Genomic DNA, 55,945 nt, shown 5'->3' with positions numbered 1-55,945 from the left:
AGGATCGAGGAGTAGACCTGCGTGTCACCGTCAGGCAGCACCTGGTTCCAGGTGTGCATGTCGGCCTGCCAGGCCGGCGAGTAGTAGTTCGCGTCGACGAGGGTGCCGTAGGGCTGACCGGTGCCGAAGAAGTCCGGCCCGACGTACACCCGGTTCTCGTCGGAGTCGACGATCCCGAAGTTGAACGTCGCGCCGACCTCGAGGCGGTTGCGCAGCGGTCCGCTGCCCTCGAGCTGGCTCTTCATCCAGTAGCTGGTCTCACCGTTCTCGACCACGCTGGCCCGAGCGATCCGCTCGAAGCCGACGTGGTTGCCCTCGGCGTCGAACAGCGACGGACGACCGTGCCACTCCCCCGCGATGCGCTTCTGCCACTCGCTGGCCTGGGCCTCGCTCATGCAGGGAGCTCGTTGTCGACCAGCTGCAGGCGGATGCTCTCCGCGACCGGCTCGGTGAGCAGGCGCGAGATCTGCGCCCACACCTTGTCGACCTCGGGGCTGAAGAGCAGCGCCCGGTTCTTCGCGTCGCGAGCCGCCAGGTCGGTGTCGGCCAGGTCGGCGGTGACCTCGGCCGGCACCTCACCCTCGACGAGGGAGAACCAGTGGTCGAGGTAGGCGTTGACCGGCGCGTTGAGGTTGCCGAAGGCCTCCTCGCTGGCACGGCTGGCCAGCATCCACGACGACATCACGGTGAGCTGGCGCGGCTCGAGAGCGGCCTTGGACAGCCCCTCCATCGCGTTGACCTGCTCGTAGGCCTCGGTGAGCGGGGTGTGCGCCCAGTCGTTGTAGACCATGTGGGTGCCGGCGTCGGCGCGCTGGATCAGGTCGATGTGGAAGGCGTAGTGCCCACCGGCGTGGACCGAGTCCAGGGTGTAGTGCGGCACCGGCGAGTCGTCGGGCATGAACGCGAACACCATGTGGCTGTCCATCTGGATCTGCGGGACCACGATGCCGACGTAGACGACCTTGGCGATCGTGTCGCCGGAGAAGATCCGGACCGAGCCGACCGGGTCGGGGCCCATCACGGAGCCGAGCACCTGGAAGGGGCCGCCGTCGGCCCCGGTGATCTCGGTCAGGTTGCCACGCTTGACGATCTCGTTCAGCGTGCCGATGCAGAGTTCCTCGGGCAGGCTCATGCCTTGACGTCCTCGTTCTTGGTCGTGGCGGCCGCCCCGTTGACGGCGCCCTTGGGCTTGCGGGCAGCGGCGACGTCCTTCGCGGCTGCCTCCTTCTCCTGGATGCCGGCCTTGATCTCGCGGCTGCGGACCTCCTTGAAGTTCCACGCGCTGGCGAGCTCCGGCACCTCCTTGCGGATCGGGGAGGGGATCACCCGGGCCTCGACGCGGGCCGGGCCCTCGCCGACGATCGTGTTGCCCTCGACCGACCAGCCCATGTCGATGAGCTGCTGACGACGGCGGCGGTAGAGCACCGCGTTGTAGTCGCTCTTGACGTGCAGCTCGTCGGAGAGGTCGAACGGGAGCAGCTCGGGACGGACTGCGTCGACGATGGCCTGGTCCTCGTAGAGCACCTTGAAGACGCGGCGCTTGGCGTCGCGGTCGGCCCACTTGCCCTTGAAGAAGGTGCGCAGAGCGATGAACTTGACCAGCGTGGTCTCTTCGTCGATCGGGATGTTGACGTCGAAGATCTTCATCGCACCCATCGGGGTGTCGACCTCGAGCAGGATCATGTTCGGCAGCCACCACGTGGTGGAGACCGGGACCTGCGGGCGGTTCGCCAGGTCCTGCTTGTTGGGGTTGATGAGGCCCCACAGGCCCTTCGACTTCGGCGGGTTGAGCTTGACCGACACCTTGCAGTGCCAGGGGCTCTCCTCGATCTCGAACTCGGGGACCTCGGGCTTCTCGGGGTTGCCGAAGACGCCACCGTGCACGAACGGCGTGTGCGCGACGTCGACGCCGTTCTCGAGGATGCGCTCGTAGTTGGACTTCCACAGGAAGCTGCCGGTGACGGCGGCGTAGGTGTCGGTGTCGTCGACCGCGGACCAGTCCGGGATCGGCGGGCGCTCCTCCTCGGGCAGGTCGCCCATGTAGACCCACACCATCATGTACTTCTCCTGCACGGGGTAGGAGTCGATGCGGGCCTTGCGCGGGATGCCCTTGTCGGGGTGCGCGGGGATCTTGGTGACCTCACCGGCGGGGTTGTACTCCCAGCCGTGGTAGGGGCACATGATGCAGTCGCCCTTGACCTCACCGTCGGAGAGCGCGGCACCGCGGTGCACGCACAGGTCCGACATCGCAACGACGGAGTTGTCGCTGTTCTTGCGGTAGAGGACCAGCTGCTGACCCAGCACCTTGACCCTCTTGGGCTTGCCGGGGACAACGTCGGTGGCGAATTCGACGGCGTACCAGAAGTTCTTGAACATCGTGATCCTCCTAGCGTCGCCGGATATCGGCGAAGGCGGGGTTGGGCTGGTCCAGGTGGTGCTGCAGTGTGGCCGTGGCGGCCGGGTCGTCGCGGAGCTTCGCGGCAAGAAAGTCGGTGACGAGTCGCACGAAGGCCTCGCGCAACTCGTCCTGGTCGGCGTCGAGCGGCTCCTCGAGGAACCCTCGTGCCGACGACGGGTCGTCGGGGGTGGCGGGCAGCATGTGCCCGGCGCCGGAGAGCACCGCGAGCCAGGCCTCGGCCGCGGACGGCAGCGCCTCGCGCCAGGTGCGCTCGAGCGGGTCGTGGCCGGGAGCGCCGGCCTCCTCCCCGTAGCGCACCGCGCTCGCCGCGACCACGCCGTCGGCGCTGCCGCCGACCAGCAGGACGGGTACGGCGACCGGCGCGGTCAGCAGCGTGCCGGCCGGGTGGCCGAGCTGCTGGGAGGCCATCGTGTGCGAGGCGTAGGTGACCACCGCGCGGACGCCGGGGAACCACTCCGGGCTCGCCGACTGCAGCGCGACGGTGCCGCCGGCGGAGTGGCCGACCAGGGCGACGCGGCCCAGGTCGAGCAGCCCGCGCAGCGGGCCGCCGTCGCCGCCGTCGGCACAGCTCAGCTCGGCGAGCCGGTCCAGCACCGCGGCCAGCGCGGGCGTGGTCGGCTTGGTGCCGTAGGTCTCGGGCCCGACCGCGGTCAGGTCGACCCCGGGAGTCAGGCCGTTCTGGCCCGCGAAGAGCTCCCCCACCCAGTCGTAGGTGACGCACACGTAGCCCGCCTCGACCAGGGCGATCGCCAGCCAGCGGTAGCCCTCGGAGGAGACGTTCACGCCCGGCACCACGACGACCACGGGGTACGGCGCGCCGGAGGCGTCGGCGGGGAGCATGCCGCTCATCCGCTCGACCTCCGTCGACGCCGGCCGGGCCGGGTGCCGGATGGTCACGTGGGCGGTGTCGTACGGGGCGGGCGCGCCGGGGACGCGCACCGCCTCGCGGACCGCCCGGACCAGGACAGGAGAGCTCATCGCGTCGTCGTCAGGCCTCGAGCGGGCGGGGCAGGGCCCGGTCGCCGCCCCACAGGGCGCGGACCAGCTGAGCGGTGCGCTCCTCGCCGAAGTAGCGGACCGCGACCACGTTGGCCGGGTCCAGCTCGGCGATGTTCCGGCGGGTCGCGAGGTCGTTGGCAGCCAGCTCGGCGCGCTTCTCGACCGGCACCGCGGTGGCCTCGTCGACCCACTGCAGCCAGCGGTCCATGTGGGCGTTGGCGGTCTTGCGGGCCAGGTCGAAGATCTCCTGCGAGCCCGGCGCCATGAACGACCACGCCGTCGGGGAGTAGGTGGCCCGGACGAAGGCGTCGCGCGAGACGAACTCCTCGATGCCCGGGGTCTCCTTGTGCAGCGTCAGCCACTCCTGGTTGAACGGCTCGTAGTACTTGCGGAAGTAGTCGACGTCGGTCGAGACGACCTTGCGCGGCACCGAGTCCAGGAACATCCAGGCCTGCGGGAACGCGCCGAGGGCCATGCCGAAGTGCGGCACGTCGATGTGCGGACCGAGCCAGATGGTCAGGTGGACGTTGACGAAGCCCAGGCCCTTGTTCTGCATGTGGGAGTGGATCATCCAGTCCACGTCGGGGCCGGTGTAGCCGCGGACGCTGCCCGAGGGGCCGCCCTCGACGTCGGAGGAGAACGCCTCGAGCTCCTCCGTGGAGGGGTCGCGCAACAGGTCGAAGTGCGCCATCGCCTTGGTCTTGAGTCCCTCGATGATGTCGGTCCACTCCGCGAAGACGGCGGAGACGTCCGTGACCGGGGCGTCGTCCAGGAAGTCCTGGACGTACTTGAGGTTCTGGCTCATGGGTGTCCTTCGGGATCTCGGGCGGTGATGCCTGAACTATATATTATATCGAGCGGCCCGGCTCGGGACCTTGGTCCCGATCTCTCACGACCCGGGATAGGCGTTGGCCGCGAGGCCGGCGCCCCCGGCGCGGAAGGCCGCGGGGGCGTGCACGACGCAGGGCTGGACGTACTCCCACAGCCCGTCGTCGCCGTACTCCCGGCCCCAGCCGGAGCGCTTCACGCCGCCGAACGGCGCGTGCAGCGCCATGCCGGTGCGGTTGTGGGTGTTGACGAAGGCGAAGCCGGCGTCCAGGCGCGCCGCGACCGCGAACGCGCGGTCCTCATCGGCCGACCAGACGGAGCCGCCGAGGCCCAGGTCGCCGGCGTTGGCGCGGGCGACCGCCTCGTCGACCTCGTCGAAGGCGAGCACCGGCAGGGTCGGGCCGAACTGCTCCTCGGCCACGATCCGCGAGGCGTCCCCGGCCCCGAGCACCAGGGTGGGTCGCACGAAGTAGCCACGGGAGAGGTCGGTCGCGGGGTCGACGGTGCCGAGCTCGCGGACCTCGGCGCCGGCGGCCCGGGCCTCCTCGACCAGCCCGGTCACGCGCGCGGCCGAGTCGCCGCTGACGACCGGGCCCATGCTGACGCCGTCGTGCAGCGGGTCGCCGGTACGCAGCACCCGCGCGGCCGCGGACTCCAGCCCGGCGACGACCTCGTCGAGCCGGCTGCGGTGGACGTATAGGCGCTTGATCGCCATGCAGACCTGGCCGCTGGTCGCGAAGGCGGCCATCACCAGGCGCTCCAGCGCGGCGTCGTCGAGGGCGGCGTCGTCGAGCAGCAGCGCGGCGTCGTTGCCGCCGAGCTCGAGCACGCTCGGGGTGAGCGCCCGACCGGCCAGCGAGGCGATCGCCCGCCCGGCCGACTCGCCGCCGGTGAACGCCACCCGGTCGACGCCCGGGTGCGAGACCAGCGCGGTCGCCGTCTCCGCTCCCCCGTGCACGACCTGGACCAGGCCGGCGGGCAGGTCGCGGCCGACCAGCTCGAGCAGGCGGCCGATGCCGAACGGCGCGAACGGCGACGGCTTCACGACCACCGCGTTGCCGCTGACCAGGGCCGGGGCGAGCTTGAGCGTGGTGAGGATCAGCGGCGCGTTCCACGGCGTGATCGCGGCGACGACGCCGTACGGGCGGTGCCGCACGCTCATCCGGCCGCGCACGTCGTCGTACCCGCCGGGCGTCAGCAGCGCCTCGCCGCGGTCGGCGTAGAAGCCGAGCACGGTCGCGGCGAACCCGGCCTCACCGCGCGAGTCGGCGAGCACCTTGCCGGTCTCGCGCGCGGTCAGGGTCGCGATCTCCTCGAGGTGCTCGCGCACCCGGGCCGACGCCTCGCGCAGCAGGGCCGCGCGCTTGTCCACCGGCACCGCCACCCACTGCGCCTGGGCGGCGCGGGCGCGGGCGACGACCTCGTCGACCGCCACCGCGTCGGAGGACTCGACGGCACCGACGAGCTCGTCGGTGCGCGCCGGGTTCTCGCGTTCGATCCTCACGCCTGCGTACCGCCCACGCCGACCATGTCGACGACCTGGCCGCTGCGCAGCGAGTTGATCATCGAGGTGTTGAGCAGGTGCTTGCGCATCTTCTCCTTGTCGGAGGCCAGCGTGCGCAGCTCGTCGTGGTAGGCCTTCTGCGCCGCCGGGTCGTCCTGGCGCAGCTTCTCCCAGTTGTCGTGGGTGATGGTCTTGACGTAGGACAGCGCCACCTGGCGGCGCGCCTCGCAGACCTCGTCGAGCTCGTCGAGGGACGCCGACCCGTCGAGCACGCCGATCAGCGCGAGCGCCTCGAGCATCGCGTCGTGGACGCCGCTGTTCATGCCCATGCCGCCGAGCGGGTTGTTGATGTGGGCGGCGTCGCCCATCAGGATCAGCCGGTCCTTGCGGAAGGTGTCGGCCACCCGCTGGTGCACCCGGTAGAGGGTGGTGTGCAGGACGTCCCAGTCGCGGCCGAGGTCGGCGACGCCGGCCAGGCGCTCCTGCACGCGGGCGGGGTCGATCTCGACCTCGTCGGGGGTGCTCGGGTCGGTCGGGAACAGGATCCGCCAGTGCTCGGGGGTGCGCAGCAGCACCAGCCACTCGGTCGGGTCGAAGACGTAGTTGACCGCCGAGATGCCCGGCAGGATCGTGTCGAGGTCCTCGGTGGTCGAGGCGACCAGGAAGCGCTCGGGGTAGGTCATGCCCTCGAAGGTGAAGCCGGCCGTCTGGCGCACCTGGGAGTTCGAGCCGTCGGCGCCGAGCACCCAGTCCGCGGTGAACACGTCACCGCGCTCGGTGGTCAGGGTCGCCTGCTCGGCGGTCGTCTCGGCCTGGACCACACGCTGGTCGAAGTGGACGGTGACATGCTCGAGACCCTCGAGGACCTCCAGCAGGATCGGGGTGAGCTTGGACTGCTCGCACTGCACGCGGAACGGGAAGCGGGTGTCCTCGGAGAGCACGCCGAGGTCGAGGTCGGCGATCGGGCCGGAGCGGCGATCGCGGTACTGGAAGCCGGTGGACACGATGCCGCGGGCCATCAGCGGCTCCAGGACGCCGAGGTCGTCGAGCATCTCCAGGCTCGGCGGGTGGAACGTCGAGGCGCGCGACTCCGTGGACAGCGTCGCGCCGGCCTCGAGCACGGTCACCTGCACACCCGCACGCGCCAGGACCAGGGCGGCGGTCAGGCCGACCGCGCCGGCGCCGGCCACGAGAACGGTGCTGTGGTGGGGGGTGGTGGTCATCGGTTCCCTTTCGAAAGGTGCGCCGAGGGGGTGGCCTCGGCGACGGCGTACTGCTTCTCTTCGTCGAGCAGCTCGGGCTGGCCCGTGAGCCCGGTGAGCGAGGACCACTCCCAGCGCTCGGTGCCGGCTGCGGAGCCCGACGTGACGACTGCTGCGTAGACCTGCTCCATCGCGCGGGCGGCGGCCAGCAGCGCGGAGACCGGGTGGATCACCGCGCGGACGCCGACCTCGGCGAGCTGGGCCGCCGTCGGGCCGGCCTCGACCGGACCGGCGGCCTCGGAGCGGTTCCAGACCATCGGCACCCGGTGGCCGGCGGCGTCCAGGGCGTCGCGCACCCGCTCGAGGTCGGCGAGGCCCGCCCCCTCGGGGAAGACAGCGTCGGCGCCGGCGTCGGCGAACCCGAGGCAGCGCTCGACCACGGAGTCGATCCCCTCCACCGACAGCGCGTCGGTGCGGGCCACGACGACCAGCGACGTCGCGGCGTCGATGGTGGCGCGCACCTTCTGCACCGCCTCGGCGCACCCGATCACCGCCTTGCCGGCCATGTGCCCGCACCGCTTGGGCGAGACCTGATCCTCCAGGTGGAGACCGGCCACCCCCGCGGCGGCGTAGGCCAGCGCGGTGTGCCGCGCCTGCAGGGCGTTGCCGTAGCCGGTGTCGGCGTCGGCCAGCAGCGGGACGCCACCCGCCGAGGCCGCGATGACCGCGGCCCGGCGGGCGATGTCGGTGCCGTGCACGAAGCCCATGTCGGGAAGGCCGAGCTCCACCGCGGAGACCGCGGCGCCCGAGAGGTGCAGGGCGCGCGCGCCGCTACGGCTCGCGAGCCGCGCGCTGACCGCGTCGTGCACCCCCGGCAGGTGCACCAGCTCGGTGCCCTGGAGCAGGGCCCGCAGCCGGTCGGCGGCACCGGCCGGTGCCGCCCGCAGGAGGTGGTGCGAGGTCACCGGCCGTGGAGGGCGAAGCCGCCCTCGACGCCGACCACGCGGGCCCCGGTGAAGATCCGGATGGTCTCCACGGTGCCCTCCTCCCCCATGCCCGACCAGCCCCACGCGGGGCGGGGCGTCATCAGGTGGAGGTTCATGATCGTGGAGCCGTTGACCTTGACCTCGCCGGCCTGGACGCGGCGGGCCACCGCGAGCGCGCGCTCCTCGTCGGAGCCCACGACGTACCCCTCCAGCCCGAAGGGGGTCGCGTTGGCCAGGGCCAGCGCCTCCTCCTCGGTGCGGTAGGTGTGCACGGTCGCGACCGGCCCGAAGACCTCCTCGTGCGCAGCCTCGTCGGGGACGCCGGTGATGAGGGTGGGCGCCAGGAAGTGGCCGCCCTCGGGCAGCGCGGTCGCGGCGCGTGCGGTGCCGCCGGCCTGGACCCGCTCCTCGATCGCGGCGACCAGGCGGGCCCGGTGCACCGAGTGCACGATCGGGCCGAGCTGGGTGGTCTCGTCGAGCGGGTCACCGGCCTGGAGCTGCGCCAGCCGACCCAGGGTCAGCTCGACGATCTCCTCGGCGAGTGCCTCGGGCACGATCAGGCGGCCCAGCGCGCGGCACCACTGGCCGTTGAGCGTGGTGAGCAGGTCGGCGGCGTGCTGCGCCGCGGCGGCCGGGTCGGCGTCGGGCAGCACGAGCAGCGGGTTGTTGCCGCCCAGCTCCAGCTGCAGGGAGGTGAAGTTCGCAGCGCAGGCCGCGGCGATGGCCTTGCCGCCGATCAGCCCGCCGGTGAAGGAGACCGCGCGGATCCGGCGGTCCGTCACCATCGTCCCGCCGACGTGGGCGCCGCCCTGCACCAGCTGGAAGGTGCCGGGCGCGACGCCCTCGTCGTCGAGGACGCGCGCGACGATGCGCCCCAGCTCGGTGGTGGCGTACGGCGCGTACTCGCTCGGCTTGAGGATGGTGGGCGCACCGGCCGCCAGCGAGCTGGCGATCTTGTGCGCGGCCATCGGGGCCGGGGCGTTCCACGGCACCAGGTTGAGCGCGGGGCCGAGCGGGAGGCGGTGCACCTCGACGGCGCGGCCGCTCTCGCCGGCGGTGACCTCGTGCAGCGCGCCGTTGCGGATCGCGGCGGCGGCCAGGCGGAAGGCGGCGTGGTCGATCAGCGCGACGATCTGGGTCTGGCTGACCGGGACGCCGGTGGCGAAGGACTCCAGCGCGGCCAGGCGCGGCACCTCGGCCATCACGGCGTCCGCGATCGCCTCGAGGATGTCGGCGCGACGCTCGATCGGCGTGCTCGACCAGGAGCCGGACACGTGCACCTCGGTGGCCGCGGCCAGGGCGCGCTCGACGGCGTCGGCGGTGCTGGCCACGGCGTGCCCGAGCTCGGCACCGGTGAACGGGTCCTCGAGCACGAGCTCGAGGCGGTCACCGGGGACAGCCGTCACGCCCGCGATGATCTCGACGACCTCGGGGACCTCGAGGCGAGCGGCGGTGCCGGTCGCGTCGGTGGCGGTCATGCCTTCTCCAGCGTCGGCGCACCGGCGCCGGCGGGCGTGCCGTTGACGGCCCCGTTGCCGTTGGCGGCGCCGTTCGGGGTGGGGGCCTTGAAGCTGTCGGTCGTGGTGAGCCCGGCCCAGCCCTCCTTCTCGACGATCATCTTGGCGAGGTCGAGCTTGCCGCGCTCGGCCGGGAACGCCTGGACCAGGCCCATCGTGGTGTCGCGCACCGCGCGGCCGATCTCGTTGCCCATGAGCGCCCCGGAGGTGCCGCACATCTTCAGTGCCGTGAGGGCGACGTCGTGGGCGTGCTCGCAGATCGCGCCCTTGGCGAGCTTCCAGCTCTGGACGACCTCGGCCTTGGGGAGGATCGGCGGGTCGCTGACCTCGAGCTCGATCTGGCGGCGCAGCCACAGGTGCGCCTCGGCGAGGTGGCGCTCGCCCTCACCGATCAGCACCTGGTGCATCGGGGAGGACGCGATCGGCTTGCCGGTGTCGGCGAACGTCGCGGCCATGGTGCGCCCGAGCGCGTAGTCCCAGACGCCCTGGGCGATGCCGGCGTAGATCGCGGCGATCGCGATCTGGTTGCCGACCCACGAGCCGCGCGACATCTGGGTCGCGCGGGTGAACCCGCCGGGGACGGTCAGCGCCAGGTCCTCCGCGACGAAGCAGTCCTCCAGCACCAGGCCGAAGTTGTCGGAGGCGCGCATGCCCAGGCCCGACCAGTTCAGGCGGGGGCGCGAGCCCGGCGCGTCCTTGGGGACGAGGAACAGGCTGAGCGCGTCGAGGCCCTCGATGTCCTCGCGACGGGCGGTGACCAGCGCGTAGTCGCCGGAGCCGGAGAGGCAGCCGAAGGACTTCTCGCCGTTGAGCAGCCAGCCGCCCTCCGTGCGCGTGGCGGTCGTCTGGATCAGCACGTTGGCGTTGGAGGCCTTGACCGCCTCGGAGGCGAAGTTGCCGATCGACTTGCGCTCGGCGCCCATCAGGGTCAGCACCTTCTCGGCGAAGGCGCGCACGACGGGGGCCTCCTCGTCGCCGTACAGGCCGGCCTCGAGGGCGGCCATCGGCAGCATGCCGCGCGAGGAGGAGGAGCAGTGGAAGAAGTACGCGAGCGCGGTCGAGCCGCAGACCGTGCCGATCGAGTACGTCGTGGCGGCGAGGTCACGCAGCCCGCCCCCGAGCCCTCCGAACTCCTCGGGGATCACCAGGCCGAGCAGGCCGGCCTCCCCGAGCAGGTCCAGGTGGCCCTCGGGCAGCTTGCCCGCGGCGTCGGCTGCCTCGGCGGCAGCGGCGATCGCCGGGAGCACCGACTCGACCCGCTCGGCGCGGGCGCGCTCGGCAGGGGTCAGGTCGGGCAGAAGGCGCTCTGCGGTCAGTCGTGCCGTCATCCTGCGGCTCCTACGGTGTCAGGGGTGGAAGTTTCCGGAGCGAGCTCCGGCCGGTCGGCGACCGGTTCCGGGCCGGGCAGGCCCGAGGTGGTCTCGCCGCGCAGCTGCTGGGCGAGACCGGAGAGCGTGTGGGGGTCGGCGGGGGTCGTGACGTCGAGCGTCTCGAGCAGCCGGACCAGGTCCTCGGTGGCGACGGCACCGTCGAGTCCACCGAGGGTCGTGTCGAAGTGGGTGACGCCGCTCTTCAGAGCGGTGAGCGCCTTGACCAGACCGAGGCGGTCCCGGTCGTGGAGCGCGACGCGCAGCGCGGTCGGGCGGGCCAGGCGGGTGACCTCGGCCAGCAGGGCGCGGACCTCGAGCGCGGTCGCGCGGCCGTCGGTGTCGGGCAGGCACACCTCGCGGACCCCCCGGGCGGCGAGGGTGACCACTGCGGCGATCACGCTCTCCGCGCGAGCCGGGCCGAACGGGTCGAGCAGCGTCACCGCGGCCCGGTCCTCGACGCCCTCGATGGCGGCCAGTGCACGGGCGAGGGCCTCGTCGGGGTCGGCCCCGAGAGCAGGGTCGCCCCCGAGGTCGGCGACGACCTCGAGGGTCCCGATGCCCAGGCTCAGCGCCTGCTCCGCCTGGAGCCGGTCGCCCACCCGGGCGCTGGTGGTCGCGAGGTCGACGCAGGTGGGCACCGCGTCGAGGGCGGCCTGGGTGTCGACCGCGTTCACGGCCACGATGGCGGGGTCCGCGCCGGGGTCGGAGCCGACCAGGTCGAGCACCCGGACCCGGATCCCTGCCCCCGCGAGCGCCGCGATCACCGCGGCGACGGACTCGGGGTCCTCGCCCCGCTCGCGCAGCGCCCGGACGGCGCCGCCGTCGGCGAGGGTCGCCACCTCGGGCAGCACGTCGGCGAACTGGCCCCAGCCGCGGGCGTGGTAGAGCAGCGGCGCCGAGCGGCGCGCGGCGTTCGCCGCGAGCACCTCCCCGACGAAGATGGTGTGGTCGCCCCCGTCGTACTGGTGCACGACGCGGCAGTCCAGCCAGCCCAGGGCGGAGTCGAGCAGCGCGACGCCGGTCTCGGCGGTCGACCACTCCTCCCCCGCGAACCGGTCGGGGCAGTCCTTGACCATGCCGGCGAAGCGCCGACCGACCTCGATCTGGTCCTTGGCCAGGACGTTGATGCCGAAGCACCCGGCCTGGGCGATCTGGTCGTGCGTGTAGAGCTTGCGGTCCAGACAGATGGAGACCAGCGCGGGTGTCGCGCTCACGCTCGAGAACGAGCTCGCAGTCATCCCGATCCGGCTGCCGTCGGCAGCCAGTGTCGTCACGACGGTCACGCCGCTGGGCCATTGGGCCAGCACGTCCCGGAAGACCTGTGGATCGACCACGGCTCACCTCCTCATCCTCGTAGGAGAATATACAATATCTTCTTCGAGGGTGCGCAAGGGTACTTTGGTCCCGACCGGTGACTCCGTGCGCCAGCGGGCCGATCTCCTCGGCGGGCGATATATGATTTGGGCCTGTCCGAGGCATCCCCCCTGCCCCCCGTCACCCTCAGGAGCTCCGATGGCCCGATCGGCCTCAACCTCGGTACGCCCGATCGCGCACCAGTCCCTCGTCGACCGCGTCACCGACGAGCTGCACCGCGCGATCCTCAACGGCGACATCGCCCCCGGCTCCGCGGTCTCGATCGTGGACCTGTGCGAGCAGTTCGCCGTCAGCCACATCCCCGTGCGCGAGGCGCTGCGTCGCCTGGAGAGCGAGGGCGTCATCAGCCTGCGCCCCGGCCGCTCCGCGCTCGTCGCCTCGCTCAGCGCCGAGGACCTCACCAACATCTATGAGCTGCGCAAGCTCATCGAGGGCGAGCTGACCGTGCGGGCGATGGCCTCGATGCGCGAGGAGTACCTCAAGACCGCCGAGGACGCGCTGGCCGAGTACGTCGGCATCGTGCGCGAGCCGGCCCTGCTGGCCGCCAAGCACCACGCGTTCCACGAGGCGATGCTCGACCACGTGCTCGGCAGCGCCGACCGCCGCGTGCTGGACCTGCTCTGGAAGTCCGCGGACCGCTACCTGCACCTGCTGATGGACAACCTCGACCGCGAGCCGGAGACCCAGCAGCGCCGCATCGACGAGCACGAGGAGCTGCTCCGGCTCGCCCGCGCCGGCGACACCGAGGGGCTGAAGGCCGCCTGGATCGCGCACCTCGACAGCACCCAGCAGGCGATGCTCGAGGCACTGGCCGCCCGCGGCGAGGCCACCGCCTGACCCGCGTCCCGATCAACGGGAGCGACGTCGATCACCCGGCGCGGACGCTCCGGATCGAAGCCCGGACTCCCCCAGGAGTCCGGGCTCCGTCGTTCCCGGAGGATCAGCGGGCAGTGACCAGCGGTGCCGCGAGGGCCCACGGGCGACCGTCGACGACGTCGGTGCCCTTGCTGACGAAACGGTTGGTCGCGCACTCCGGGCGCAGCGACACGGTGGTGAGCGACTCGTGCGCCACGACGAGCTCGGGACAGCTGATGACGCCGGCGAACCCGGTCTCCCAGCCGTCGCCCCACAGCGTGAAGTCGGGCGAGAGCGGCACCGCGGCACCGCTGAGCTCCGCGGAGGTACGCCGCGAGCCGGCGACCAGGTTGACCCGGTTCTCCGCCGCGCGCTCGCGCAGCAGCAGGTCGAGGTCGTGCGGCTCGGCGGCACTGAACGGCACCGCGACCACGTCGGCGTCCTGGAACGCCGCGAGCCGGAACGCCTCGGGGTAGAGCGCATCGTCACCCACGAGCACCACCAGCCGACCGAAGGCCGTCTCGAGCACCGCCACCTCGTCGCCGAGCTCGGTGTGCCAGCCGGCGTGGCGCTCGCTGCGGTGCAGCTGCGGCTGCTCGAGCAGGACACCGCCCTCGCCCACGACCACGCCGAGGTGGCGACCACCGTCGACGACGCTCGTCACGACCAGGGTGGAGGTGCCGGCCAGGGCGGCGGCGATGTCGGCTGGCGCGAGGCCGTCGCGGGCGGGCGTGGCCGCCGTACCGTCCCCGTGTGCGGCGAGCTCGGGCAGCACGACCAGGTCCGGGCCCTCGGCGATGGCCTTGGCCAGCAGCGATGCGACGTCCTCGCCGGGGGCGGGGGCAACGACGACGGCGACGGCGCGCGGGGCGCCGGCGGGAGCGCGGCGTCCCCGCGGCTCCTCGGCGATCGGGCCGTAGATCTCGGGGCGGCGCGCGGCCATCAGGTCGGTGCCGTCCGGGCGACGCTTGTCGTCGGCGGCCCCCACCTCGATGTCGGCGACCACGACCGCCTCGCCGGTGCGCGGACCACGGGCGACCACGGTGCCGTCGGGCGCCACGATCTGCGCCTCCCCCGCGCCGTGGAGGCGCTCGACCGGGACGCCCACGCGCTCGGCGACCGCCTGGATGCTGTGCTCGGGCACCAGCGGCCCGACCTTGTTGCCGGCCACCACCCAGACCTTGTTCTCCACCGCACGGACCGGGACGTGGAGGGTCGCCTCGTCCAGGGCGAAGGAGTTGACGCTGTTGAGCAGCACCTGGGCGCCCTCGACGGCGAGCATCCGCGGGGTCTCGTTGATGACGCCGTCCATGCAGGAGTAGAGCCCGAAGCGGGCCACGTCGGTCACCACGACCGGCGAGCGGTCGACGGCGGTGTCGATGTGGTCGCGCTCGCTGCCCATCAGCACCTGCTTGTCGCTGACGCAGAGCACCGCGCCGTCGGGTCCGAACAGCACGTTGCTGCCGCTCACCCGGCCGTCCTCGCGCAGCAGGGTGAGGTTGGCCATCAGGTGCAGCCCGTGCCGGGCGGCGCGCTCGGCGAGAGCGGCCACGAACTCGCCGTCGAGCGTCACGGCCTTCTCCCGAGCGTGCTCGCGCGAGCCGTACCAGGAGACGTGGTTGCAGAACTCCGGCAGCACGACGACCCGGGCGCCCCGGGCGGCCGCCTCATCGATCGTGCGCAGGCAGGTCGCGAGGTTCTCCGCGACATCCTCGGTGGCGGCGAACTGGACGGCGGCGACGCGTAGGACGGACAAGCTCGTCTCCTATATATCTTGTACGATCTTGAACCAAGCGTTGCACATCAGGTTCCACGACAGGAGCAGATCTCATGACCGACACGCACGACGTGGCTCCCCAGCGGCCCGCCGCCGAGGCCGCTGAAGCCTCGTCCGGCGTGGCCGCGTCCTCGACCGTCATGCTGGACGTCTTCCCGAAGCGTCCCGCCCGCAGCGTCGACCTCTCCAAGCCGGCCCCCCTCGGATGGTGGCCCGCCGTCGTGATCGCGCTGGTCGCGTTCATCGACCGCGTCGAGATCAACCTGATCTCCGGCGCCCTGCCCGCGATCCAGGACCACTTCGGCTTCAGCGACACCGTCGCGGGCGCGATCCCGACCTCCGCCAGCCTGGCGGCCGCGATCCTGCTGCTGCCCGCCGGGCGCCTCGCCGACCGGGCGCCCCGCGTGGTGACGATCTTCGTCGTCGTGCTGATCTGGTCGATCTGCTCGGTGCTGAGCGGTCTGGCGACCAGCCTGGTGATGTTCTTCGCCGTACGCGTCCTCATCGGGGCCGCCGGCCAGCTCTACAACCCCCCGGCCTCCAGCCTGATCGCCGACTACTACCCGGCCCGCAGCCGCGGCAAGGCCTTCGGGTTCGAGCGCGCCGGCTACTACATGGGTCTGCCCACCGGCGTCATCCTCGGCGGCGCGATCGCCGAGGCGATGGACTGGCGTGCGGTGTTCTTCGTCGCCGCGGTGCCCGGCCTGGTCGTGGCACTGCTCGTGCTCACCCTCAAGGAGCCGCTGCGCGGCCTGGGCGACCGCATGGACCGGCTGCGCGGCGGTGCCGTGGAGTCCGACGGCGCCCACGGCGTCCTCACCGCGTCGAGCAGCTCGCTGTTCGCCGAGGCCAAGGGCCTGCTGAAGGTGAAGACGCTCAAGGGCATCATCCTCGGCCAGGCGCTGCTGTCGCTCGGCGTCGCCGGCCTCTTCTACTGGCTGCCGACGTTCCTCCAGCGCACCGAGGACCTCGGCTACGACGCCGCCTCGGGCCTCGCCGGCGGCGTGGGCGGCACCGGCATCGTGATCGGCATCATCCTGGGCAGCCGGATGGGCGACAAGTTCCACGGCATCCGCCCGGGCTGGCGGATCAAGGTCGCCACCGGGTTCCTGCTCGTCGGCGCCGTCGCGCTGACCGGTGCGGTGATGCTGCCGGGCCTGTGGCTGCGGATCGCGCTCGTCTGCGTCGCCTGCGCCGGCTTCGCCGCCGCCATCCCGAACCTGACCGCCGCCTCCGCCGACGTCGTGCCGGCGGACCGCCGGGGCATGGGCTTCGCGCTGCTCACCTTCCTGGTGACCCTCGGTGGCGCCGTCGGCCCGCTGCTCATCGGCGTCACCTCCGACCTGATCGGCTCCACGTCGTACGACGGCGAGCCGCTGGCCCTGGCGATGCTGGTCCTGGTGCCGGCGATGTTCGCCGCCGTGCTCGCGCTCCTGTGGATCCGCGACACCTTCGAGGACGACGCCGCGGCCGCCACAGCCGCGACCCTCGCCTCGCCCGACACCGTCGCCTGACCCGGCAGACACCTCGAGCGCCCGGCTCCTCCCGCGAGGGAGGGTCCGGGCGCTTCGTCGTCTCGCCCGAGCCGGGGCTCGTGGTTGCCCGGGTCGGGACTTGTGGCGGGGCCGCGGGCTCCTCCCACGGACTGTCGACGCTTCCCCCGTCGTACGACGCGTGTGGAGCGGCAGCAACCCCGCGTGACAAGCAGCCGCCCCCCACGCAGACGCCCGCCCCGCGGCAGGCAGGCCGGGGGCGGGCGTCTGGTGGTGCTGGGTGGGTCAGCCCCAGATGCGGATGACGGCGCGGCCGGGGAGCTGCGGGGCCGGGGTGCCGGCGGGCAGGTGCAGGTAGCGCTGGGTGTCCGGCCAGACCAGGTCGGCGTCGCTGTCGAAGACCGCGCCGGCGACGTCGTCGCGGACCTCGATGGTGCCGGGCAGGGTGGCGCTCGGGCCGCGGACCAGGCCCGGGGCGATCGGGACGACGTCGAGCTTGCCCGGGTGCTCGGCCTCGCCCTCGCTCCAGCCGCCGGGGGCGCCGGTGAACCAGACGACGGCACGGGTGCCCGGCTCGGTGGAGGTCGCGGCCCGCGTGGTGTGCGGCTCGGCGACGAGCAGCTCGCCGGTGCCGCAGGTGCGTCCGCTGATGTGCAGGGCACCGGAGACCACGACCATCTCCTCGCCGGCCGGCTGGTTGCCGGTCACGTCGCGCCGCCAGCCGTCGGGGAAGCCGACGAGCACGGCGCGGTAGGGCCGCTCCGCGTCCGCGTGCAGCATCACCATCCCGGCCGGCACGTCGGCGCCGGCCACGGTGTGCTGGCCCCAGGTCAGGTCTGGGGAGTCGAGCTCGACGATGCTCATGCAGGTCCTCCGGTCAGGTCGCGGTCGCGCGGGGCGATCGCCCGCAGCTGGTCGATGGCCTCGGCCTCGGACACCACGTCGGCGTACTTGGCGTCGAGGTCGAACAGGTTGGACTCGTGCACGCCCGCGTCGCGGTCACCGCTGGCGTCGCGCACCACGAGCGGGCGGAACCCGCTCTGGAGCGCGTCCAGGGCGGTGGCCCGCACGCAGCCGCTGGTCGAGAACCCCAGGACGTACGTCGTGTCGACGCCGAGCGCGCGCAGGGTCGAGGCGAGCGAGGTGCCGAAGAAGCCCGAGGCGTACTGCTTGGACACCACCACCTCGCCGGGCTGCGGCGCGGGCGCCTCGGGTGCCTCGGCCCACGGCGAGCCCTGCTCGAAGGCGGCCAGGCCGGGCACCTTGACGCCGAACCAGCCGGCGTCCCTGCGGCCGGGGGCGAGGCGCACCTCGGTGAACAGCACCGGGTGGCCCGCCGCGCGTGCGGCGTCGACGACCCGGGCCGCACTCGCGCGCGCCGCCTCGAACCGGCCGCCCTCGTCGGTCAGCGGACCGCCCTCGAGGTAGGCGCGGCACACGTCGACCACGATCACGGCCGGGGCGCTGCCCGGGCCGATGCGGCCCAGGAAGCCGGCCGAGGAGTAGTCCGCGGAGCGCTCGGTCGCCATCGCTCTAGATCACGCCGCGCTCGAGGAGCGCCGCGCGCTCGTCCTCGGAGAGGCCGAGCAGGTCGCCGTACACGTCGCCGTTGTGCTGACCGAGCTCGGGACCGGTCCACCGGATCGAGCCGGGCGTGGCGGACAGCTTGGGCACGACGTTCTGCATGGCCAGGCTGCCGAAGGACTCATCCGGCACCCGCACGATCGCCTCGCGGGCCTCGAAGTGCGGGTCGGTGAGCATGTCCTCGGCCTTGAAGATGCGGCCGGCGGGGATGCCGTTCTCGTGCATGAGCCCGAGCAGCTCCTCGGAGTCGACCGTGCGGGTCCACTCCGAGATCAGCTCGTCGAGCTCGGCCTGGCGCTCGCCGCGGCCGGTGTGGGTGGCGTACTGCCCCTCCTTGGCCAGCTCGGGGCGGCCCATGACCTCCGCGAGGCGGCCCCAGACGCTGTCCTGGTTGGCGGCGATCAGCACCATGCTGTCGTCGGCGGTCGGATAGACGTTGCTGGGCGCGACGTTCGGCAGGATCGCGCCGGTGCGCTCGCGCTGGTAGCCCGCGGCGTCCCACTCGGTCACGAGGCTCTCCATCATGGCGAGCACGGCCTCATAGATCGCGGAGTCCACGACCTGGCCCTCGCCGGTGACGTCGCGGTGCCGCAGCGCGGCGAGCGCGCCGATGGTGGCGTGCATCGCGGCCAGCGAGTCACCGATCGAGATGCCGGTGCGCGACGGCTGCCGGTCGGGGTCGCCGACGATGTAGCGCAGCCCGCCCATCGCCTCGCCGATCGAGCCGTAGCCCGCGCGCTTGGCGTAGGGGCCGGTCTGGCCGTAGCCGCTGACGCGCACGAAGATGATCTTCGGGTTGACGGCCTTGAGCTGCTCGTAGCCCAGGTTCCACTTCTCGAAGGTGCCGACGCGGAAGTTCTCCACCACGATGTCGGCCTGCTCGACGAGCTTGAGGAAGATCTCCTGGCCCTCGGCCTGGCGCAGGTCGAGGGTCACCGAGCGCTTGTTGCGCCCGACGACCGGCCACCACAGCGACTTGCCCTCGGCGGCCGTGGCACGACCCCACTGGCGCATGGAGTCGCCGATGCCCGGGGGCTCGACCTTGATCACGTCGGCGCCGAGGTCGCCCATGAGGGTGCCCGCGAAGGGTCCGGCGAGGAGCTGGCCGGCCTCCAGGACGCGCACTCCGTGCAGCGGGCCGGTTACGGTCTCGGAACTGGTCATGTCGGTGATCGTATATCCGATATCATCGGCCTGCACCCGACACCCCCGAGGACTGGGACGACACCGTGACGACGCACCCGACCGCCCCCCGCAGCACCCCCACCGTCTCACCCGCAGCACCGGTCGAGATCGTCGAGGTCTCCCCGCGCGACGGACTGCAGAACGAGAAGCGCGTGCTGCCCACCGAGATCAAGGCCGAGCTCATCCGCCGCTGCCTCGACGCAGGCCTGCGCCGCATCGAGGTCACCGCGTTCGCCCGCCCCGATCGGGTGCCCCAGATGGCCGACGCCGAGGACGTGCTGGCGGCGGTCCGCGACGACGAGCGCCTCCAGTCGATCGGCCTGGTGCTCAACCGCCGCGGCCTCGACCGGGCCGTGGCCGCCGGCTGCACCGAGGTCACCGCCGTGGTCGTCGCCTCCGACGGCCTCGCGCTGCGCAACCAGGGCGCCGACACGGCCGCCCAGATCGCCGCCTGGCACGACATGGCCGCCGCCGCCCGCGACGCCGGCGTGCGCGCGAGCGTCATCATCGCCGCGGCCTTCGGCTGCCCCTTCGACGGCCCCGTCCCGGTCGCGCGGGTGCTCGAGGTGGCCAAGGGCTGCCTCGACGCCGGCCCCGACGAGCTCGCGATCGCCGACACCATCGGCGTCGGAGTGCCCCGCCAGGTCACCGCGATCGTCGGCGGGCTGCGCGCCCTGGGCGCCGACGTACCGCTGCGGGCGCACTTCCACAACACCCGCAACACCGGCTACGCCAACGCGCTGGCCGCGGTCGAGGCCGGCGTGAGCGTGCTCGACGCCTCGGCCGGCGGCATCGGCGGGTGCCCCTTCGCCCCCGGCGCCACCGGCAACATCGCCACCGAGGACCTGCTCTACCTGCTGCACCAGTCCGGGATCCCCACCACCGACCCCGTCGATGCGGCACTGGTCGCCGAGACCGGCACCTGGATCGCCGAGCAGCTGGGCCTGCCGCAGGCCCCGGCGATGCTCGGCCGGGCCGGCGGGTTCGCCGCACCGCTCCTCTGAGTCGGCGGCCGGGGAGCACACCCTCCCGGCCCGGGCGCGCGGCCCCGCTCGACGACGCCCGCACAGACCGCCCCGCCGGCGCACTGGCGCTCGGCGGATGATCCGCCCTATATTGCGGTTTCTGGAATAGAGTTTCGCAAGGCGGAACACAACGGAGGGAAGTCAATGACCGCAGGACCGCTCACCGGCTACACGGTGATCGACGCGTCGACGATCCTCGCGGGCCCGCTCGCCTGCCAGATCCTCGGGGACTACGGCGCCGACGTCGTCAAGATCGAGCACCCTGCGAAGCGCGACGGCATGCGTGGCCACGGTCCGGCGAAGGACGGCACGCCGATCTGGTGGAAGGAGATCGCGCGCAACAAGCGCACCGTGGGGCTGAGCCTCAAGGAGCCCGACGGTGCAGCCCTCTTCCTCCGGCTCGCCGCCACCGCCGACGTCGTCGTCGAGAACTTCCGCCCCGGCACCCTGGAGCGCTGGGGAGTCGGCCCCGAGCAGCTGCACGAGGTCAACCCCGGGCTGGTCATCGTCCGGATCACCGGCTTCGGCCAGACCGGCCCGTACGCCGCCCGCGCGGGCTTCGGCACCTTGGCAGAGTCGATGAGCGGCTTCGCGCACCTCACCGGCCAGGCCGACGGCCCGCCGACACTGCCCGCGTTCGGCCTGGCGGACTCGATCGCCGGCATCGCGGCCTCGTCGGCCGTCTCGATGGCGCTGCTCGCCCGGGAGCGGAACGGCGGCCGCGGCCAGGTCATCGACCTCGACCTGCTCTCGCCGATCATGACCGCGGTCGGCCCCGGCCCGACGGTCTACCAGCAGACCGGCGTCGTCGGCACCCGGCACGGCAACCGCTCCACCAACAACGCCCCGCGCAACACCTACCAGACCTCCGACGGTCACTGGGTCGCGATCTCCACCAGCGCCCAGGCCATCGCCGAGCGGGTCCTGCAACTCGTCGGCCACCCCGAGGTGATCGACGAGCCGTGGTTCGCGGCCGGCAACACCCGCGCGCAGCACGCCGACGAGCTCGACGAGTACGTCGGCTCCTGGATCGGCGCCCGCACGCGCGACCAGGTCGTCGACGCCTTCACCGAGGCCGGCGCCGCGATCGCGCCGATCTACTCCGCCAAGGAGATCGTCGAGGACCCGCACGTCCGCGAGACCCAGATGCTCACCGAGGTCGAGGACCGCGACTTCGGCCCGCTGCTCCAGCACAACGTCATGTGGCGGATGTCGGAGACCCCCGGCTCGATCCGGTTCACCGGTCGCGAGCACGGCGAGGACACCGACGCCGTGCTCGGCGAGCTCGGCCTGAGCGCCGAGGAGCTCGCCGACCTGCGCAGCCGCTCAGTCATCCGCTGACATCCGCTGACCCACGCCCGCACCTGCCCTGCACCTGCACGCACCGAATCCGAGGACAGATGACCGACTCCACCACCGCACGCCTCCTGGACGCCGCTGCTGCCGGCCTGGAGATCTTCGACCTGGGCCGCACGCTGACCGTCGGCATGCCGCAGTCGCCCAACCACCCGGCGTACTGGCACGCGCTCCCCCGGCGGCACGGCGACATGGTGCGCTCCGACGGCGGCTCCGCGGCCAACGACATGATCTCGATGGGCACCCACGTCGGCACCCACATCGACGCGCTGAGCCACGTCTCCCAGGACGGCAAGCTGCACGGCGACCTCGACGCCGAGGCCGCGCAGGTCGGCGGCCGCTTCCTCGAGCACGGCGCGCACACCATCAAGCCGATGGTGCGCCGCGGCGTGCTGCTCGACGTGCCCGGCACCCTCGGCGTGGACCGCCTCGAGCCCGGCCAGGAGATCACCGTGGCCGACCTCGAGGCCACCCTCGCCGCCCAGGGCACCGAGATCCGCGAGGGCGACGTCGTCCTGGTCCGCTCCGGCTGGGGCCAGCACTTCGACAACGGCGACGGCGACCTCTACCGCGGTCTGTCCACCGGCGTGCCCGGCGTCTCCGAGACCGGCGCGGCGTTCCTCGCCGGCCACGGCATCCACGCCACCGGCGCGGACACCATCGCCTACGAGCAGCTCAAGCCGGGCGCGGGCCACGGCCTGCTCCCCGCCCACCGGGTGCTGCTCGTCGAGTCCGGCATCTACATCATCGAGGCGATGGACCTGGAGGCGCTGGCCGCCGCCGGCGTCCACGAGTTCCTGTTCGTGCTCTCGCCGCTGAAGTTCTTCGGCGCCACCGGCTCCCCGGTGCGCCCGCTGGCAGTGGTCGGCGCATGAGCTACTCCCCCGCGGCGAACGCCCGCCCCGCCGGCAACCCGACCGGCGAGCCCGGCGCCGGCCCGACCCTCGCCCAGCAGCTCGCGGCGTTCGCCGTCGACGCCGCGACGAACGGCGTACCGGCCGACGTCGTGGCCTCGGTCGGCCAGCGCACCCTCGACGTGCTCGGTCTCTGCGTCGCCGCCCACCGGCTCCCGACGAGCGCCGCGGCCATCGGCCACGTGCTCGACCAGGGCGGTCACCCGCAGGCGACGGTGGTCGGCGAGCCGACCCGGGTCAGCGCGATCCAGGCCGCGTTCGCCAACGGCGTGCTCGCCCACTCCCTCGACTACGACGACACGCACCTGCCCTCGGTTCTGCACCCGTCCGCCTCGGTGGTCCCGGCCGCGCTGGCCGCCGCCGAGCACGCGGGTGCCAGCGGCGAGCTGACGGTGCGCGCGATCGCCGTCGGCCTCGAGGTCGCCGTCCGCCTCGGCATGGCCGGGTACGACGCCGAGCTCGGCAACTCCGTCTTCTTCGAGCACGGCCAGCACGCCACCTCCATCACCGGCGCGATGGGCTCCGCGGTCGCCGCGGCGATCGCCTACGGCCTCGACGAGGACGGCATCGCCGACGCGCTCGGCATCACCGCCTCGCTGGCCTCCGGCATCATCGAGGCCAACCGCACCGGCGGCACCGTCAAGCGCCTGCACTGCGGCTACGCCGCCCAGGCCGGGGTCACCGCCGCCCAGCTGGTGCGCCGCGGCTTCACCGGTCCCCCGACCGTCCTCGAGGGCCGCTTCGGGTTCTTCCAGGCCTGGCTGCACGGCCAGTTCTTCCCCGAGGCGATCACCGAGGGCCTGGGCACCGAGTGGTCGGTCCCCGGCATCTTCTTCAAGCCCTACCCGGCCAACCACTTCACCCACACGACCGTCGACGCCGGCCGGGCGTTCCGCGAGCGGGGCGTCCGTCCCGAGGACGTCGCCTCGGTCGTCGTGGGCGTCGCCGGCTCGACCGTACGCACCATCGGCGAGCCGATCGAGGTCAAGCGGACCCCGGTCACCGGCTACCAGGCCCAGTTCTCCGGGCCGTACGCCTTCGCCGCCGGCCTGTTCGGCGGCGGCGGCCTCGGCACCGGGCTCGACGACTACACCGACGCCCTCGCCCAGGACCCGGCCCGCCGGGACCTGATGGCGAAGGTCGACGTGGTCGCCGACGAGCGGTGCAACAAGATCTACCCGTTCCAGTTCCCCGCCGTGGTCACGCTCACCACCACCTCCGGCGAGGTCCTCGTCGAGGAGGTGCTGGCCAACCGCGGCGGTCCGGCCAACCCCCTCTCCGACGCCGAGCTGGCCCGCAAGTTCAGCGACAACGTCGCCGGGCGCCTGGCGCCGTCGCTCGCCGAGTCCGTCAGCTCCGAGGTGCTCTCGCTCCACACGGCCACCGACCTGGTGTCCGTCCTCACGCCGCTGTCCACCTTCACCCCGCAAGGAGATTCCGAGTGACCGAGTACGACGTCCTCCTCACCAACGTCAAGGCCGTCCTCCCCGGCCACGACGAGCCCCAGACCGTGGACATCGCCGTCAAGGACGGGAAGTTCGCCCGGATCGAGGCCGGCATCCCCGCCGACTCGGCCGCCCGGGTCGTCGACGGCGGCGGCAAGGTCGCCTTCCCCGGCGTCGTGGACGCCCACCAGCACTGGGGCATCTACAACCCGCTGCCCGAGGACGTGCGCACCGAGTCGCGCGCCTCGGCCCAGGGCGGCGTCACGACGTCGCTGTCCTACATGCGCACCGGCCAGTACTACCTCAACAAGTCCGGCGACTACGCCGACTTCTTCCCCGAGGTGCTCGCGCTGACCGAGGGCAACGCGACGATCGACTACACCTACCACCTCGCGCCGATGAGCAAGTCGCAGATCTCCGAGATCCCGGCCCTGGTCAAGGACCACGGGGTGACCTCGTTCAAGGTGTTCATGTTCTACGGCTCCTACGGCCTGCACGGGCGCAGCAGCGACCAGTCGCAGTTCCTGATGACCCCGGAGGGCGAGCGCTACGACTACGCCCACTTCGAGTTCGTGATGCGCGGGGTGCAGAAGGCCCGCGAGGAGAACCCGGAGATCGCCGACCAGATCTCGCTCTCGCTGCACTGCGAGACCGCCGAGATCATGGCCGCCTACACCAAGATGGTCGAGGAGGACGGCACCCTCACCGGGCTCCCGGCGTACTCCGCCTCGCGTCCCCCGCACTCCGAGGGCCTCGCGGTCACGATCGCCTCCTACCTGGCGCACGAGACCAACCTGCCCACCATCAACCTGCTGCACCTCACCAGCCGCAAGGCCGTCGAGGCGGCGCTGACGATGGCCGCGGCGTTCCCGCACATCGACTTCCGCCGCGAGGTCACCGTGGGCCACCTGCTCGCCGACTGCGACACCGCGCACGGCGTCGGCGGCAAGGTCAACCCGCCGCTGCGTCCGCGCGAGGACGTCGAGGCGCTGTGGGACTACCTGCTCGACGGCAAGATCGACTGGGTCGTCTCCGACCACGCGTGCTGCAAGGAGGAGCTCAAGTTCGGCCAGCCCAAGGACGACGTCTTCGTGGCGAAGTCGGGCTTCGGCGGCGCGGAGTACCTCCTCGCCGGGATGGTCTCCGAGGGGCGCAAGCGGGGCCTGGCCTTCGGCCGGATCGCCGAGCTCACCGCGACCAACCCCGCCGAGCGCTACGGCCTGGGTGCCACCAAGGGCGCCATCGCCGTCGGCAAGGACGCCGACCTGGCCCTGGTCGACGTCGACCACGCCTGGACGGTGCGCGCCGAGGACTCGGTCTCCAGCCAGGAGTACACGCCGTTCGAGGGCGCCGACCTGACCGCGAAGGTCACCGACACCTTCCTGCGCGGCCAGCAGATCATGACCGACGGCGTCGTCACCGACGAGACGCCCGGGCGCTTCCTGGCCCGCCCGACCGCCTGATCGGCTGATCGGCTGACTGGCTGACCCGCTGATCGGGGCCTGACGCAGCGACGCCCGCCGTTCCCCTCGGGGAGCGGCGGGCGTCGTCGTACGTCCCGCTCTCGCGGGGGCCGGGTCAGGCCTGGCGCACCGCCCAGGCCGCGTCGCGCCCGTCGGCGTGGTCCAGCTCGACGAAGCGGACCCGGCCCTCGCCACTGACCTCCTCGCTGCCGCGGCGCAGCATGTCCTCGGGGGCCGCGCACACCAGCGTCGGCACCGACACCGCCGCAAGCCGCTCGCGGGAGTCGAAGAGGAACGCCGCGCGGTAGGAGTGCCGATAGGTCGGCCCGCTCTTGAGGAACTCCAGCACCAGCCGGTGCAGGTGCGCGGGCTCCGAGGGCGCCGTGGGACGCACGGTCGCCGCCGTCTGGCGGTACCACGGCCAGAACAGCTGCACGTCGCGGATCGTGTGCCAGGCGCGCAGCAGGTGCTCGCCGTGTCGTTCCGGCTCCATCGAGATGAAGTAGTTCTCCAGCAGGTCCGCGCGCTCCGCCTCCTCGAGCACCGGCAGGCCGTCGGCGACGAGCGTGGCCACCAGGTCCGGGCGCTGGCAGGCCAGCTCGAGGGCGATGCAGGCGCCCGTGTGGCTGCCGTACGCCGTGACCCCGGCGAGGCCCAGCGCGTCGAGCACCGCGGCGTCGGCGGCGGCGAACTGCTCGATGCGGGGGTCCTCGCCGCGCGGCGCGGAGGAGTAGCCGTTGCCGAGCGTGTCGGGCGAGACCACCAGGTGGTCCCGTGCCAGCTCACCGATCAGGCCCTCGAAGCTGTCCGCCGACCCCGGCGAGCCGTGGACGAGCAGCAGCGGGGGCGCCCCCGGGTCGCCGTCGATGCGCACGTGGCTGACCCCGTGCTCGGTGCGCACGTAGGTCCGCGTCGTACCCCCGCGGTGCTCGACCGGCGGGGAGGGCGGGGCGTCGGCCAGGCCGAGGCCGCGGTCGAAGGCCGCCACCAGGTCCTCGAGGTGGGTGGCGTTGTCGACGCTGCGCACCTCCATCGTCGGGGCCTCGACCCGCAGCCGGTCGAGGTGCTCGTGCAGCGGGTCCGCGTGCTTGGCGAGCAGCACCGCAGGCACCCGCAGGTCGCGCAGCGCCGCTCGGGCGTCGTAGCGGAACGCGGCGCGATAGGCCAGGCCCCAGTCCGGGCGTGCGCGCAGCATGTCGAAGGTCATCTGGTGCAGGTCGGCCAGCGCCGGCATGGACTCATCGAGGCGCCGGCCGGCCTCCTGGCGGTACCAGGGCCAGAAGGTCCACATGTTGCGCATGCGGTGCCAGGCCTCGGTGAGGTGGCCGCCGTGCCAGACCGGCTCGACCCGTGGGGTGTAGTGCTCGAGCTGCTCGGCCATCTCCTCGACCGTGTAGAGGCCCAGCCCGTCCATCACCAGCTGCGCGACCCGCTCGGGCGCCAGGACCGCGGCGGACAGGGCGATCTTGGACCCGGTGTGCGTGCCGGCGAGCACGAAGCGCTCCAGCCCGACGGCGTCGGCGAACTCCAGCACCCGGCGCCCGTAGTCGGCGATCTCGGGGTCGGCGTCGCCGGAGGGCAGCGGGTCGGACTGGCCGTAGCCTGCGGTGTCGAGGGCATAGACGGTGAAGTGCGCCGCGAGCCTCTCGATCCACGGTGTCATGCAGGCCGAGGACATCGGCGAGGAGTGCAGCACGATGACCGGCGCCCCCGCTCCGGCACGCAGGTAGTGCAGCTGCCCGCCCGGGAGACTGACGTAGTGGCGCTCGATCACCGATTCCTCCTTGTGAAACAATGTTTCGCCTAGTGGAATCATTGTGGCCCTCGATCCGGTGCCGCACAAGGGGCGCGCACCCAGCCCGAGACGCTCGGCGCGCGGCGATCAGTCCTCCGCGACCCACCCCAGCCCGGTGGAGAGCGAGCGGGTGGCCTCGAGCAGCAGCTCGCGGCAGTGGTCGAGCTCGGCGGCGAACCGGGAGGCCGGGCCACACACGCTGATCACCGCCGCCGGCGTGCCGTCGTGGCGCAGCACCGGTGCGGCCACCGACGCCGCCCCGTCCTGCCGCTCCCCCGCGGACCGGGCCCAACCCTGGGCGCGCACCCGGGCCAGCTCCTCGCGGAGGCCGGCGTCGTCGACGACGGTCGCCCCCCGCGCGGAGGTCAGCGGCCCGGCCAGGTAGCGCTCGCGCTGGGCGTCGGGCAGGAAGGCGAGGAACACCCGGGACGAGGCGCCGGCGTGCAGCGAGTAGGGCTCGCCCAGCGACACCGACATGATCACCTCGCGCTCCGGGGTGACCTGGTCGACGTAGATGCGGTCGCGCTCGCCCAGCAGGACCGACAGCGTCGCGGTCTCGCCGGTCCGCTCCGAGAGGTCCTCCAGGACCGGGCGAGCAAGCCGCCGCACGTCGATCCGGTCGAGGTAGCTCAGCCCGAGGCGGAGCGCGCCGGCGCCGAGGGAGTAGCGACGGGTGTGCTCGTCGAGCTCGACGAGCCCGCCGCGCCGCAGCGAGCTCAGCACCCGGTGGACGGCCGACTTCGAGAGCCCCATCGCCTCGGCCACCTCCGTGACGCCGTGGTCGGCGCGCGGATCGGCGGCGAGGTGCAGCAGCACGTCGGCCGCGCGTTCGACCGTCGCGATCGTGGCACCGGCGCCAGCCGCTGCCGGCCGGGGGGTGGTCATGTCGTCACCTTTCGTTCCGGTCTCCGAAACACTATTCCTATATGGTGCGCTCACTGCGTTGCCCTCCTACTGAAAGGGACCGACCGTGGCGGATCGCCCGCGCCCGATGTCCTCGACCGGCTCCGACGGCCGGCCGGCCCACCGTCCCGCGGCCTCGCGGGCCACGGCGGCCACGGTGACGCGGTCCCCGTACCCTCCGGTCCCGCCGGAGCCCGCGGAGCTGGCGAGCATGCACGGCCGGATCGTGGAGCGCCTCGGCAGTCGGATCGCCGCCGGGGAGCTCACCGGCGTGATCGACCCGGACCGGATCGCGACCGAGCTGGAGGTGTCGCGCTCGTTGGTGCGCGAGTGCCTGCGCACGCTGGCCGCGAAGGGCATGGTCCAGGCCCGGCAACGCGCCGGTACGACGGTGACCGATCCGGGCAGCTGGGCGCTCCTGGACGAGCAGGTCATCCGCTGGCGCGCCTCCGGCGCCAGCCGCTTCGTGCAGCTGCGGGAGTCCCTCCAGCTGCGCGAGCGCCTCGAGCCGCTCGCCGCCGGCCTCACCGCCACCCACGCCGACCCGGCGGTGCTCGAGGCGCTCGCCGACGCCGTGGTCCGCATCGACCGCGCGACGCGCGCCGCGGACCCCCGCCTGATGATCGAGGCCGACACGGCCTTCCACCGGCTGCTCTACCTCGGCTCGGGCAACGACATGCTCGCCCGCCTCGCGGGCACCGTGCACGCCTGCCTGCGGGTGCCGGACTTCCAGCGCTACCAGCACTTCTCCCCCGACACCGCCGCCCGCCACGGGCGTCTGGTCGACCTGGTGCAGGCCGGCGACGTCGAGGGCGCCGAGCGGGTGTGCGGTGAGCTGATGGACCTGACCCTCGAGCTGTTCCTGAACGCCCAGGACCGGGTCATCGCCCGCAGCGCTCCGGCCGACCGCTGAGCGGCGCCCCACGGGGGCGCCGCTCAGACGGCCGGAGCTCAGGCCCACCGGCTCAGGTCCACCGGCTCCGCCCCGCGACGTACGCCGCGGTGTCGGCCAGGGTCGGGGGCTGCTCGGCGGCGAACAGGTTCGGCGGGAACCGGCTGACGTAGCCGTCGAAGACCTCGCGGTAGAGGTCCCAGTGGATGTCGGGCTGCAGGTGCCGCGCGCGGAACGCAGCGATCGGGATCCGCGCCTGGATCAGCGCCTCGTGCTTGCCCTCGGCCCGGACGATCACCTTGCCGTCGGGGCCGTAGATGGCCGAGCCGCCGGCGCCGGTGTCCTCGAAGTAGGGCCCCTTGCGCAGCAGCAGCGCGTTGTTGGCGACCGCCACGTAGACCCGGTTGTAGAGCGCGGTGGCGGCGATGTCGGTCTCGGTGAAGCTGCCGCTGGCGGTGCGCAGGATGACCTCGGCGCCCTTGATCGCCAGGGCGCGCATCAGCTCCGGCTCGAGCTGGGTGGAGGAGAGCGTGATGTTGCCCAGCGGGGTCTTGGCCACCGGCAGGACGGCGTCGGCGCCGTAGCGCTCGACGTACTCGTCGAGGACGTCGTAGATGGCGGTCGTGAAGAGCTCGAAGCCGGGGAACAGGCCGCGCACGTTGCGCGCCTTCCAGTGGCTCGCGACCAGGTCGCCGTCGGGGCCCACCAGGTTGGTCAGGCTGAGCACGTGCCCGGGCCAGTCGGGGTCCTTCACGTAGGCGCCGAAGGCGATGTAGGAGCCGAACCGGCGGGCCTTCGCGGCGATCGCGGCCAGCTCGGGGCCGTCGAGGGTGATGCAGCGCTCGAGCGCCTCCTCGCGGGTCCAGGTGTCCCAGCCGCTGATCGGGAACTCGTGGAAGAGCAGCAGGTCCGGGCCGGGGCCGTAGTGGAAGGCGTTGTCGATGAGGTGGAGCATGTGCTGGAGGTTGTCCTCCAGGTCGGCGCGGTCCGCCGCGGGGTGGATGCGGGACTGCGCCACCCCGAGGGTCCAGGCGTCCTGGGCCAGCGGGGCCACCGGGTAGCGCCCCGGGTTCGTGTCTGCGTGCATGGCTCGCTCTCGTTCTCGGCTCGGAGGAGGGGTGGGCGGGCCGACGCCAGGCGTCGGCCCGCCCCGGGGAGATCAGGCGATCTTGCGCTCGCGGATGACCGTCCGCTTCACCAGCCGGTCGTCCTCCATCCAGTGCCAGGTGCGCACCTTCTGCTGGCCGTCCCGGCTGAGCTGGATCAGCTCGTAGAGGTAGTTGCCCTCCTTGAGCAGCTCCTTGTAGGTCCAGGTCAGCAGGATGTTCAGCTCGTCGGCCTGGTGCATGTGGCCGCTGATCCGGTCGGTCTCGAAGTGCACGTCGCGGCCCTTGAGGATGCCGGGGAACTCCACGGCCTCGACCCGGCCGTCGGGCCAGGTGTAGGTGTTGATCTGCTTGATGTCGCACGAGCCGTCCTCGGGCACCCACATCCGCAGGTGCGAGGCGTGCCGGTCGATCTCGTTGCCCTCGGGGTCGAGGTGGACGTACTCGCCCTCCCACTCGCCCATGTGCTTGCTGAGGATCGGGAAGTCCTGGTCCCAGGGGTTCATTGCTGTGTCCTTCCGGTGGGGGTGCTCGCGACGGGTCCGTCGACGAGCTCGTCGATGCGCAGGCAGGCCACGGCGCGCTCGCCGGGCCGGCTGCTGAGGAGGGGGTGCTCGGTGGTGCACGCCGCGGTGGCGAACGGGCAGCGGGTGTGGAAGCGGCAGCCCGACGGCACGTCGATCGCCGAGGGCACCTCGCCCACCAGGCCGTCGCCGTGCAGCTGCCCGATCACGAGCTCGGCCGGCGAGGCGGCCAGCAGCGCGCGAGTGTAGGGGTGCTCCGGTGCGCTGAAGATCTGCTCGGCGGTGCCGGTCTCGACGATCTCGCCGAGGTACATCACCGCGACCCGGTCCACCAGGTGGCGGGCCACGTCGAGCTCGTGGGTGATCAGCAGGTAGGTCAGCCCGAGCTCGGCACGCAGGTCCGCGAGCAGGTTGACCAGCGTCGCCTTCACGCTGACGTCCAGGCTGGCGGTCGGCTCGTCGAGCACGAGCAGCTCCGGCTCGGTCGCGAGCGCCCGGGCCACCGTGACCCGTTGCAGCTCACCGCCGCTCAGGTCCCGCGGACGCCGGTCGAGGTACTCGACCGGGAGCCCGACCAGGCCCAACAGCTCGGAGACCCGCTGCTCCACCGCCTGCTTGCCCGTCGCCCGGCCATGCAGGACGACCGGCTGGGACAGGATGTGGCGCACGGTGCGGGCCCGGTTCAGCGCCGACCACGGGTTCTGGGAGACCAGCTGGACGCGTCGGCGCGCCTCGGCGTCCTTCACCGTCACCGGTACGACGTCGTGCCCGGCGACCCGGACCACGCCCTGCGTGGCCGGCACCAGGCCGACCAGGACCTTCGCGACCGTCGACTTCCCGCAGCCGGACTCCCCGATCAGCGCGACCGACTCGCCGGGGGCGATCCGCAGGTCGACGCCGTCGACGGCGTGCACCACCGAGGCCGGGGTGCCGCGCGGGCGCCGCGGACCACGCACCGGGTAGTGCTTGACCAGGCCCTCGACGCGGACGAGGGGCTCGGCTCCGGCGCTCATGCGACCCTCCCCGGGTGGTGGCAGCGCACCGTCGCGGAGGCGACCTCCCGCGGCGCGGGGTCGACCTCGCGGCACTGCGCGTCGGCGCGCGGGCAGCGCGGGGCGAACGGGCACCCCGGCAGCCGCTGGGCTCCGCTGACCGTGCCCGGGATCGGGCGCAGCCGCTCCCCGGGCGCGTGCTTGCTCGGCATCGCCGCGAGCAGCGCCTGGGTGTAGGGGTGCTGCGGGTCCTCGAAGAGGCGGGCCGTCGTGGCGACCTCGACCAGCCGGCCGCCGTACATGACGCCGACCCGGTCGCAGACCTGGGCGACCACGTTGAGGTCGTGGGTGACGAGCACGACCGTGTTGCCCAGCCGCTCGCGCAGGTCGATCAGGAGCCGGAGCACCTGCGCCTGCACGGTGGCGTCGAGGGTCGTGGTCGGCTCGTCGGCCAGGACCAGCCGGGGCTCGCGGGCGAGCACGGCGATCGCGATCAGCATCCGCTGGAGCTGGCCACCGGAGAACTGGAACGGGTAGTCCCCGAGCCGCTCGCGCAGTCCGCCGAGGCCGACGCTGGTCAGCAGCTCGTGCAGCCGGGCGTCGTCCACCTGCCCGCCGGTCAGGCGGCGCAGCTGGGCCCGGACCGGGGTGACCGGCGACAGCGAGGTCATCGGCCGTTGCGGCACCAGTCCGATCTCGGTCCCGCGCAGGCCGCGCAGCCGGGACTCGGACATGCCGAGCAGGTCGCGGCCGTCCAGCTCGAGACTTCCGGCCGAGAGCTCGGTGCCCCGCGGCAGCAGCCGCATCAGCGCGCTGAGCAGGGTGCTCTTGCCCGAGCCCGACTCCCCCACCAGCCCGAACACCTCACCGCGGTGGACCTCGAAGGAGACGTCGCGGACGGCCGGCAGCGGGCCCCGGCCGGTCCGGTAGGTCACGTCGAGGCCCTCGACGCGGAGCACCGGGTGCGTCCCCGGTGCCCCGGACGTCCCGGGCCCGGGCTCTCCGCGCTCCCTCACGACGGCAGTCATGCTCAGGCCAGGCGCCGCAGGTTGGCGGCGTCCAGTCGGCCCACGGCGAGCTGACCGGCGTCGAGGCCGGTGACGTCGCGACGCTGGGCCACGATCATCCGCGGGTAGACCGGGGGCACCGCGACCGCGTCCTCGGCGAGGATCCGGTCCACCTGGCGGGTCAGCTCGGCCCGCTCGGCGTCGTCGGTGGTCGCCCACGCCTGGCTCATCAGCGCGTCGGCCTCCTTGTTGGAGTAGCCGAAGTTCATCGTGTTGCTCGAGGCGTAGGAGGTGAACAGCGGGAACGCGCTGGCCCCGGCGCTGACGCCGGTGACGTAGGTGGTCATCGAGAGCTGGTAGTCGCCCTCCATCCACCGGGTGATCCAGGTGCCGGCGTCGGTGGTCTCCAGGCGGCAGGTGATGCCGGCCTTCGCCCAGCCCTGCGCCAGGACCTCGGCCATCTTGACGGTGGCCTCCGAGGAGCTGCTGATGGTCAGCGTGAACTCCACGCCGTCGACGCCGGCCTCGGCGAGGAGCTCCTTGGCGCGCTCGACGTTCGGGGCCGCCGAGTAGATCTCGAGGTCCGGGTCGTGCGCCTCGAGGGCCGGACCGGCGGGGCCCTGCGCGGGCGCCGCGGTGCCGGCGTACACGAGCTCGGCGACGCCCTCGCGGTCCATGGCGTGGGCGAGGGCCTGGCGGACGCGGACGTCGTCGAAGGGCGCCTTGGTCGCGTTGAAGAAGGTGAGGATCGAGATCGGGGCGTCGACGACCTCCACGGAGAGCGAGTCGTCCTTCTCCAGGGTGGCGACGTTGCTCGCGGGCACGTCGGTCATCACGTGGATCTTGCCCTCGCGCAGGTTGACCAGCCGGGTGCCGGCGTCCGGGATCGCGCGGTACTCCAGGGTGTCGGGGCCGCCCGCGGTGCCGTGGTAGCTCTCGTTGCGGCGCAGCAGCACCGACTGGCCCTGGGTGACCTTGTCGATCACGTAGGGGCCGGTGCCGATCGTGGTGTCGTTCTTCTTCAGCGAGTCGCGGTGGATGATCGGCAGATTGCTCAGGTGCGAGCGCAGCACGCCGTACGGCATCGCCAGCGAGATCACGACGGTGCGCGGGCCCTTGGCCTTGGCGCCCGAGACGAAGTAGGCGAAGTAGCTGGTCCAGTCGGTGTACGCCGACGGGTCGGACACGTGGTTGATCACGGCCGCGACGTCTTCGGCGGTGAGCGGCTCGCCGTTGGAGAAGGTCACGCCCTTGGCCACCTCGATGGTCCAGGTGAGCCCGTCCTTGGAGATGGTCGGCTCGCCGGCCGCGAGCAGCGGGACCGAGCGCATCTGGTCGTCGTAGGTGTAGAGCGTCTCCACCACCGGGTCGGTGACCCAGGCCAGCGCGTTGGTGGTCGCGACCAGCGGGTTGAGGTAGTCCGAGAGCGCGGGAAGGCCGAGCACCAGCGCACCACCGGCGACGGGCTTGCCGCCGGAGCCGCCGGAGCCGCTCGTGCTGGTGCCGCCGCCACAGCCGGCGAGGGTGACGCCGGCGGTGATGACACCCAGGGTGCCGAGCAGGCCGCGGCGCGACATGGCGAGGGAATCGGTCTTCATGCGAGCTCCTGAAAAGAGGGTGGTGGTGCGGTCGGTGAGGACGGACGTCCGCGACGCGAATCGGGACCGCGACGAAGCGCGGACATGAGGGTTCGTCCCGAGAGGGTTCCGGCCGAGGGAGGCCGAAGGGTCGGGCCGGTCAGTGCCGGCCTCCGAGATGGCGATCGACCTCGTCGCCGAGGAGGTTGATGCCGATCGTGACGAGCAGGATCGCCAGGCCGGGGACCACCGAGAGCCACCAGCCGCCGATCATCAGCGCGCTGGTCGCGTCCGAGAGCAGGTTGCCGAGGCTCGCCTGCGGCGGCTGCACCCCGAGACCGAGGAAGGAGAGCGCGCTCTCGGCGAAGACCGCGACGCCCACCCAGAGGAACCCCTGCACGAGCACCGGCGGGAGCACGTTGGGCAGCAGCTCGCCGAGCATGATCCGCCGTCGCGAGACGCCGACCACCCGCAGCGCGGCGACGTACTCCTCCTGGACCTCGACGAGGGTCGCGGCCCGGGTGACGCGGGCGAAGAACGGGAGGAAGGAGAGCGCGAGCAGCAGGATGACCTTGACCCCGGCGGAGAGCGTCACCGGGCCGATGTCCGTGGGACCGGTCCCGATCATGCCGACCACGAACAGCGCCAGCACGAAGACCGGCAGCGCCTGCAGCGCCTCCATGACCCGCATCAGCACGTCGTCGACCCAGGTGCCGCCGAGGTAGCCGGCGAGCAGCCCGATCGGCACGGCCACGACCAGGCCGGCGACGACGCTGCCGAGCGCGACCAGGAGCGAGAGGCGTGCGCCGACCGCGGTGCGCGCGAACAGGTCGCGGCCGAGGTCGTCGGTGCCGAACCAGTGCGCCGCGCTCGGCGCCTCGAGCGGCCCGCCGGTGCGCTCGTCCGGTGGGAGCGAGAACAGCGGCCCGAGGAGTGCGAGCGCGCAGAAGGCCAGCACGAGGACCAGCCCGATCCAGCCGAGCGCCGACAGCCGCGGGACACGCGGAAGCCGCGGGCGGCGCCTGGCACGGACCGTGAGGGCGGGAGCACTCACCGGGAACCACCTCCGACGAACTGGGCACGGATGCGCGGGTTGATCGCGAAGTACAGGAGGTCGACCACGAGCGTGGTGACCAGGAAGGTGCCGGCCGTCCAGACCGTCGCGGCGATCGCCACCGGGTAGTCGTGGGCGAGGAAGGAGGTCACGACGAGCTGACCCACGCCCGGGACGTTGAAGACGTTCTCGACGAGGACCGCGCCGCCGATGAAGGTGCCGAGCATCATGCCCAGCACGGTGAGCGTCGGGATGACCGCGTTGCGCAGCGCGAGGCGGGACAGGATGGTCCGCTCGGGCAGCCCGAGGGCCCGGCCGAAGGCGACGTGGTCGGCGTCCAGCGCCTCGATCATCGAGGTCCGCAGTGTGCGGGCGATGACCGCCGCCGCGCCGATGCCGAGGGTGAAGGCCGGCAGCACCAGCGAGCGCAGGTTCTCCACCGGGTCCTCGGTGAACGGCACCCAGCCCGAGCTCGGCAGCACACCGGGGAGGTAGAGGCCGAAGATCATGACGAGCACGAGGCCGAGCCAGAAGCTGGGGATCGAGAGGGCGACGACGCTGCCGACCCGGACGACCCCGTCGAGGAGCCGCCCGCGGCGGGCCGCGGCGAGGGCGCCGGCGAGCATGCCGACCGCCGTCCAGACCACGAAGGAGACCAGGCCGAGCTCGAGGGTCACCAGCATCCGGTCGCCGAGCAGCTCGGTGACCGGGGTCCCGGTCGTCAGCGACCGGCCGAGGTCGAGGGTGAGCACGCTGCCCACGAAGGTGAGGTACTGCAGCCACAGCGGCCGGTCCAGGCCGAGCTGGGCCATCACCGCGTCCCGCTTCTCGGGGGTGGGGTTGCTGCCGAGGTACGCCGTCTCGGGGCCGCCGGGGGTGGCGTGCAGCATCAGGAACACCATGGTCAGGACGAGCAGCAGCACGACGACCACTCCGCCCAGGCGCCGCACCAGGTAGGACAGCATCAGTGCGCCTCCGTCCAGGATCGATCGCACGTTCCGCTGATCGAAACGTGGTTTCACTCACGTTAGGGCCGCAGCCCCGGCGGCAGGAATAAAGTCCTACTTAAGGGGGACGGAAGCCCTGGAGCTCAGGCACCACCGCCACCCTTGACATCCGCTCCTCGCGACCACAAGACTGCCGAAACAATGTTTCAGCAGGTGGAACGAGGGATGAAGAACACATGATCAGCGAGATCCGCGTGGCCACCGTCGGCGTCAGCGACCTCGAGCGCTCGCGGCGCTTCTACGCCGCGTGCTTCGACTACGTCGAGCTCGGCGCGGGGCGCCTGTCCGGGGAAGCCCTGGGCCAGCTGTGGGGCCTGCCGGCCGACATGAGCGCGGACACCGTGCTGCTCGGCCCCGAGGGCGCCACCAGCGGGCTGCTGCGCCTGGTGCAGTTCGACCGCCCCGGGGAGCTCTACTGGGGTGACTACTCGGCCATGCAGGACTACGGCCACTACGCGCTCAACGTCCGGGTCCCGGAGATCCAGGCGGCGGTGCACGCCGTACGCACGAACGGCGGCAGCGCGAAGTCCGGCCCCACGCACTGGACCGTGACGCCCGACCTGTCGGCCTGGGACTCGCTGTCCTACGACCCCGACCGGGTCCTCCTCGACGTCTTCGAGCTCGAGCCCGCGCCCGGGTCGTTGCTGGCCGACTACGACGGGCGCCCCTCGGCGCTGCAGACGGTGGCGATCCACAGCAGCGACGCCCGGCGCTCGGCGCAGTTCTACGCCGCGCTCGGGATGCGCCCGCTCTACGACAAGGTGCTGCACCGGATGGAGTCCTTCTTCGGCCTGCCGGAGGGCACCGGGCTGCACAACATCAACATGATGAACCCGCAGGCCCCCGACCTCGGTCGCCTCGAGATCGCGCAGTACGTCGGGCTCCCGGGCCGTTCCCAGCGCGACCGCGCGGTGCCGCCTGCGCTCGGCATCCTCACCGCGTCCCTCGAGACCGACGACCTGGCGGCGGCCGAGCTGCTGCTCCAGGCGATCGGCGCCGAGGCCGCCGGCGAGCGGGTCGAGCTCGACCTGCCTGGCCTCGGCCCGGTGGCCGCCCGTGCCTACTTCGGCCCCGACGACGAGCGCCTCGAGCTCTACGAACGCCGCTGAAACACCGCGGCGCCCGCTCCTTCGAGCGGGCGCCGCGGTGCATTTCCAAGGGCGTCCCTCAGGGGCATCGCTCAGGCGGTCGCCAGTGGCAGTGCGGTGGCACCCGCCGGCAGCGGAGCCGACGGGACGGCGTGGCAGGCGGCCTGCTGGCCGTGGGCCTTGAGCTCCAGCGGCGGGTACTCGACCGCGCAGATGTCCATCGCCAGCGGGCAGCGCGGCCGGTAGTGGCACCCCGAGGGCCGGTCGATCGCGCTGGGGACCTCCCCCAGCGGGACGGCCTCCTTCTTGCGCTGGCGCGGGTCCGGCTTCGGGGCGGCCGCGAAGAGCGCCCGGGTGTAGGGGTGCTGCGGCTCCGACTCCAGCTGCTGCTTGCTGCCGACCTCCACGATGCGCCCCAGGTACATCACCGCGATGTGGTCGGCGATGTAGGACACGACGGCGAGGTCGTGGCTGATGAACATCAGCGTCAGGCCCAGGTCCTCCTTCAGGTCCTTGAGCAGGTTCATCACCTGCGCGCGGACACTGACGTCGAGGCTCGCGGTCGGCTCGTCGGCGACCAGGAACTCCGGCCCGGTCGCCAGTGCCCGGGCGATGCCGACGCGCTGCAGCTGCCCGCCGGAGACCTCGTGGGGGTAGCGATGCAGGAAGTCGGGATTGAGCCCGACCAGCTCGAGCAGCTCCAGGGACCGGGCCCGCCGCGACGCCGCGTCACCGATCCCGTGCACGCGCAGCGGCTCCGAGATGATGTCGATGAGCCGGTTGCGCCGGTTCACCGAGGAGTACGGGTTCTGGAAGACCATCTGCATGTGCCGGCGCTGCTGGCGCAGGTCCTCGCGGGAGAGCGAGGTGACGTCCTTGCCCCGGAAGGCCACGGTGCCCGAGGTCGGCTCCTCGAGGCGCAGGATGCTGCGCCCCATGGTGCTCTTGCCGGACCCGCTCTCCCCGATCACCGCCAGGGTCTCGCGGGCCCGGATGTCCACGGTCACCCCGTCCAGCGCGTGCACGATCTGCTGCTTGCCGCGCGCGCGGGCCAGCAGCCCACCGCCGACCGGGAAGTGCGTGCGCAGGTCGCGCACGGAGACCAGGGCGGGGGCGCCGTCGTCGAGGGGGCGGGTGCTCATCGGCTCGTCTCCTTGAGCATCGGGGTGGGCAGGTCGGTGAGGACCCGGTGGCACGCGGCCCGCGCGCCCCGGTCGTCGACCGGGTAGAGCTCGGGGTCGTCGGTGTCGCAGACGGGGCCGAGCTTGGCGTCGCACCGGTCGGCGAACCGGCAGCCGCGGATCTCCGCATCGAGCCCCGGCACCGCCCCGCGCATCGCGTAGAGCCGCTCGCCATCGTGCGGGAAGCCGGGGATCGCGCGCAGCAGCTGCGCGGTGTAGGGGTGCTGCGGGCGCTCGAAGAGGTCGTAGACGTCGGCGACCTCGACCACCCGGCCGGCGTACATCACGACGACCTTGTCGCACATCTCCGCCACGACCGAGAGGTCGTGGGTGACCAGCACCATCGCCAGGTCACGCTCGGCGCGCAGGGTGCGGAGCAGGTCGAGCACCTGCGCCTCGATGGTCACGTCCAGGCTGGTGGTCGGCTCGTCGGCGAGCAGCACCTTGAGGTCCTTGCTCGCGCATGCGACGGCGATCATGATCCGCTGCAGCTGGCCCTGGCTGAACTGGAACGGGTAGGAGTCCAGCTTGCCGGCGCCGTCGATCCCGACGCCGCGCAGCAGCCGGATGATCTCCGCGTCGTAGTCCTTGCGGCGCAGGTCCGGGCGGTGCAGCGCGAGCACCCGGCGGAACTGGCTGCCGATCGTCCAGGCGGGGTTGAAGGAGTTGATGGGGTCTTGGAAGATCATCGCCATCTCGCCGCCCCGGACCCGTCGCGCCTCCTCGGCGGAGAGGGCACGCAGGTCGCGGCCGTCGAGCACGATCTCGTCCGCGACCACCTCGGCGGGCGGTCGCAGCATCCCGAGGATCGACTTCAGGGCGGTGCTCTTGCCCGAGCCGCTCTCCCCCACGAGCCCGACGATCTCGCCGGGTCGCACCGAGAGGGCGAACTCCTGGACCGCCGGGACCGGTGTCCCGCGGAAGAGGTAGCTGGTCCGCAGGCCGGTGACCCGCAGCACCTCCCGGTCCTCGGGCACGGCGGCGCTGGTGGCGTCGTCGCTCGTCATGGTGCTCATCGCTCTCCCTCCACACGGTCGGGGGTGGCGACCGGGTCGGTGCCACGGCGGGCCCGTCGCGGGCTCGCTGACTTCTTCTTCATCGCGGTCTTGGCCCGCGGGTCGAGCTCGTCGCGCAGCTGGTCGCCGAGCAGGTTGAAGACCAGCACGAACAGCGCGATCGCGATCGAGGGGAACACCACGAGCCACCACGCGCCGAGGGTGACGTACTGGCGCGCGTCGGCGAGCAGGGTGCCCCAGCTCGCGCCGGGCGGCTGTACCCCGAGGCCGAGGAAGGAGACCGCCGCCTCGACCGTGATCGCCATGGCCAGGCCGAAGGCGGCCTGCACGACCAGCGGGGCGGCGATGTTGGGCAGCAGGTTGCGCAGCAGGATGTCGCGGCTGCGCCCACCGAAGGAGCGCACCGCCATGACGTAGTCCTCGCGCATCTCGGCCAGCACGCTGGCGCGGGCGATGCGGGCGAAGACGGGGACCAGCACGATGCCGATCGCGATGGCGACGAGTGTCTCCGGCCCGATCGGGATCGGCCCGAGCGAGAGGTCGCGCTGGCCGATGATGCCGGTGATCACCGGCACCAGCACCAGCAGCGGGAACGCCAGGATGACGTCCATCAGGCGCATGATCACCGAGTCGCGCCACTTGCCCGAGCGCATGCCGGCGAGCATGCCCAGCGCGGTCCCGACGACGAGTGCGAACACGACGGCGAGGAAGCCGACCAGGATCGAGACCCGGGAGCCGTGCAGGAACCGGGAGAAGACGTCACGGCCGACCGAGTCGGTACCCATCCAGTACTCGCCGCTGGGGGCCGCCATCGGGTCGTCGCCGAGCGCCGCGGGGTCGTACGGCGCGAAGAACGGCCCGACCAGGGCCAGCAGCAGGAAGAACACGACGCCGATCAGGCTGATCAGGCTGAGCTTGTTGGAGGCCAGCCGCCGCAGCAGGCCGACCTCGTCGGCCCGGTGGACCGATGCCGGTGCGTTCGCCGGCGCGTTCGCCGGCTCCTTCGGCTCGACTGCGGGCGGTGTGGGGATGCTGGTGCTCACCGCGCTCACTCCTTCCCGCTCGCGTAGCCGACCCGGATGCGGGGGTTGATGACCCCGTAGAGCAGGTCGACGACGATGTTGATGAAGACGAAGACCGCGGCGATGAACATCATCACGCCGATGGTCACCGGGTAGTCGCGGATGGTGAAGGACTCCACGAGCAGCCGGCCCAGGCCGGGGATGCCGAAGACGGTCTCCACGACGACGGACCCGCCGAGCAGGAACCCGGTCTGGACGCCGAGCACCGTCACCACGGGCAGCAGCGCGTTGCGCAGCGTGTCCTTCCAGATGATCACCCGCTCGCGCACGCCCATGGCCCGAGCCGCGGACACGTAGTCCTGACCGAGGACCTCGAGCATGCTGGACCGGGTGAGCCGCGCCACCAGGCCGACCTGCGGCGCGGCGAGGGCGATCGCCGGGAGCAGCGTGGTCTTGAGGCTGAGCAGCGGATCCTCCATCAGGGGGACGAAGCCCTGGTACGGCATGATCCCGGGGAACCACCACCCGAAGGCCAGCACCAGGAACAGCGCGACCACGAAGTTCGGCACCGAGATGCCTGCCAGCGAGCCGACCCGGATGATCTGGTCGGTGAGCCGGTTGGCGCGCAGCGCGGACAGCACGCCGAGCGGGACGCCGATGAGCACGATGAGCAGCAGTGCCAGGACGGCGAGCTGCAGCGTCGCGGGCAGCCGGTCGGCGATCGCCTGGGTGACCGGGGCCTTGTCGGAGTACGACGTGCCCAGGTCGCCGCGCAGCATGTCGGTCGCCCAGGCCCAGTACTGCGACCAGATCGGGTCGTCGAGCCGCATCTCGGCACGGGCCTGGGCCAGCGCCTCCGCCGGCGCCTCCATCCCGACCGAGAGCAGCGCCGGGTCGCCGGGCGAGAGCCGCAGCAGCGCGAACGACACCATCGAGATCACGATCAGCACCGGCACCGCCGAGGCGAGCCGTGACAGCGTCATCCTCAGCATGCCGCGTCCTCTCGAGCGACCGCGCGCGCGTCGCGCTCGGCCCCCGACCAGGTCGAGCACCGGGGCGCTCGGCGCCCCACTTCCCTCTGCGTCCGCCTCACGGCTCCACTCCTCTCGCCGTCCGGCGCGTCCGTCGTACGGACCACGCCGTCGGCATTCCTCGAAACTCTCGTCACGCCGTCAGCCCCGCCCGCTCCAGGACCAGGTGCGGCACGCCGTGCGGCGGGGTCAGCACGCAGGCACGCGGGCCCACGAAGGCGACGGGGTCCAGGGCCTGGACCGGTCCGGCGGCGCCGCCCGCGGCAGCGACCACGGCCCCGAGGTCACCGACGAGCACCACCGCGCCGAGCAGCCCGCGCCGCGGGGCGACGCTGCGCCCGAGCAGCGAGCCGCCGACGTCGGCAGGCAGGCCGTAGTCGATGAGGCCGAGGTACGGCTCCCGGGTGCTCGGCCCGACGTTGCGCGAGCGCAGCCGGAGCGGCTCCTCGATCCCCACCAGCGCGGAGAAGCTCGGGTCGTCGATGGCGTACTCGAAGACGACGTCCCAGCCGAGGACCTCGCGGTAGAACTCGACCACGGGCGCGCCGTCGCTCACCGGCGCGGAGATGCTCTGCACCTCGCTGGTACGCCGGTCGCCCACCTGGGCGAAGTCGGCGAAGAACTCGGCCGGGCCGCCGAGGAACGCGGTCACCACGTTGTCCGGCGCCCACAGGTGGGCCTCGCGGAAGGTGCCGGCGGCGAGCTCGTACTCCGCCTCGGCCTCGACGACCTCGTAGCCGAGGCCGCGGGCGTGCGCGATCGCGTCCTCGTAGTCCGGCGCGTAGAAGTCGATGACCTTGAGGGCGTCGCGGTCGACGCGGGTCTCATAGCTGCGCACGGTCTCCGCCGAGGTGGGCGTGAAGCTCACCAGCACCACGCCGGACTCGACGCCGGGCGTCTGGAGCACCACGAGCTCCGCGCCGCTCAGCGGCGCGTCGAAGAGCGCGCTGGCCGCGGCGGCGTCGAGGCGGGTGGTGCCGACGACGGCCATGCCGAACACGTCACTGAAGAGGCGGATGTGCTCCTCGGGTGTCGCGGTCGAGATCAGGCCGCCGTACAGCACGGATCGGTGCGAGCCCATCGCGTTCCTCGTTCCTGTGCAGCGCCGCAGACGCGGACGACCGGCCGATGGCACGGCGCGCGCCGACCTCGGCCGACAGCACCGCGCTAGACAGGAGTTTCACTTAGAGGAACGCTGTTCCACAAGAGGTAACGCCGGAACGTTCATGTTAATTCTGGGAGCGGGGGCCGGCCCCGGGCGCTCAGTCCCCGGTCCAGCCGAACTGGCGCGACATGGTGCGCGCGGCGTGCACGAGGGCGTCGCGGCAGCCCTCGAACTCCCCCGCGAGGCGCTCCGCAGGCCCGCAGACGCTGATCACCGCGATCGGGTAGCCGTCGTGGCTGCGCACAGGCGCGGCCACCGAGGCGGCACCGCTCTTGCGCTCGCCGGAGGACCGGGCCCAGCCCTGGGTGCGGATCTCGGCCAGCGACTCGCGCAAGGTGTCGGCGTCGATGATCGTGCTGGCGGTCAGCGCGTCCAGCGGCACCTCGTTGAGGTAGGTCTCCCCCTGGTCCTCGGGGAGGTAGGCAAGGAACGTGCGGCCCGAGGCGCCCGCGTGCAGCGGGTAGGGCTCACCGAGCGAGACCGACATGATGACCTCGCGGTCGGGGGTCACCTGGTCGACGTAGATGCGCTCGCGGCCACCGAGCAGCACCGAGAGGGTCGCCGTCTCGTTGGTGCGCGCCGAGAGCTGCTCGAGGGTCGGGCGCCCCATCCGGCGTACGTCGATGCGGTCGAGGTAGGCCAGGCCCAGACGGAGGGCGCCGACGCCCAGGGAGTAGCGCCGGGTGCGCTCGTCGAGGTCGACCAGGCCGCGGCTGCGCAGCGAGGCCAGGACCCGGTGGATGGCCGCCTTCGACATCCCGAGCTGCTCGCTGAGCTCGGTGATCCCGAAGTCCGGGCCGCGGGAGTTCGCGAGGTGCAGGAGGATGTCCGCTGCGCGCTCGACGGTGGCGATGGTGGCGCTGCCGTGGCTCTCGCCGCCGGCAACCGACTTGGCCGTAGGGGACATGGCTGAACTCCTTGGGAGATGTCTGGACATCTTGTCGTCGTCGTCACGGGAGCGAGAGCCGCCCACGTCGCCCCGTCGGGCCTCGCAGCACCCAACGGTTCGCCGCGTCCCCCTGTTCCACGCAGGGCAATGACGTTTCTCCCACGTTCTCCCGGGTCTGGCAACCAGCGCCCCGGTCGGGCCCGGACGAGCCCAGACCAGCACCGGCCGTTGGCCGACACCGCACGGAACTGCTGGACGAGGTGTGCCATGGTGTGGAACGCTGTTTCGTATCTCGAAACCGGAAGGGCCAACCATGTCACTCGCCCCGGGCGGCGCCCCCCTCAACATCGCCAACGGTGTCCGTGAGTTCGTCCGCGCGACGCCCCAGCGTCTCGCCGTCGTCGACGGCGACCGCAGCCTGACCTACGCCCAGCTCGGCGAGCGGGCGGCCCGGGTCGCGAACATGCTCATCGGTCTCGGCCTCGAGGACGGCGCCCACGTGGCCGTCGGCCTCGGCAACCGCCTCGAGCACCCCGAGATCGCCTGCGGCATCGCGATGGCGGGGATGACGATGGTCCCGGTCAACCCGCGCTACACCGCCGCCGAGGCCGAGTTCATCCTCGAGCACTCCGAGGCGCGCGCCGTGATCGCGGCCGACGACCTCGTCGACGTCGTCGGCCCGGCCGTCCGTGCCGCCGGGCTGCCCCTCGTGGTGGTCGGGCAGAGCAGCGAGTTCCCGACGTACGACGCGGCGCTCGCGGCCGCCTCGCCGGTCGACCCGCGCCGCCCGGTCGCGGAGACCGACCCGTTCTGCATCGCCTACACCTCCGGGACGACAGGTCAGCCCAAGGGCGTGATGATCAGCCACCGCTCGCGGTCGCTGACCTTCTACCAGGCCGCCACCGAATGGGGCCTGGGCAATGGCCGGACCTCGCTCGCGGTCGCGCCGATGTACCACGGCGCCGGGTTCGCGTTCGGCTACGCTCCGGTCTTCACCGGCGGCACCGTGGTGATGCTGAACAAGTGGTCGCCCACCGCGATGCTCGAGCTGGTGGCGAAGCACGGCGTGCAGTCGGTCTTCCTGGTGCCCGCCCACGCGCAGATGCTGCGCGGGCTCGGCGACGAGGCGATCGCCACCGCCGACCTGTCCAGCCTGGACACCCTGTACTTCAACGCCTCGGCCCTGCCGTGGGAGCTCAAGCAGTGGGTCATGGGCGCCTTCCCCGGCGTCGACGTCCACGAGCTCTACGGCTCGACCGAGAGCGGCATCATCACCAACCTGCGCCCCGACGAGGCCACCAGCCGGCCCGGGTCGGTGGGCCAGCCGTGGTTCATGACCGAGGTCCGCGTCATCGACGACGCCGGCGCCGAGGTCGGGCCCGGCGGCAGCGGCGAGCTGTTCAGCCGCTCGCCGTACCTGATGAACGGCTACTTCAAGAACCCCGAAGCGACCGCCCGCTGCACCACCGAGGACGGCTTCGTCACCTGTGGCGACCTGGTCTCCCTCGACAAGGACGGGTTCATCCACATCGTCGGGCGCAAGAGCGACATGATCGTGTCCGGCGGGATCAACGTCTATCCCCGCGAGGTCGAGGACGTCCTGGCCGAGCACCCGACGGTGTCCGAGGCGGCGGTGCTCGGCGTCGCCTCGGAGAAGTGGGGCGAGGAGGTCGCGGCGGTGCTCGTCCTGGCCCCTGGCGCCACCCTCGACACCGACGACCTGGAGTCGTTCTGCCGCGAGCGTCTCGCCGGCTTCAAGATCCCGCGTCGCTGGTCGACCACCGACGTCCTGCCCCGCAACGCCGCGGGCAAGGTCGTCAAGCGCGACATCCAGCTCTGAGCCTGCCCCTGCCTCCGAGCCGCCGCCCGCGCGGCGCTCCCCATCCCGTCTTGCCCTCGAACGGAGACCCATGGACCTCGCTGCGACGATCGAACCCGCAGTCGGTTTCGACCTGCACAGCTTCGCGATCCTCCTGCACATCCTGCTGGTGACCTACTGGCTGGGCAGCGACCTCGGAGTGTTCTACTCCAGCAAGTTCGTGGTCGACCCGAGCATCACGCCGGCCGCCCGCGCGACGGCCATGAAGATCATGCACATGGTCGACCTGGCGCCGCGGGTCTGCCTGATCCTGATGCTGCCCAGCGGTGTCACCCTGATGGCGGCCGGCGACATCGGCCGCGACATCTTCTACGGGTGGCCGCTGGCGCTCGCCTGGATCGGCTCGCTGGCCTGGCTGGCGATCATGCTGATCGCCTTCTTCAAGTCCCCCGCGAAGCACGCCGACCTGGCCTACCGCGCCGACTGGGTGGTCCGCATCGGCATCACCGTGGGCCTGCTGGCCGCCGCGATGTACGCCTTGGCCGTCGACTCCCCCTTCGGCGTCGACACCAACCCGAAGTGGCTCGCGGGCAAGATCATCGCCTACGCCCTCTGCATCTTCTGCGGGATCATGATCCGCGTCGCGCTGCGTCCGTTCGGGCCCGCGTTCGGGGCCCTGATGACCACCGGCTCCACCCCCGAGGTCGAGGCCGGCATCGGCGGCGCGATGAAGCGCGCCGTGCCGTGGGTCTACTCGATCTGGGTGCTGGTCCTGATCGCCTCGTTCCTGGGCGTCTTCAAGCCGGGCACGCTCGCCGGCTGAGCCGCGTCGTACGACGTCGGGCCCGGTCCACCTCGCGGTGGGTCGGGCCCGTCGTCGTACCGCGGCCGCCGGATTCGTGGTGGCCGACGTCGCCGGGGGTCACTAGCGTCGTTGCATGCACGCAACCTCGACCTTCACGGTCTCCGACTGGACCCCGACGGACTCCCCCACCACCGTGGGCAGCACGCCGGTCCCGGAGACGTCAGCGCCTGCGGCTCTCGCCCAGATGGTCAAGACCTTCCAGGGCGACCTGGCCGGCCACTCGGTGACCTGGTTCCTGGGTTGCCTGAATCCCGGCACCGGGCACGGCTCGTACGCCGCCGTCGAGGCGATCGACGGCGTGCTCGGCGGACGGCGCGGCACCTTCAACGTGGTGCACGCGGCGTCGACGCACGGCTCCGACCGCTTCGACGAGCACCTCGTGATCGTCCCGCACAGCGGCGCCGGGGACCTCACCGGCATCGCCGGCACGGGTCGCATCGACGTCGACGCCGACGGGACCCACCGGCTGCTGCTCGACTACACCCTCGACGGCTGAGCCGGCTCGAGGGCGTCGGTCAGCGCGCCTCCGCCGGCCTGTTGGCGATGTAGGTGAAGCAGCGGGGCACGTGCTCGCCGCCCTCGCCCCAGGCGGAACGCGCCGTGAAGCAGCCTCGCTCGACATGGCTGCCGCCGGTGCTGTAGCTGCCGTCCCCGTCGGTGCGGTCGTCGGTGCGGTCGATGTGGGCGGGGACGTCGGGAGGTGCCGGCTGGACGGGAGCGCTGGCGAGGGTGGCGACCGGCAGCGCACCGACCACCAGGCCTGTGGCCGCTGCGGCGACGGCGATCGTGGCCCGGCGGCGGGTGGTCGATGCGATGGTCATGGTCCGACGGTGCGCCGAGCCGCTCGCAGACGCCATGCGACGTTCTTCGTTGGCGGATCGACGTACGCGAAAACGCGCATGCTCGAGCCCGCCCGGTGGTCGTAGTGTGGTGGGACGGACGCATCGGAGGTAGCGCCGTGCCGGACCGCACGATGATCACGGACTGTGATCTCTGCGCCCTTCTGGACGTGCTCGACCGGTGCCGGCCCGCTGCCGCCGACGACATCTTCTACGCCGACGTCCTGGTCGGGCTGCGCGAGCTGATCCCGTGCCTCGACATCACCTTCCAGCTGATGGACGTCACCGAGAAGCGGGTCTCGACACTCTGCGTGAACGACGACGGCGTGGAACGCGAGGAGGTCGTCGGGACGACCGATGAGTACCTGACGCTGTTCTGGCAGCAGTTCTGGGACGAGCACGGCTGCGCAGGCCCGCTGCGGACCGGCGACCACTCGACACTTCTCCATCACGCGGAGACCTCGCGCGGCCGGGCGTACACCAACACTCCGTTCGGCTCGCTGCTCGACGACATCGGGATCAAGGACGAGCTCCTGGTCCCGTTGCCACCGCTCGGCGGCTTGGACCGACGCCTCCTGCTCTGGCGCACCAAGGACGAGCCCGACTTCTCCGAGCACGAGATCGCGATGCTCGCGCTGGTGCGCCCGCACCTCGCGGAGCTGCACACGCGCCGGGCCCGGGAGCTGCGTGGCGGCCCCCACCTGACCCCGCGTCAGTGGGAGGTCCTGCGCCTGGTGTCCACCGGAGCCGGCAACGCGCAGATCGCCCGTGCCCTCGACGTCTCCGAGGCGACGGTCCGCAAGCACCTCGAGAACGTCTTCCTGCGCCTCGGTGTGCAGAGCCGGACCGAGGCGGTGGCGCGGGTCCGCGCCTTCCTCGACGCGGCCTGAGCGGCGGTCAGGGCCGGTCGAGGTCAGCCGGTGTGCTGTCGGCGACGACCGCGCCGCGCTCGCCGAGCGGCCGCTCCGGGCCGGTCGTGGAGTCGCGCAGGGTCTGCCGCTCCGACTCCCCGTTGACGACCGCCCCGAACACGATCAGCAGGACGGTGAGCCAGAGCCAGAACATGCTGATCGCCACCCCCGCCAGCGAGCCGTAGGTGGTCCCGTAGGTGCCGAGGTTCTGCACGTAGGCGAACAGCGCGGCGGAGGTGCCCGCCCACAGCAGGGTGGCGCCCACGGCTCCCCACGTCGTCCATCGCCACTGCGCGTCCCGCCGATCCGGGGCGAACCGGTAGAGGAATGCCAGCATCGTGCTCATCAGCACCGCGAGCGCCGGCCACGCGAGCACCGCCACCGCGGCTCGCACGTAGCCCGGCGCATCGTCGGTGGCTCGGGAGATCACCCCGGCGAGGGCGATCACCGCGCCCAGCAGGAGCGCGCCGCCGAGGACGAACAGCAGGCCCAGGAGCGTACGACGCAGGAAGCCCCGGGTCTCGGTCTCGTGGTAGGCCACGGTCAACGCGTCGATGAGAGCCACCGCGGCGGTCGTGGCCGTCCACAGCGCGAGCACGAGCCCGACCACGCCGCGCACGGTCAGCACCTCCGTCGAGGCGGTGGTGATGCTGGTCAGCTGGTCGGTGACGAGCGCCTGCACCTGCGGCGGCAGCACCTGCGCCATCTGCGCCAGCTGGCTGCGGGCCTGGGCCGGGGTGTTGAGGGCGCCGTAGACCGAGAGCGCGGTCACCAGCAGCGGCGCCACCGACAAGACCGCGAAGAACGCGACCCCGGCACTGAGGTACGGAAGCCGCGCCTCCATCAGGTGGCTCCCTGCGCGACGTACGAGCTCTCGCCAGTCCCGCGCCGACAGCTGCGCCGGGGCGACCGCATCGTCGGCCCCGGCGCCCGTGCGTTGCTCCGGGCTGCGCGTCACGCGGCTCATCATTCGCCGCCGTGGCGCTGGTGTCGATGCCCGGAGGTTCACGGCGAGGAGAACCCCCGAGATCCGATGTCGAAGAACCGGGTGGCCGTTCGACGTCTGTGCGAGAAGCAGCCAACGAGAGGATTGATCGAGATGCCGCGTTTCATGGGATTCGTGAGGATGGCCGAGGGCATCGGCATGCCGCCGCAGTCGCTGTTCGACGCGATGGACACCTACATCGGCGAGCGGGTCGCCAACGGTGTGTTCCTCGACGGCGGCGGCCTGTTCGGCAGCGAGGACGCCGTGAACTTCGTGGTCCGCCAGGGCGACGTCAGCCGGGTGGACGGACCGTACGCCGAGGCCAAGGAGGTGGTCGGCGGCTGGTCCCTCCTGCAGTACGACACCGTCGAGGAGGCCGTGGCCGACCAGCAGCAGTTCGCCGAGCTGCACGCGAAGCACTGGCCGGAGGCCACCGTGATCGCGACCCTGCGCCAGATCTCGGAGGGCCCGGAGGCGCCGGGCGAGTGAACAGGAGCTCCTGACGACCGGGACTCACTACGCTGGCTCCGTGCCCGCAGCGACCAGCTCGGAGGACCCGGACCACGCCATCGTCGCCACGTGGCGAGCCGAATCGGCCCGCCTCGTCGGCGCGCTGACCCGGGTCACCCGGGACGTGGAGCTCGCGGAGGACCTGGCGCAGGACGCCCTGGTCGCGGCGCTCGAGCAGTGGCCCACGACAGGCGTGCCGCAGAACCCGGGCGCGTGGCTGATGACCACCGCGAAACGGCGCGGCATCGATCACTTCCGGCGGGCCGACGTCCTGCGTCGCAAGGTCGAGGAGCTCGGTCATGCCGGCCGAGGAGAGCAGGCTGCGATGCCCGATCTCGACGCCCAGGTCGACCACATCGAGGACGACGTGCTGCGGCTGATCTTCCTGACCTGCCACCCCGTCCTGAGCGCCGAGACCCGCGCGGCGCTGACGCTTCGACTCGTCGGCGGGCTCACCACCGCCGAGATCGCCCGCGGGTTCCTGGCCACCGAGTCCGCCATGGGCCAGCGGATCTCGCGGGCCAAGAGGACCCTGTCCGAGGCGCGCGCGGAGTTCGAGCTGCCCACGGGGGCGGAGCGGACCCGGCGCCTCGACGACGTCATGGCGGTGATCTACCTGATCTTCAACGAGGGCTACACCGCCACCTCGGGCACCGACTGGATGCGCCCCGACCTGTCGGACGAGGCGATGCGGCTGGCCCGGATGCTCGCCGCACTCGCGCCCGACGAGCCCGAGGTGCTCGGGCTCCAGGCGCTGCTGGAGATCCAGGGCTCGCGGACGGCCGCCCGGCTCGACGATTCCGGCGCACCGGTGCTCCTGGAGGCGCAGGACCGGACGCGCTGGGACACGATGCTGATCCGGCGCGGTCTGGCCGCCCTGCGACGCGCCGAGCAGCTCGCCGCGCGCGGCAAGCCGGTCGGCACGTACGTCCTGCAGGCCTCGATCGCCGCCGAGCACGCCCGCGCCGCGCGGGCCGAGGACACGGACTGGCGCCGGATCGCGGCCCTGTACGACGTCCTGGCCCGCGTCGCGCCCGGGCCGGTCGTCGAGGTGAACCGCGCCGTCGCGCACGGTCGGGCGTTCGGTCCGGACGCAGGGCTGGCCGTGCTGTCGGAAGTGGGTGCCGACGCTCTCGGCGACTCACCGCTCGTGCCGAGCGTGCGCGGCGACCTGCTCGAGCGCGCCGGCCGGCACGAGCAGGCGGGGGCGTCGTTCACCGAGGCGGCCGCGCGCACCCGCAACGAGAGCGAGCGCGCGCTCCTGCACCGTCGGGCGCAGGAGAACATGGGCCGGGTGCCGAAGCCACGGTGAGCCCCGCGGTCGGGCTGACGGGCGGTTGTCCACAGGCGCTCTGACCTGCGACAACGACTGGTCGGGACTGTCGGTGGCGGGTGGTTGAGTAGGTCCATGGAAGCACCTCGACCGCCCCAGTCCGACCACCCGGTGGCCGCGGCGGTGGCGTGCGTGCACGAGGCCCTGGACGCGGTCGCTGATGCGCCGGTGTGGTCGCTGAGCGAGGCCGAGGCCGGGGCGACGCTGCTGGAGCTGACGTCCGAGATCGACCGGTTGCAGGAGCTGCGGTTGCGGGTTGCCGCCCACGCGCATGCCGTCGAGGTGGGCGATGCGGTGGGTGCCACGAGCACCGCGAACTGGTGGGCACACCAGTCGCGTCTCACTCGCCCGGAGACCCACCGGTTGATGCGGCTGGCCCGGGCGCTGGACAGCGGCCACCACGGCGCCGTCCGCGAGGCCTTGGGGGCCGGGCGGATCCACGTGGACCAGGCCCAGGTGATCATCGACGCCGTCGACGACCTGCCCACTGACCTGGTCGACGACGAGACCCGGGACAAGGCCGAGGCGTTCCTCCTCGACCAGGCGGGCGAGCACGACGCGATCACACTGCGCCGTCTGGGGAAGCGGCTCGTCGAGGTCGCTGCGCCTGAGCAGGCCGACGCCGCCGAAGCCGCTCGGTTGGAGCGGGAGGAGGCCGCCGCGCGTGCGGCGGCCCGGCTGACGATGTCGGATGACGGGCACGGCAAGACCCACGGCCGGTTCACCATCCCCACCCACCACGCGGCCATGTTGCGCGCCGCTCTCCTCGCCATTGCCGCTCCGAAGCACCAGCACGCCGTGAACGGCGCCGGACCTATCGGGGCTGAGCGGCGGCCGGGTCCTGAGCGGATGGGCCAGGCGTTCTGCGAGTACCTCGAGCGCTACCCGACCGACCGGCTCCCCGATGCCGGCGGTGTCACCGCCACCATCGTCATCACGATGCCCCTCGACTCCCTGCTCGGCGGTCTGCGCGCGGCCCACCTGCACACCGGCGAGACGATCTCGGCCACCGAGGCGCGCCGGCTGGCCTGCCAGGCAGGGATCGTGCCCGCCGTCCTCGACGGCCAGGGCCGCCCCTTGGACGTCGGCCGCAAGCGCCGCTTCCACACCAAGACCCACCGCGTCGCCCTCGCCCTACGCGACGGCGGCTGTACCGCCGAGGGCTGCGACTGGCCGCCGGGCCTGTGCCACGCCCACCACGACGTCCCCTGGTCCCGCGGCGGCGGCACCAGCGTGGCCAGCGGCCGGCTCCTCTGCCCCCGCCACCACGCTCGAGCCCATGACCCGGCGTACGAGACCACGACCCTCCCCGGCGGCAAGCTCACCTTCCACCGACGCTGCTAAGCCGACCGGCCCTTCACGACCGTCTTGGCGGTTCGTCTGCCGCCAGCCATGCCGTGCAGCATCTCCCGGACACGTGACCCCTGACACGTATGCGACCTGGTCGAGCGTCAGCGCGCCATGCCACGACGAACTAGCCTCGCTGAGGCATCAGCTGAGGGGGGGGCCATGTTTGACAACCTGCGTCGGACTGCTGCGCTGTATCGCAACGGCGACCGCATCAGAGCCCAGCTTGTACCGGACGACGAGGTCGTCATCGATCTGCCGGAGGCCTTTCTCCACGATGCCCTCGCGGCAGCTGGAGTCGGCCTCTTCGGGCCCGCGGCCGACCTCCTTGCTGCACTCCGTCTGCGGGGTGACTGGGCTGCTCGGAGCCAGGCGGTGGCACACCTTGCTCGCAGAGCGTCCATCTTCCCCACCTGGCTGGAGGACTGGAGACGGGCCGACCCGCACTGTCCCGACCAGCTCCTCGTGCGCGCGACCTGCATGATCCTCGAGGCATGGAACGTCAGGGGCGACGGTCGGGCGATCCTGCTGGAAGAAGATCAGGTACGCGCTTTCTTGGCCCTGCTGGACGACGCCACAGCGGTGTTGAAGGTCGCGATGGCTGCGGCGCCAGAAGACCCGGAGCCATGGGCGCAGGTGCTGGTGCTCGCCAAGGGACTCGACGCCCACGCGATCGACTTCGATGCCTGCCGCGCGACCCTGGTGGACATCGATCCCGACCATTTCCTCGGACACCGCTCCGCACTGATCTACCTGACACCGAAGCACCACGGGAGTCGCGAGGCGATGTTCCAGTACGCAGAGCAGGCGAGCGCTGGGCGACCCGCGACGTCGCGACTGCACACCCTGCCGTTGGTCGCCTTCACGGAGTACCTCTTCGACCCGACCGACAGGGACCGCACGGAATGGATGAGCTACCGCGACGGGGCAGTGGAGCGCGCTACGGCCTGGATCGAATCGATCGACACCGCCGACCCTGCCGGCGTGGCCGAGACCCGCAACATGCTCGCCTGGGTCCACCTGGCCCAGAAGGAGTTCGCCCCGGCTCATGCGCAGTTCATCGCGATTGGCGCGCGGGCGGCGTCCTACCCGTGGCACTACTTCGGTGATGCACGCACGGAGTTCCTGAGCCTTCGGAACGTGGTCGCGACACACATCGCGGCCGGTCATCGATGAGCGTCGAACTGGCGGCAGTCCATGGGCCGCGGGACGCCGTCGCCGAGGCCTCTCGTCACCAGAGGTTCGGCACCGTCCTGGTCCCTGCGCACGATCCTGGCTGGACGTGGCTGGCGTGCCTGGATCCGAGGGAAGCGGACCTCGACACACTGGCGGAATCAGTGAGTCGCCGAGCTGGTGTCACGGTGGTGCTGCGACGCGGTCACCGCTGCACGATCTCCGTGTGGAGCCATGGTGAGAAGGCAGGGACCGCGGCATGGTCCGCGAGTTCATCGGACCTGCGAGACCTCGCGGGAGCTCGTGCGACTGCCGACCGGATAGGACCGCTGCTCGGCGTGGATCCGCACCGCCTGACGGCAGTTCTGCGTGGCGGGGGCGACCCCCAACAGTCGTGGCGGGCGGCAGTCGAGCAGCTGAAGATCCCTGTCCCTGCGGGGTTCTTGGACGGAGACGATGGGGAGATCCATCGGCATCCGGGTCGGCAGGAGCTGATCGGGCGTACCCCGTTTGCGGCGTTCCTCGAAGAGCTGCCCGGCGAGGCGATCCCCCGGTCGCCGGTCTTCCGTGCGCCGCGTTCTCGACGCTGGTGGGCGCTCAGACTCCTCGCCCTGGTCGTCCTCCCTGCTGCGACCGTCGGGGCCGTGATCCTCGACGGGTTCGGATCGTTCCGGGCTCTTCTACTGGGCCTCGGCGCTGTGGCCGTGGCTCTCCAGATGGGCACGGAGGTCCTGACCAGACGGGTGGCGAGGCAAGGACCACGCGGCCCGACGCTTGGAGTTGAAGGATCCGCCCCGCACCCTCAGCACAAGCCCTGATCAGGCCGGAGCGGGCGATCATCGTGCGCTGGCTGCGCCCCTCACAACCGCCCGGCGGTGCGCACCAGACCCGCGACGGCGGGCGAGGTGCTGTGCGGTGGCCAGGCAATGACGGTGGTGACCTGCGGCGCGTCGGTGAGCGGTACGACGGCGAGGCCGTCGCGCAGGTTGGCGCGTGCGGACTCGGGGAGCACCAGCGCGGTGCGGCCGAGGCGTACCAGCTGGAGCACCTGGGTCAGGTCGCGTAGCTCGGGGCCGGGCCCGTCGGGGTAGGTGCCGTCGAGGTGCGGCCACCGCGGCAGTGGCAGGTCCGCGATCGAGGTGGCCTCGGCGAGGGTCATCTCGGTCCGGGCGCTCGCCGGGTGACCGGCGGGCACGATCAGCACCTGGTCCTCGACGCTGAGCGGGTCCACGTCGAAGCCGCTGGTGTCGTCGAAGGGTCGGTGCAGGATCGCGACGTCGGCGCGTCCGTCGCGCAGCATCGCGGCCTGATGTCCGGGCGGGCTCAGCACGACCTCGACGTCGACGGCGTCGGGCTCGGTGGCATAGGCGTCGAGCAGCTTGGCCATCAGCTCGCTCGACGCGCCCGCCTTGGCGGTGAGGATCACCGGGGCCCGGGCCCCGGCCGCGGCGGTACGCCGGGTGCGCCGCTCGGCGGCCTCGACCGCGGCGAGCGACAACGGCGGCTGGGCCATCCCGAGGCGCTCGGCCGCCCGGCCGACGTGCGACTCCTCGGCGACGGCGAGGAAGTAGCGCAGCTCGCGGGTCTCCATCTCTCGGACGTTACTCCCGCCTGGTGCGATACCTCCCCGGTATCGAGCAGCACCCGATCGGTCTTGGACCCGCCCCGCGCGCCGGCCACAGGATCGAGGCATGCCAGAGAACAGCTCAGAGAACAGCATTCCCCCGACCACCCACGACAAGAAGAAGACCGCACTGGTCACCGGCGCCAACAAGGGCATCGGCTACGAGATCACCGCGGGCCTCGCCCGCCTGGGCTTCCGGGTGGGTCTCGGCGCCCGCGACACCGACCGCCGCGAGGAGGCCGTGGCCAAGCTCCGGGCCGAGGGCCTCGACGTGTTCGGCGTACCGCTCGACGTCACCGACGACGCCAGCGTCGCCGCCGCGGCCGCCCAGCTCGAGGCCGAGGGCGGGCTCGACGTGCTCGTCAACAACGCCGGCATCACCGGCGGGGTGCCGCAGGAGCCGACCCGGGTGAGCCCCGAGCTGGTCCTCGCGGTCGTCGACACCAACGTCGTCGGCGCGATCCGGGTGACCAACGCGATGCTGCCGATGCTGCGTCGCGCGACCTCACCGCGCGTCGTCAACGTCTCCAGCACGGTCGGCTCGCTCACCCTGCAGACCGCCCAGGCCGATGCCGTCGGCCCGATCTCGGCGGCGTACTCGCCATCCAAGTCCTTCCTCAACGCGGTGACGATCCAGTACGCCAAGGAGCTCGCCGGCACCGGGATCCTCGTCAACGCCGGGTGCCCCGGCTACGTCGCCACCGACCTCAACGGCTTCCAGGGCCAGCGCACGCCCGAGCAGGGCGCCGCGATCTTCCTCGAGCTCGCGACGCTGCCCGACGACGGACCGACCGGCACCTTCCGCGACGACGAGGGCATCCAGCCCTGGTGAGGTGCGAGAGGTGACCTGCGGGAGGTGGAGCGGGCCTCAGGCCTGGTACCACCACGGCTGCAGCTTCGGCTCCTCGCGGGTCAGCAGCACCCGCTGGCGCAGGAAGCGACGCACCGAGGCCGGGCCCATCCGGCTCGGGCCGAGACCGGAGAGCTTGAACGC

Annotated in this window: 52 protein-coding genes (2 of these 52 cut by a window edge); 18 read left to right on the top strand and 34 right to left on the bottom strand. The window is 72.2% G+C overall.

The features are described from left to right. The 11 genes from HBO46_RS04780 to HBO46_RS04730 all read right to left on the bottom strand — a co-directional run. Window positions 1–395: the start of a hypothetical protein gene (locus HBO46_RS04780; RefSeq protein ID WP_166140121.1), read on the bottom strand. 559 nt of this gene lie to the left of the window's left edge; only the first 395 of its 954 coding nucleotides appear in the window; its start codon is at window positions 393–395; the stop codon falls past the left edge of the window. Further along, window positions 392–1,132 carry a hypothetical protein gene (locus HBO46_RS04775; RefSeq protein ID WP_166140122.1) on the bottom strand — a complete coding sequence of 247 codons (741 nt, stop codon included), beginning with the start codon at window positions 1,130–1,132 and terminating at the stop codon, window positions 392–394. Before HBO46_RS04775 ends, HBO46_RS04780 begins: the two co-directional genes overlap by 4 nt. Then, entirely contained in the window at window positions 1,129–2,376 is a 1,248-nt protein-coding gene (locus HBO46_RS04770; RefSeq protein ID WP_166140123.1) for an aromatic ring-hydroxylating dioxygenase subunit alpha, read from the bottom strand. Before HBO46_RS04770 ends, HBO46_RS04775 begins: the two co-directional genes overlap by 4 nt. A gap of 10 nt (window positions 2,377–2,386) precedes the next feature. Then, on the bottom strand, window positions 2,387–3,397 hold the full coding sequence (locus tag HBO46_RS04765) for an alpha/beta hydrolase family protein (protein WP_166140124.1): 1,011 nt from the start codon (window positions 3,395–3,397) through the stop codon (window positions 2,387–2,389). 10 nt (window positions 3,398–3,407) lie between these two features. After that, on the bottom strand, window positions 3,408–4,223 hold the full coding sequence (locus HBO46_RS04760; protein ID WP_166140125.1) for an oxidoreductase: 816 nt from the start codon (window positions 4,221–4,223) through the stop codon (window positions 3,408–3,410). Window positions 4,224–4,307: 84 nt separating this feature from the next. Further along, window positions 4,308–5,750 carry an aldehyde dehydrogenase family protein gene (locus tag HBO46_RS04755; RefSeq protein WP_166140126.1) on the bottom strand — a complete coding sequence of 481 codons (1,443 nt, stop codon included), beginning with the start codon at window positions 5,748–5,750 and terminating at the stop codon, window positions 4,308–4,310. Further along, the gene (locus HBO46_RS04750; RefSeq protein ID WP_166140127.1) at window positions 5,747–6,973 is read right to left on the bottom strand and encodes an FAD-dependent oxidoreductase; all 1,227 of its coding nucleotides are present in this window, start codon (window positions 6,971–6,973) and stop codon (window positions 5,747–5,749) included. The genes HBO46_RS04755 and HBO46_RS04750 overlap by 4 nt, the downstream gene beginning before the upstream one ends. Beyond that, window positions 6,970–7,917 (bottom strand): isocitrate lyase/PEP mutase family protein, encoded by a 948-nt coding sequence (locus HBO46_RS04745; RefSeq protein ID WP_207950488.1) that lies wholly within the window; start codon window positions 7,915–7,917, stop codon window positions 6,970–6,972. The genes HBO46_RS04750 and HBO46_RS04745 overlap by 4 nt, the downstream gene beginning before the upstream one ends. Continuing rightward, window positions 7,914–9,416 carry an aldehyde dehydrogenase family protein gene (locus HBO46_RS04740; protein WP_166140128.1) on the bottom strand — a complete coding sequence of 501 codons (1,503 nt, stop codon included), beginning with the start codon at window positions 9,414–9,416 and terminating at the stop codon, window positions 7,914–7,916. Before HBO46_RS04740 ends, HBO46_RS04745 begins: the two co-directional genes overlap by 4 nt. Then, a complete protein-coding gene (locus tag HBO46_RS04735; RefSeq protein WP_166140129.1) occupies window positions 9,413–10,783 on the bottom strand; it encodes an acyl-CoA dehydrogenase family protein in 1,371 nt (456 codons plus the stop codon). The genes HBO46_RS04740 and HBO46_RS04735 overlap by 4 nt, the downstream gene beginning before the upstream one ends. Then, a complete protein-coding gene (locus HBO46_RS04730; protein ID WP_166140130.1) occupies window positions 10,780–12,159 on the bottom strand; it encodes a flavin reductase in 1,380 nt (459 codons plus the stop codon). The genes HBO46_RS04735 and HBO46_RS04730 overlap by 4 nt, the downstream gene beginning before the upstream one ends. A gap of 178 nt (window positions 12,160–12,337) precedes the next feature. On the opposite strand from HBO46_RS04730, the gene HBO46_RS04725 reads away from it, so the two are divergent. Next, window positions 12,338–13,036 (top strand): GntR family transcriptional regulator, encoded by a 699-nt coding sequence (locus HBO46_RS04725; RefSeq protein ID WP_166140131.1) that lies wholly within the window; start codon window positions 12,338–12,340, stop codon window positions 13,034–13,036. Window positions 13,037–13,139: 103 nt separating this feature from the next. Here the strand turns inward: HBO46_RS04725 and HBO46_RS04720 are convergent, their stop codons facing one another. After that, window positions 13,140–14,810 (bottom strand): nitrilase-related carbon-nitrogen hydrolase, encoded by a 1,671-nt coding sequence (locus HBO46_RS04720; protein WP_166140132.1) that lies wholly within the window; start codon window positions 14,808–14,810, stop codon window positions 13,140–13,142. Between the two features lie 74 nt (window positions 14,811–14,884). Here HBO46_RS04720 and HBO46_RS04715 point away from each other — a divergent pair, with 74 nt between their 5' ends. Then, complete coding sequence (locus tag HBO46_RS04715) at window positions 14,885–16,345, top strand: MFS transporter (protein ID WP_166140133.1); 1,461 nt, start codon at window positions 14,885–14,887, stop codon at window positions 16,343–16,345. A gap of 264 nt (window positions 16,346–16,609) precedes the next feature. On the opposite strand, the gene HBO46_RS04710 is transcribed toward HBO46_RS04715, so the two are convergent. Genes HBO46_RS04710 through HBO46_RS04700 form a run of 3 tightly spaced genes read right to left on the bottom strand, consistent with a single transcriptional unit; the run spans window position 16,610 to window position 19,072 of the window. Then, the gene (locus HBO46_RS04710) at window positions 16,610–17,188 is read right to left on the bottom strand and encodes a hypothetical protein (RefSeq protein WP_166140134.1); all 579 of its coding nucleotides are present in this window, start codon (window positions 17,186–17,188) and stop codon (window positions 16,610–16,612) included. Then, on the bottom strand, window positions 17,185–17,853 hold the full coding sequence (locus tag HBO46_RS04705) for an isochorismatase family protein (protein WP_166140135.1): 669 nt from the start codon (window positions 17,851–17,853) through the stop codon (window positions 17,185–17,187). Before HBO46_RS04705 ends, HBO46_RS04710 begins: the two co-directional genes overlap by 4 nt. A gap of 4 nt (window positions 17,854–17,857) precedes the next feature. After that, window positions 17,858–19,072 (bottom strand): CaiB/BaiF CoA transferase family protein, encoded by a 1,215-nt coding sequence (locus HBO46_RS04700; RefSeq protein ID WP_166140136.1) that lies wholly within the window; start codon window positions 19,070–19,072, stop codon window positions 17,858–17,860. 65 nt (window positions 19,073–19,137) lie between these two features. Between HBO46_RS04700 and HBO46_RS04695 the strand changes: the two genes are divergently transcribed. The 5 genes from HBO46_RS04695 to HBO46_RS04675 all read left to right on the top strand — a co-directional run bounded on the left by HBO46_RS04695 (window position 19,138) and on the right by HBO46_RS04675 (window position 25,296). Further along, window positions 19,138–20,097 (top strand): hydroxymethylglutaryl-CoA lyase, encoded by a 960-nt coding sequence (locus HBO46_RS04695; protein ID WP_166140137.1) that lies wholly within the window; start codon window positions 19,138–19,140, stop codon window positions 20,095–20,097. Between the two features lie 165 nt (window positions 20,098–20,262). Beyond that, on the top strand, window positions 20,263–21,459 hold the full coding sequence (locus HBO46_RS04690) for a CaiB/BaiF CoA transferase family protein (RefSeq protein ID WP_166140138.1): 1,197 nt from the start codon (window positions 20,263–20,265) through the stop codon (window positions 21,457–21,459). A gap of 59 nt (window positions 21,460–21,518) precedes the next feature. Continuing rightward, window positions 21,519–22,349: a cyclase family protein gene (locus HBO46_RS04685; RefSeq protein WP_166140139.1), complete on the top strand. Its 831-nt coding sequence runs from the start codon at window positions 21,519–21,521 to the stop codon at window positions 22,347–22,349. Continuing rightward, window positions 22,346–23,833, top strand: coding sequence for an MmgE/PrpD family protein (locus HBO46_RS04680; RefSeq protein ID WP_166140140.1), 1,488 nt, complete (start codon window positions 22,346–22,348; stop codon window positions 23,831–23,833). Before HBO46_RS04685 ends, HBO46_RS04680 begins: the two co-directional genes overlap by 4 nt. Further along, entirely contained in the window at window positions 23,830–25,296 is a 1,467-nt protein-coding gene (locus HBO46_RS04675) for a dihydroorotase (protein WP_166140141.1), read from the top strand. Before HBO46_RS04680 ends, HBO46_RS04675 begins: the two co-directional genes overlap by 4 nt. Window positions 25,297–25,411: 115 nt before the next feature. On the opposite strand, the gene HBO46_RS04670 is transcribed toward HBO46_RS04675, so the two are convergent. Further along, window positions 25,412–27,070: an alpha/beta fold hydrolase gene (locus HBO46_RS04670; RefSeq protein WP_166140142.1), complete on the bottom strand. Its 1,659-nt coding sequence runs from the start codon at window positions 27,068–27,070 to the stop codon at window positions 25,412–25,414. A gap of 108 nt (window positions 27,071–27,178) precedes the next feature. Continuing rightward, a complete protein-coding gene (locus HBO46_RS04665) occupies window positions 27,179–27,976 on the bottom strand; it encodes an IclR family transcriptional regulator (RefSeq protein ID WP_166140143.1) in 798 nt (265 codons plus the stop codon). 229 nt (window positions 27,977–28,205) lie between these two features. Between HBO46_RS04665 and HBO46_RS04660 the strand changes: the two genes are divergently transcribed. Next, window positions 28,206–28,907, top strand: coding sequence for a FadR/GntR family transcriptional regulator (locus tag HBO46_RS04660; RefSeq protein ID WP_166140144.1), 702 nt, complete (start codon window positions 28,206–28,208; stop codon window positions 28,905–28,907). Window positions 28,908–28,959: 52 nt separating this feature from the next. On the opposite strand, the gene HBO46_RS04655 is transcribed toward HBO46_RS04660, so the two are convergent. From HBO46_RS04655 to HBO46_RS04625, 7 genes are all read right to left on the bottom strand, one after another. Further along, complete coding sequence (locus HBO46_RS04655) at window positions 28,960–29,973, bottom strand: nitrilase-related carbon-nitrogen hydrolase (RefSeq protein WP_166140145.1); 1,014 nt, start codon at window positions 29,971–29,973, stop codon at window positions 28,960–28,962. Between the two features lie 72 nt (window positions 29,974–30,045). Further along, window positions 30,046–30,498, bottom strand: coding sequence for a DUF3598 family protein (locus HBO46_RS04650; protein WP_166140146.1), 453 nt, complete (start codon window positions 30,496–30,498; stop codon window positions 30,046–30,048). Further along, entirely contained in the window at window positions 30,495–31,529 is a 1,035-nt protein-coding gene (locus HBO46_RS04645; RefSeq protein ID WP_166140147.1) for an oligopeptide/dipeptide ABC transporter ATP-binding protein, read from the bottom strand. The genes HBO46_RS04650 and HBO46_RS04645 overlap by 4 nt, the downstream gene beginning before the upstream one ends. Next, a complete protein-coding gene (locus tag HBO46_RS04640; protein WP_224769376.1) occupies window positions 31,526–32,467 on the bottom strand; it encodes an ABC transporter ATP-binding protein in 942 nt (313 codons plus the stop codon). Before HBO46_RS04640 ends, HBO46_RS04645 begins: the two co-directional genes overlap by 4 nt. 71 nt (window positions 32,468–32,538) lie before the next feature. Beyond that, a complete protein-coding gene (locus tag HBO46_RS04635; RefSeq protein ID WP_166140149.1) occupies window positions 32,539–34,113 on the bottom strand; it encodes an ABC transporter substrate-binding protein in 1,575 nt (524 codons plus the stop codon). 139 nt (window positions 34,114–34,252) lie between these two features. Then, complete coding sequence (locus tag HBO46_RS04630; protein ID WP_166140150.1) at window positions 34,253–35,146, bottom strand: ABC transporter permease; 894 nt, start codon at window positions 35,144–35,146, stop codon at window positions 34,253–34,255. Further along, the gene (locus HBO46_RS04625) at window positions 35,143–36,141 is read right to left on the bottom strand and encodes an ABC transporter permease (RefSeq protein ID WP_166140151.1); all 999 of its coding nucleotides are present in this window, start codon (window positions 36,139–36,141) and stop codon (window positions 35,143–35,145) included. The genes HBO46_RS04630 and HBO46_RS04625 overlap by 4 nt, the downstream gene beginning before the upstream one ends. A gap of 188 nt (window positions 36,142–36,329) precedes the next feature. Between HBO46_RS04625 and HBO46_RS04620 the strand changes: the two genes are divergently transcribed. Then, window positions 36,330–37,262, top strand: a complete 933-nt coding sequence (locus HBO46_RS04620) for a VOC family protein (RefSeq protein ID WP_166140152.1) — start codon at window positions 36,330–36,332, stop codon at window positions 37,260–37,262. Window positions 37,263–37,333: 71 nt separating this feature from the next. On the opposite strand, the gene HBO46_RS04615 is transcribed toward HBO46_RS04620, so the two are convergent. From HBO46_RS04615 to HBO46_RS04590, 6 genes are all read right to left on the bottom strand, one after another. Then, window positions 37,334–38,383, bottom strand: coding sequence for an ABC transporter ATP-binding protein (locus HBO46_RS04615; RefSeq protein ID WP_166140153.1), 1,050 nt, complete (start codon window positions 38,381–38,383; stop codon window positions 37,334–37,336). Continuing rightward, a complete protein-coding gene (locus HBO46_RS04610) occupies window positions 38,380–39,438 on the bottom strand; it encodes an ABC transporter ATP-binding protein (RefSeq protein ID WP_166140154.1) in 1,059 nt (352 codons plus the stop codon). The genes HBO46_RS04615 and HBO46_RS04610 overlap by 4 nt, the downstream gene beginning before the upstream one ends. Then, window positions 39,435–40,481, bottom strand: a complete 1,047-nt coding sequence (locus tag HBO46_RS04605) for an ABC transporter permease (RefSeq protein WP_207950489.1) — start codon at window positions 40,479–40,481, stop codon at window positions 39,435–39,437. The genes HBO46_RS04610 and HBO46_RS04605 overlap by 4 nt, the downstream gene beginning before the upstream one ends. Window positions 40,482–40,486: 5 nt before the next feature. Then, window positions 40,487–41,452, bottom strand: a complete 966-nt coding sequence (locus tag HBO46_RS04600) for an ABC transporter permease (RefSeq protein ID WP_166140155.1) — start codon at window positions 41,450–41,452, stop codon at window positions 40,487–40,489. 172 nt (window positions 41,453–41,624) lie between these two features. After that, a complete protein-coding gene (locus tag HBO46_RS04595) occupies window positions 41,625–42,572 on the bottom strand; it encodes a hypothetical protein (RefSeq protein WP_166140156.1) in 948 nt (315 codons plus the stop codon). A 181-nt stretch (window positions 42,573–42,753) separates the two neighbouring features. Continuing rightward, on the bottom strand, window positions 42,754–43,563 hold the full coding sequence (locus HBO46_RS04590) for an IclR family transcriptional regulator (RefSeq protein WP_166140157.1): 810 nt from the start codon (window positions 43,561–43,563) through the stop codon (window positions 42,754–42,756). A gap of 295 nt (window positions 43,564–43,858) precedes the next feature. On the opposite strand from HBO46_RS04590, the gene HBO46_RS04585 reads away from it, so the two are divergent. The 3 genes from HBO46_RS04585 to HBO46_RS04575 all read left to right on the top strand — a co-directional run bounded on the left by HBO46_RS04585 (window position 43,859) and on the right by HBO46_RS04575 (window position 46,725). After that, a complete protein-coding gene (locus tag HBO46_RS04585) occupies window positions 43,859–45,385 on the top strand; it encodes a class I adenylate-forming enzyme family protein (RefSeq protein ID WP_166140158.1) in 1,527 nt (508 codons plus the stop codon). Window positions 45,386–45,455: 70 nt separating this feature from the next. Further along, window positions 45,456–46,187 carry a hypothetical protein gene (locus HBO46_RS04580; RefSeq protein ID WP_166140159.1) on the top strand — a complete coding sequence of 244 codons (732 nt, stop codon included), beginning with the start codon at window positions 45,456–45,458 and terminating at the stop codon, window positions 46,185–46,187. Between the two features lie 115 nt (window positions 46,188–46,302). After that, the gene (locus HBO46_RS04575) at window positions 46,303–46,725 is read left to right on the top strand and encodes a DUF3224 domain-containing protein (protein WP_166140160.1); all 423 of its coding nucleotides are present in this window, start codon (window positions 46,303–46,305) and stop codon (window positions 46,723–46,725) included. Between the two features lie 19 nt (window positions 46,726–46,744). Here HBO46_RS04575 and HBO46_RS04570 read toward each other — a convergent pair whose 3' ends face one another. Next, window positions 46,745–47,050: a hypothetical protein gene (locus HBO46_RS04570; RefSeq protein ID WP_166140161.1), complete on the bottom strand. Its 306-nt coding sequence runs from the start codon at window positions 47,048–47,050 to the stop codon at window positions 46,745–46,747. Window positions 47,051–47,187: 137 nt separating this feature from the next. On the opposite strand from HBO46_RS04570, the gene HBO46_RS04565 reads away from it, so the two are divergent. After that, a complete protein-coding gene (locus tag HBO46_RS04565; RefSeq protein ID WP_166140162.1) occupies window positions 47,188–47,958 on the top strand; it encodes a helix-turn-helix domain-containing protein in 771 nt (256 codons plus the stop codon). Window positions 47,959–47,965: 7 nt separating this feature from the next. Here HBO46_RS04565 and HBO46_RS04560 read toward each other — a convergent pair whose 3' ends face one another. Continuing rightward, the gene (locus HBO46_RS04560; protein WP_224769375.1) at window positions 47,966–48,937 is read right to left on the bottom strand and encodes a YihY/virulence factor BrkB family protein; all 972 of its coding nucleotides are present in this window, start codon (window positions 48,935–48,937) and stop codon (window positions 47,966–47,968) included. Between the two features lie 153 nt (window positions 48,938–49,090). On the opposite strand from HBO46_RS04560, the gene HBO46_RS04555 reads away from it, so the two are divergent. From HBO46_RS04555 to HBO46_RS04540, 4 genes are all read left to right on the top strand, one after another. Then, a complete protein-coding gene (locus HBO46_RS04555) occupies window positions 49,091–49,453 on the top strand; it encodes a YciI family protein (RefSeq protein WP_224769374.1) in 363 nt (120 codons plus the stop codon). A gap of 40 nt (window positions 49,454–49,493) precedes the next feature. After that, window positions 49,494–50,786 carry an RNA polymerase sigma factor gene (locus tag HBO46_RS04550; protein ID WP_166140165.1) on the top strand — a complete coding sequence of 431 codons (1,293 nt, stop codon included), beginning with the start codon at window positions 49,494–49,496 and terminating at the stop codon, window positions 50,784–50,786. Window positions 50,787–50,882: 96 nt separating this feature from the next. Beyond that, window positions 50,883–52,151, top strand: a complete 1,269-nt coding sequence (locus HBO46_RS04545) for an HNH endonuclease signature motif containing protein (RefSeq protein WP_166140166.1) — start codon at window positions 50,883–50,885, stop codon at window positions 52,149–52,151. A 165-nt stretch (window positions 52,152–52,316) separates the two neighbouring features. Beyond that, window positions 52,317–53,330 carry a hypothetical protein gene (locus HBO46_RS04540; RefSeq protein WP_166140167.1) on the top strand — a complete coding sequence of 338 codons (1,014 nt, stop codon included), beginning with the start codon at window positions 52,317–52,319 and terminating at the stop codon, window positions 53,328–53,330. A gap of 856 nt (window positions 53,331–54,186) precedes the next feature. Here the strand turns inward: HBO46_RS04540 and HBO46_RS04535 are convergent. Further along, on the bottom strand, window positions 54,187–54,918 hold the full coding sequence (locus HBO46_RS04535; RefSeq protein WP_166140168.1) for a LysR substrate-binding domain-containing protein: 732 nt from the start codon (window positions 54,916–54,918) through the stop codon (window positions 54,187–54,189). A gap of 100 nt (window positions 54,919–55,018) precedes the next feature. Here HBO46_RS04535 and HBO46_RS04530 point away from each other — a divergent pair, with 100 nt between their 5' ends. Next, window positions 55,019–55,783 (top strand): SDR family oxidoreductase, encoded by a 765-nt coding sequence (locus HBO46_RS04530; RefSeq protein ID WP_166140169.1) that lies wholly within the window; start codon window positions 55,019–55,021, stop codon window positions 55,781–55,783. 36 nt (window positions 55,784–55,819) lie between these two features. Here the strand turns inward: HBO46_RS04530 and HBO46_RS04525 are convergent, their stop codons facing one another. Continuing rightward, a protein-coding gene (locus HBO46_RS04525; protein ID WP_166140170.1) for an aldehyde dehydrogenase family protein crosses the window boundary here: on the bottom strand, window positions 55,820–55,945 show its 3' end. Its footprint extends 1,224 nt past the window's final position; 126 of the gene's 1,350 nt are visible here — the last part of the coding sequence; its start codon lies beyond the right edge, outside the window — the gene reads right to left on this strand; it ends in the stop codon at window positions 55,820–55,822.

The organism is Nocardioides ochotonae (assembly GCF_011420305.2).
Classification (GTDB): Bacteria; Actinomycetota; Actinomycetes; order Propionibacteriales; family Nocardioidaceae; genus Nocardioides; species Nocardioides ochotonae.
This window is presented reverse-complemented; position numbering and strand designations above follow the sequence as displayed.

Excerpts from the sequence above, each read along its gene's own strand:
- HBO46_RS04775 (WP_166140122.1), bottom strand. The coding sequence starts at position 1,132 with ATGAGCCTGCCCGAGGAACTCTGCATCGGCACGCTGAACGAGATCGTC.
- HBO46_RS04770 (WP_166140123.1), bottom strand. The coding sequence starts at position 2,376 with ATGTTCAAGAACTTCTGGTACGCCGTCGAATTCGCCACCGACGTTGTC.
- HBO46_RS04765 (WP_166140124.1), bottom strand. The coding sequence starts at position 3,397 with ATGAGCTCTCCTGTCCTGGTCCGGGCGGTCCGCGAGGCGGTGCGCGTC.
- HBO46_RS04760 (WP_166140125.1), bottom strand. The coding sequence starts at position 4,223 with ATGAGCCAGAACCTCAAGTACGTCCAGGACTTCCTGGACGACGCCCCG.
- HBO46_RS04750 (WP_166140127.1), bottom strand. The coding sequence starts at position 6,973 with ATGACCACCACCCCCCACCACAGCACCGTTCTCGTGGCCGGCGCCGGC.
- HBO46_RS04740 (WP_166140128.1), bottom strand. The coding sequence starts at position 9,416 with ATGACCGCCACCGACGCGACCGGCACCGCCGCTCGCCTCGAGGTCCCC.
- HBO46_RS04735 (WP_166140129.1), bottom strand. The coding sequence starts at position 10,783 with ATGACGGCACGACTGACCGCAGAGCGCCTTCTGCCCGACCTGACCCCT.
- HBO46_RS04725 (WP_166140131.1), top strand. The coding sequence starts at position 12,338 with ATGGCCCGATCGGCCTCAACCTCGGTACGCCCGATCGCGCACCAGTCC.
- HBO46_RS04715 (WP_166140133.1), top strand. The coding sequence starts at position 14,885 with ATGACCGACACGCACGACGTGGCTCCCCAGCGGCCCGCCGCCGAGGCC.
- HBO46_RS04710 (WP_166140134.1), bottom strand. The coding sequence starts at position 17,188 with ATGAGCATCGTCGAGCTCGACTCCCCAGACCTGACCTGGGGCCAGCAC.
- HBO46_RS04705 (WP_166140135.1), bottom strand. The coding sequence starts at position 17,853 with ATGGCGACCGAGCGCTCCGCGGACTACTCCTCGGCCGGCTTCCTGGGC.
- HBO46_RS04700 (WP_166140136.1), bottom strand. The coding sequence starts at position 19,072 with ATGACCAGTTCCGAGACCGTAACCGGCCCGCTGCACGGAGTGCGCGTC.
- HBO46_RS04690 (WP_166140138.1), top strand. The coding sequence starts at position 20,263 with ATGACCGCAGGACCGCTCACCGGCTACACGGTGATCGACGCGTCGACG.
- HBO46_RS04685 (WP_166140139.1), top strand. The coding sequence starts at position 21,519 with ATGACCGACTCCACCACCGCACGCCTCCTGGACGCCGCTGCTGCCGGC.
- HBO46_RS04680 (WP_166140140.1), top strand. The coding sequence starts at position 22,346 with ATGAGCTACTCCCCCGCGGCGAACGCCCGCCCCGCCGGCAACCCGACC.
- HBO46_RS04665 (WP_166140143.1), bottom strand. The coding sequence starts at position 27,976 with ATGACCACCCCCCGGCCGGCAGCGGCTGGCGCCGGTGCCACGATCGCG.
- HBO46_RS04660 (WP_166140144.1), top strand. The coding sequence starts at position 28,206 with ATGCACGGCCGGATCGTGGAGCGCCTCGGCAGTCGGATCGCCGCCGGG.
- HBO46_RS04655 (WP_166140145.1), bottom strand. The coding sequence starts at position 29,973 with ATGCACGCAGACACGAACCCGGGGCGCTACCCGGTGGCCCCGCTGGCC.
- HBO46_RS04650 (WP_166140146.1), bottom strand. The coding sequence starts at position 30,498 with ATGAACCCCTGGGACCAGGACTTCCCGATCCTCAGCAAGCACATGGGC.
- HBO46_RS04645 (WP_166140147.1), bottom strand. The coding sequence starts at position 31,529 with ATGAGCGCCGGAGCCGAGCCCCTCGTCCGCGTCGAGGGCCTGGTCAAG.
- HBO46_RS04635 (WP_166140149.1), bottom strand. The coding sequence starts at position 34,113 with ATGAAGACCGATTCCCTCGCCATGTCGCGCCGCGGCCTGCTCGGCACC.
- HBO46_RS04620 (WP_166140152.1), top strand. The coding sequence starts at position 36,330 with ATGATCAGCGAGATCCGCGTGGCCACCGTCGGCGTCAGCGACCTCGAG.
- HBO46_RS04615 (WP_166140153.1), bottom strand. The coding sequence starts at position 38,383 with ATGAGCACCCGCCCCCTCGACGACGGCGCCCCCGCCCTGGTCTCCGTG.
- HBO46_RS04610 (WP_166140154.1), bottom strand. The coding sequence starts at position 39,438 with ATGAGCACCATGACGAGCGACGACGCCACCAGCGCCGCCGTGCCCGAG.
- HBO46_RS04600 (WP_166140155.1), bottom strand. The coding sequence starts at position 41,452 with ATGCTGAGGATGACGCTGTCACGGCTCGCCTCGGCGGTGCCGGTGCTG.
- HBO46_RS04595 (WP_166140156.1), bottom strand. The coding sequence starts at position 42,572 with ATGGGCTCGCACCGATCCGTGCTGTACGGCGGCCTGATCTCGACCGCG.
- HBO46_RS04590 (WP_166140157.1), bottom strand. The coding sequence starts at position 43,563 with ATGTCCCCTACGGCCAAGTCGGTTGCCGGCGGCGAGAGCCACGGCAGC.
- HBO46_RS04585 (WP_166140158.1), top strand. The coding sequence starts at position 43,859 with ATGTCACTCGCCCCGGGCGGCGCCCCCCTCAACATCGCCAACGGTGTC.
- HBO46_RS04580 (WP_166140159.1), top strand. The coding sequence starts at position 45,456 with ATGGACCTCGCTGCGACGATCGAACCCGCAGTCGGTTTCGACCTGCAC.
- HBO46_RS04575 (WP_166140160.1), top strand. The coding sequence starts at position 46,303 with ATGCACGCAACCTCGACCTTCACGGTCTCCGACTGGACCCCGACGGAC.
- HBO46_RS04570 (WP_166140161.1), bottom strand. The coding sequence starts at position 47,050 with ATGACCATCGCATCGACCACCCGCCGCCGGGCCACGATCGCCGTCGCC.
- HBO46_RS04555 (WP_224769374.1), top strand. The coding sequence starts at position 49,091 with ATGGGATTCGTGAGGATGGCCGAGGGCATCGGCATGCCGCCGCAGTCG.
- HBO46_RS04545 (WP_166140166.1), top strand. The coding sequence starts at position 50,883 with ATGGAAGCACCTCGACCGCCCCAGTCCGACCACCCGGTGGCCGCGGCG.
- HBO46_RS04540 (WP_166140167.1), top strand. The coding sequence starts at position 52,317 with ATGTTTGACAACCTGCGTCGGACTGCTGCGCTGTATCGCAACGGCGAC.
- HBO46_RS04535 (WP_166140168.1), bottom strand. The coding sequence starts at position 54,918 with ATGGAGACCCGCGAGCTGCGCTACTTCCTCGCCGTCGCCGAGGAGTCG.
- HBO46_RS04530 (WP_166140169.1), top strand. The coding sequence starts at position 55,019 with ATGCCAGAGAACAGCTCAGAGAACAGCATTCCCCCGACCACCCACGAC.